At 59.2% G+C, this 55,863-nt stretch carries 55 protein-coding genes and 1 pseudogene (2 of these 56 cut by a window edge); 29 read left to right on the plus strand and 27 right to left on the minus strand.

The features are described from left to right. The 3 genes from ctaD to ACYZUD_RS23550 form a co-directional block, all read left to right on the plus strand. Positions 1-338 carry the end of a cytochrome c oxidase subunit I gene (gene ctaD / locus ACYZUD_RS23540; RefSeq protein WP_462020378.1) on the plus strand. Its footprint begins 1,249 nt before the window's first position, so the window shows 338 of its 1,587 coding nt (coding positions 1,250-1,587); its start codon lies off the left edge, out of view; the stop codon is at positions 336-338. Between the two features lie 138 nt (positions 339-476). After that, positions 477-1,028, plus strand: a complete 552-nt coding sequence (locus ACYZUD_RS23545; protein WP_462020379.1) for a cytochrome c oxidase assembly protein — start codon at positions 477-479, stop codon at positions 1,026-1,028. Positions 1,029-1,053: 25 nt separating this feature from the next. Beyond that, positions 1,054-1,941 carry a cytochrome c oxidase subunit 3 gene (locus ACYZUD_RS23550; protein ID WP_462020380.1) on the plus strand — a complete coding sequence of 296 codons (888 nt, stop codon included), beginning with the start codon at positions 1,054-1,056 and terminating at the stop codon, positions 1,939-1,941. 79 nt (positions 1,942-2,020) lie between these two features. Here ACYZUD_RS23550 and ACYZUD_RS23555 read toward each other — a convergent pair whose 3' ends face one another. Then, positions 2,021-2,224 (minus strand): twin transmembrane helix small protein, encoded by a 204-nt coding sequence (locus ACYZUD_RS23555; RefSeq protein WP_008152470.1) that lies wholly within the window; start codon positions 2,222-2,224, stop codon positions 2,021-2,023. A 71-nt stretch (positions 2,225-2,295) separates the two neighbouring features. Here ACYZUD_RS23555 and ACYZUD_RS23560 point away from each other — a divergent pair, with 71 nt between their 5' ends. From ACYZUD_RS23560 to ACYZUD_RS23580, 5 genes are read left to right on the plus strand one after another with little or no spacing between them, the layout of a single operon-like run. Next, on the plus strand, positions 2,296-3,036 hold the full coding sequence (locus tag ACYZUD_RS23560) for an SURF1 family protein (RefSeq protein ID WP_462020381.1): 741 nt from the start codon (positions 2,296-2,298) through the stop codon (positions 3,034-3,036). After that, positions 3,002-3,595, plus strand: a complete 594-nt coding sequence (locus ACYZUD_RS23565; RefSeq protein WP_462020382.1) for a hypothetical protein — start codon at positions 3,002-3,004, stop codon at positions 3,593-3,595. The genes ACYZUD_RS23560 and ACYZUD_RS23565 overlap by 35 nt, the downstream gene beginning before the upstream one ends. 10 nt (positions 3,596-3,605) lie before the next feature. Beyond that, entirely contained in the window at positions 3,606-4,679 is a 1,074-nt protein-coding gene (locus tag ACYZUD_RS23570; RefSeq protein ID WP_462020383.1) for a COX15/CtaA family protein, read from the plus strand. Further along, positions 4,667-5,566, plus strand: a complete 900-nt coding sequence (gene cyoE / locus ACYZUD_RS23575) for a heme o synthase (RefSeq protein ID WP_462020384.1) — start codon at positions 4,667-4,669, stop codon at positions 5,564-5,566. Before ACYZUD_RS23570 ends, cyoE begins: the two co-directional genes overlap by 13 nt. Beyond that, positions 5,563-6,198, plus strand: a complete 636-nt coding sequence (locus ACYZUD_RS23580) for an SCO family protein (protein ID WP_462020385.1) — start codon at positions 5,563-5,565, stop codon at positions 6,196-6,198. Before cyoE ends, ACYZUD_RS23580 begins: the two co-directional genes overlap by 4 nt. 178 nt (positions 6,199-6,376) lie before the next feature. Here ACYZUD_RS23580 and ACYZUD_RS23585 read toward each other — a convergent pair whose 3' ends face one another. From ACYZUD_RS23585 to ACYZUD_RS23595, 3 genes are all read right to left on the minus strand, one after another. Beyond that, a complete protein-coding gene (locus ACYZUD_RS23585; RefSeq protein ID WP_462020386.1) occupies positions 6,377-7,150 on the minus strand; it encodes a MetQ/NlpA family ABC transporter substrate-binding protein in 774 nt (257 codons plus the stop codon). 62 nt (positions 7,151-7,212) lie between these two features. Then, positions 7,213-7,887 (minus strand): methionine ABC transporter permease, encoded by a 675-nt coding sequence (locus ACYZUD_RS23590; RefSeq protein ID WP_462020387.1) that lies wholly within the window; start codon positions 7,885-7,887, stop codon positions 7,213-7,215. Continuing rightward, positions 7,887-8,894, minus strand: a complete 1,008-nt coding sequence (locus tag ACYZUD_RS23595) for a methionine ABC transporter ATP-binding protein (protein WP_462020388.1) — start codon at positions 8,892-8,894, stop codon at positions 7,887-7,889. The genes ACYZUD_RS23590 and ACYZUD_RS23595 overlap by 1 nt, the downstream gene beginning before the upstream one ends. Before the next feature lie 265 nt (positions 8,895-9,159). On the opposite strand from ACYZUD_RS23595, the gene katE reads away from it, so the two are divergent. Further along, positions 9,160-11,298, plus strand: a complete 2,139-nt coding sequence (gene katE, locus ACYZUD_RS23600) for a catalase HPII (protein WP_462020389.1) — start codon at positions 9,160-9,162, stop codon at positions 11,296-11,298. Positions 11,299-11,419: 121 nt separating this feature from the next. On the opposite strand, the gene ACYZUD_RS23605 is transcribed toward katE, so the two are convergent. The 4 genes from ACYZUD_RS23605 to zur are packed head-to-tail and all read right to left on the minus strand — an operon-like array spanning position 11,420 to position 14,222. Beyond that, positions 11,420-12,136 carry a PA5502 family lipoprotein gene (locus tag ACYZUD_RS23605; protein WP_462020390.1) on the minus strand — a complete coding sequence of 239 codons (717 nt, stop codon included), beginning with the start codon at positions 12,134-12,136 and terminating at the stop codon, positions 11,420-11,422. 37 nt (positions 12,137-12,173) lie between these two features. Continuing rightward, entirely contained in the window at positions 12,174-12,962 is a 789-nt protein-coding gene (znuB, locus tag ACYZUD_RS23610) for a zinc ABC transporter permease subunit ZnuB (RefSeq protein WP_462020391.1), read from the minus strand. Continuing rightward, on the minus strand, positions 12,955-13,740 hold the full coding sequence (gene znuC, locus ACYZUD_RS23615) for a zinc ABC transporter ATP-binding protein ZnuC (protein ID WP_462020392.1): 786 nt from the start codon (positions 13,738-13,740) through the stop codon (positions 12,955-12,957). Before znuC ends, znuB begins: the two co-directional genes overlap by 8 nt. After that, positions 13,740-14,222 (minus strand): zinc uptake transcriptional repressor Zur, encoded by a 483-nt coding sequence (gene zur, locus ACYZUD_RS23620; RefSeq protein ID WP_253545649.1) that lies wholly within the window; start codon positions 14,220-14,222, stop codon positions 13,740-13,742. Before zur ends, znuC begins: the two co-directional genes overlap by 1 nt. 66 nt (positions 14,223-14,288) lie before the next feature. On the opposite strand from zur, the gene znuA reads away from it, so the two are divergent. Continuing rightward, positions 14,289-15,209 (plus strand): zinc ABC transporter substrate-binding protein ZnuA, encoded by a 921-nt coding sequence (gene znuA / locus ACYZUD_RS23625; RefSeq protein WP_462020393.1) that lies wholly within the window; start codon positions 14,289-14,291, stop codon positions 15,207-15,209. 118 nt (positions 15,210-15,327) lie between these two features. On the opposite strand, the gene ACYZUD_RS23630 is transcribed toward znuA, so the two are convergent. Further along, complete coding sequence (locus ACYZUD_RS23630) at positions 15,328-16,278, minus strand: homoserine kinase (protein ID WP_462020394.1); 951 nt, start codon at positions 16,276-16,278, stop codon at positions 15,328-15,330. Between the two features lie 59 nt (positions 16,279-16,337). Further along, positions 16,338-16,628: a DUF2782 domain-containing protein gene (locus ACYZUD_RS23635; RefSeq protein WP_462020395.1), complete on the minus strand. Its 291-nt coding sequence runs from the start codon at positions 16,626-16,628 to the stop codon at positions 16,338-16,340. Between the two features lie 74 nt (positions 16,629-16,702). Between ACYZUD_RS23635 and polA the strand changes: the two genes are divergently transcribed. Then, positions 16,703-19,474: a DNA polymerase I gene (gene polA / locus ACYZUD_RS23640; RefSeq protein ID WP_462020396.1), complete on the plus strand. Its 2,772-nt coding sequence runs from the start codon at positions 16,703-16,705 to the stop codon at positions 19,472-19,474. 288 nt (positions 19,475-19,762) lie between these two features. On the opposite strand, the gene yihA is transcribed toward polA, so the two are convergent. Then, positions 19,763-20,407 carry a ribosome biogenesis GTP-binding protein YihA/YsxC gene (gene yihA, locus ACYZUD_RS23645; protein ID WP_462020397.1) on the minus strand — a complete coding sequence of 215 codons (645 nt, stop codon included), beginning with the start codon at positions 20,405-20,407 and terminating at the stop codon, positions 19,763-19,765. Between the two features lie 191 nt (positions 20,408-20,598). Here yihA and ACYZUD_RS23650 point away from each other — a divergent pair, with 191 nt between their 5' ends. The 7 genes from ACYZUD_RS23650 (at position 20,599) to ACYZUD_RS23680 (ending at position 27,920) form a co-directional block, all read left to right on the plus strand. Then, positions 20,599-20,889, plus strand: coding sequence for a c-type cytochrome (locus ACYZUD_RS23650; RefSeq protein WP_462020398.1), 291 nt, complete (start codon positions 20,599-20,601; stop codon positions 20,887-20,889). Between the two features lie 46 nt (positions 20,890-20,935). After that, positions 20,936-21,547 (plus strand): c-type cytochrome, encoded by a 612-nt coding sequence (locus tag ACYZUD_RS23655; protein WP_462020399.1) that lies wholly within the window; start codon positions 20,936-20,938, stop codon positions 21,545-21,547. Between the two features lie 200 nt (positions 21,548-21,747). Then, the gene (locus ACYZUD_RS23660) at positions 21,748-22,389 is read left to right on the plus strand and encodes a thiol:disulfide interchange protein DsbA/DsbL (RefSeq protein ID WP_462020400.1); all 642 of its coding nucleotides are present in this window, start codon (positions 21,748-21,750) and stop codon (positions 22,387-22,389) included. 14 nt (positions 22,390-22,403) lie between these two features. Further along, on the plus strand, positions 22,404-23,282 hold the full coding sequence (locus tag ACYZUD_RS23665) for an endonuclease/exonuclease/phosphatase family protein (RefSeq protein ID WP_462020401.1): 879 nt from the start codon (positions 22,404-22,406) through the stop codon (positions 23,280-23,282). After that, positions 23,279-25,345 (plus strand): GGDEF domain-containing protein, encoded by a 2,067-nt coding sequence (locus tag ACYZUD_RS23670; protein WP_462020402.1) that lies wholly within the window; start codon positions 23,279-23,281, stop codon positions 25,343-25,345. The genes ACYZUD_RS23665 and ACYZUD_RS23670 overlap by 4 nt, the downstream gene beginning before the upstream one ends. A gap of 103 nt (positions 25,346-25,448) precedes the next feature. Then, entirely contained in the window at positions 25,449-26,231 is a 783-nt protein-coding gene (locus ACYZUD_RS23675) for an N-acetylmuramoyl-L-alanine amidase (RefSeq protein WP_462020403.1), read from the plus strand. 75 nt (positions 26,232-26,306) lie between these two features. After that, the gene (locus tag ACYZUD_RS23680) at positions 26,307-27,920 is read left to right on the plus strand and encodes an EAL domain-containing protein (protein WP_462020404.1); all 1,614 of its coding nucleotides are present in this window, start codon (positions 26,307-26,309) and stop codon (positions 27,918-27,920) included. Positions 27,921-27,927: 7 nt separating this feature from the next. On the opposite strand, the gene ACYZUD_RS23685 is transcribed toward ACYZUD_RS23680, so the two are convergent. Beyond that, positions 27,928-29,718, minus strand: coding sequence for an ATP-binding protein (locus ACYZUD_RS23685; RefSeq protein ID WP_462020405.1), 1,791 nt, complete (start codon positions 29,716-29,718; stop codon positions 27,928-27,930). A gap of 10 nt (positions 29,719-29,728) precedes the next feature. Further along, positions 29,729-31,075, minus strand: coding sequence for a sigma-54-dependent response regulator transcription factor AlgB (gene algB, locus ACYZUD_RS23690; protein ID WP_462020406.1), 1,347 nt, complete (start codon positions 31,073-31,075; stop codon positions 29,729-29,731). A 437-nt stretch (positions 31,076-31,512) separates the two neighbouring features. Between algB and ACYZUD_RS23695 the strand changes: the two genes are divergently transcribed. The 5 genes from ACYZUD_RS23695 to ACYZUD_RS23715 all read left to right on the plus strand — a co-directional run bounded on the left by ACYZUD_RS23695 (position 31,513) and on the right by ACYZUD_RS23715 (position 35,980). After that, on the plus strand, positions 31,513-31,797 hold the full coding sequence (locus ACYZUD_RS23695) for a hypothetical protein (protein WP_462020407.1): 285 nt from the start codon (positions 31,513-31,515) through the stop codon (positions 31,795-31,797). Positions 31,798-31,878: 81 nt separating this feature from the next. Next, positions 31,879-32,043 (plus strand): DUF1328 domain-containing protein, encoded by a 165-nt coding sequence (locus ACYZUD_RS23700; protein ID WP_003177151.1) that lies wholly within the window; start codon positions 31,879-31,881, stop codon positions 32,041-32,043. Between the two features lie 2 nt (positions 32,044-32,045). Next, positions 32,046-32,510, plus strand: a complete 465-nt coding sequence (locus tag ACYZUD_RS23705; RefSeq protein ID WP_462020408.1) for an inhibitor of vertebrate lysozyme family protein — start codon at positions 32,046-32,048, stop codon at positions 32,508-32,510. 704 nt (positions 32,511-33,214) lie between these two features. Next, the gene (gene gltP / locus ACYZUD_RS23710; protein ID WP_462020409.1) at positions 33,215-34,546 is read left to right on the plus strand and encodes a glutamate/aspartate:proton symporter GltP; all 1,332 of its coding nucleotides are present in this window, start codon (positions 33,215-33,217) and stop codon (positions 34,544-34,546) included. 204 nt (positions 34,547-34,750) lie between these two features. Then, a complete protein-coding gene (locus ACYZUD_RS23715) occupies positions 34,751-35,980 on the plus strand; it encodes a nucleoside recognition domain-containing protein (RefSeq protein ID WP_462020410.1) in 1,230 nt (409 codons plus the stop codon). A 121-nt stretch (positions 35,981-36,101) separates the two neighbouring features. Here ACYZUD_RS23715 and ACYZUD_RS23720 read toward each other — a convergent pair whose 3' ends face one another. The 10 genes and pseudogenes from ACYZUD_RS23720 to ACYZUD_RS23765 form a co-directional block, all read right to left on the minus strand. After that, positions 36,102-36,728: an ABC-type transport auxiliary lipoprotein family protein gene (locus ACYZUD_RS23720; RefSeq protein WP_462020411.1), complete on the minus strand. Its 627-nt coding sequence runs from the start codon at positions 36,726-36,728 to the stop codon at positions 36,102-36,104. Further along, positions 36,725-37,663, minus strand: coding sequence for an MlaD family protein (locus tag ACYZUD_RS23725; protein ID WP_462020412.1), 939 nt, complete (start codon positions 37,661-37,663; stop codon positions 36,725-36,727). Before ACYZUD_RS23725 ends, ACYZUD_RS23720 begins: the two co-directional genes overlap by 4 nt. A gap of 1 nt (position 37,664) precedes the next feature. Continuing rightward, positions 37,665-38,468 carry an ABC transporter ATP-binding protein gene (locus ACYZUD_RS23730; protein WP_462020413.1) on the minus strand — a complete coding sequence of 268 codons (804 nt, stop codon included), beginning with the start codon at positions 38,466-38,468 and terminating at the stop codon, positions 37,665-37,667. Then, positions 38,465-39,613 carry an ABC transporter permease gene (locus ACYZUD_RS23735; RefSeq protein WP_462020414.1) on the minus strand — a complete coding sequence of 383 codons (1,149 nt, stop codon included), beginning with the start codon at positions 39,611-39,613 and terminating at the stop codon, positions 38,465-38,467. The genes ACYZUD_RS23730 and ACYZUD_RS23735 overlap by 4 nt, the downstream gene beginning before the upstream one ends. A gap of 54 nt (positions 39,614-39,667) precedes the next feature. Beyond that, on the minus strand, positions 39,668-40,696 hold the full coding sequence (locus ACYZUD_RS23740) for a DUF5924 family protein (protein ID WP_462020415.1): 1,029 nt from the start codon (positions 40,694-40,696) through the stop codon (positions 39,668-39,670). Between the two features lie 256 nt (positions 40,697-40,952). Then, entirely contained in the window at positions 40,953-42,329 is a 1,377-nt protein-coding gene (locus ACYZUD_RS23745) for a M16 family metallopeptidase (RefSeq protein WP_462020416.1), read from the minus strand. A gap of 166 nt (positions 42,330-42,495) precedes the next feature. Beyond that, on the minus strand, positions 42,496-44,154 hold the full coding sequence (locus ACYZUD_RS23750) for a Na/Pi cotransporter family protein (RefSeq protein ID WP_462020417.1): 1,659 nt from the start codon (positions 44,152-44,154) through the stop codon (positions 42,496-42,498). Between the two features lie 288 nt (positions 44,155-44,442). Continuing rightward, positions 44,443-45,096, minus strand: a complete 654-nt coding sequence (locus ACYZUD_RS23755; protein WP_462020418.1) for a hypothetical protein — start codon at positions 45,094-45,096, stop codon at positions 44,443-44,445. Beyond that, positions 45,093-45,953: a DUF2515 family protein gene (locus tag ACYZUD_RS23760; RefSeq protein ID WP_462020419.1), complete on the minus strand. Its 861-nt coding sequence runs from the start codon at positions 45,951-45,953 to the stop codon at positions 45,093-45,095. The genes ACYZUD_RS23755 and ACYZUD_RS23760 overlap by 4 nt, the downstream gene beginning before the upstream one ends. A 201-nt stretch (positions 45,954-46,154) precedes the next feature. Continuing rightward, positions 46,155-46,632: pseudogene (locus tag ACYZUD_RS23765) on the minus strand (PAAR domain-containing protein). 468 nt (positions 46,633-47,100) lie between these two features. On the opposite strand from ACYZUD_RS23765, the gene ACYZUD_RS23770 reads away from it, so the two are divergent. After that, positions 47,101-47,349: a DUF6124 family protein gene (locus tag ACYZUD_RS23770; protein WP_462020420.1), complete on the plus strand. Its 249-nt coding sequence runs from the start codon at positions 47,101-47,103 to the stop codon at positions 47,347-47,349. Between the two features lie 73 nt (positions 47,350-47,422). On the opposite strand, the gene ACYZUD_RS23775 is transcribed toward ACYZUD_RS23770, so the two are convergent. Together ACYZUD_RS23775 and ACYZUD_RS23780 are read right to left on the minus strand one after the other, a co-directional pair. Beyond that, positions 47,423-48,190 (minus strand): TerC family protein, encoded by a 768-nt coding sequence (locus ACYZUD_RS23775; RefSeq protein WP_462020421.1) that lies wholly within the window; start codon positions 48,188-48,190, stop codon positions 47,423-47,425. 86 nt (positions 48,191-48,276) lie between these two features. Next, a complete protein-coding gene (locus ACYZUD_RS23780) occupies positions 48,277-49,584 on the minus strand; it encodes a CitMHS family transporter (protein WP_462020423.1) in 1,308 nt (435 codons plus the stop codon). A 417-nt stretch (positions 49,585-50,001) separates the two neighbouring features. On the opposite strand from ACYZUD_RS23780, the gene ACYZUD_RS23785 reads away from it, so the two are divergent. Continuing rightward, on the plus strand, positions 50,002-50,403 hold the full coding sequence (locus ACYZUD_RS23785; RefSeq protein ID WP_462020424.1) for a GFA family protein: 402 nt from the start codon (positions 50,002-50,004) through the stop codon (positions 50,401-50,403). On the opposite strand, the gene ACYZUD_RS23790 is transcribed toward ACYZUD_RS23785, so the two are convergent. Further along, on the minus strand, positions 50,404-50,730 hold the full coding sequence (locus ACYZUD_RS23790; protein ID WP_462020425.1) for a DOPA 4,5-dioxygenase family protein: 327 nt from the start codon (positions 50,728-50,730) through the stop codon (positions 50,404-50,406). It lies immediately after the preceding gene. Positions 50,731-50,814: 84 nt separating this feature from the next. Between ACYZUD_RS23790 and ACYZUD_RS23795 the strand changes: the two genes are divergently transcribed. Beyond that, positions 50,815-51,480 carry an NAD(P)-dependent oxidoreductase gene (locus ACYZUD_RS23795; protein ID WP_462020426.1) on the plus strand — a complete coding sequence of 222 codons (666 nt, stop codon included), beginning with the start codon at positions 50,815-50,817 and terminating at the stop codon, positions 51,478-51,480. An 82-nt stretch (positions 51,481-51,562) separates the two neighbouring features. On the opposite strand, the gene ACYZUD_RS23800 is transcribed toward ACYZUD_RS23795, so the two are convergent. Continuing rightward, positions 51,563-52,513 carry a choline sulfate utilization transcriptional regulator gene (locus ACYZUD_RS23800; RefSeq protein WP_462020427.1) on the minus strand — a complete coding sequence of 317 codons (951 nt, stop codon included), beginning with the start codon at positions 52,511-52,513 and terminating at the stop codon, positions 51,563-51,565. Between the two features lie 114 nt (positions 52,514-52,627). Here ACYZUD_RS23800 and betC point away from each other — a divergent pair, with 114 nt between their 5' ends. The 3 genes from betC to ACYZUD_RS23815 all read left to right on the plus strand — a co-directional run. Beyond that, a complete protein-coding gene (gene betC, locus ACYZUD_RS23805; RefSeq protein WP_462020428.1) occupies positions 52,628-54,142 on the plus strand; it encodes a choline-sulfatase in 1,515 nt (504 codons plus the stop codon). Positions 54,143-54,158: 16 nt separating this feature from the next. Beyond that, the gene (gene choX / locus ACYZUD_RS23810) at positions 54,159-55,079 is read left to right on the plus strand and encodes a choline ABC transporter substrate-binding protein (protein WP_462020429.1); all 921 of its coding nucleotides are present in this window, start codon (positions 54,159-54,161) and stop codon (positions 55,077-55,079) included. 162 nt (positions 55,080-55,241) lie between these two features. Next, positions 55,242-55,863, plus strand: partial view of a SulP family inorganic anion transporter gene (locus ACYZUD_RS23815; protein WP_462020430.1) — the start only. Its footprint extends 947 nt past the window's final position; only the first 622 of its 1,569 coding nucleotides appear in the window; the start codon lies at positions 55,242-55,244; its stop codon lies beyond the right edge, outside the window.

Here is a 55,863-nt window from a genome sequence, read left to right on the forward strand (position 1 = left end):
GCCACATGTACGACGAAACCCTCGGCAAGCTGCACTTCTGGCTGTCTTTCATCGGCATGAACATGGCGTTCTTCCCGATGCACTTCGTGGGGCTGGCGGGTATGCCGCGACGGATTCCGGACTACAACCTGCAATTCGCCGACTTCAACATGGTGTCGTCGATTGGCGCGTTCATGTTCGGTGCCACGCAAATCTTCTTCCTGTTCATCGTGATCAAGACCATTCGTGGCGGTGAGCCGGCACCGGCCAAGCCGTGGGATGGGGCAGAAGGCCTGGAGTGGAGCATTCCTTCACCGGCGCCGTATCACACGTTCACTACTCCGCCGGAAGTGAAATGAACACCTTGACCCTTGTAGGAGCGAGCTCGCTCGCGATGGCCGTCAACGATAACGCTGGAAGCCTGATACCCCGCTGCCCTCTCAGGTTTTTCGCGAGCAAGCTCGCTCCTACAGGGGTTGGCGTAGAGGTTGGAAACCATGGCTGATTCTATTTCGTTGAAGAAGCTGGTCACCCGCCTGCTGTTGGTGGTGGTGGCGATGTTTGTCTTTGGCTTTGCCCTGGTGCCGATCTACGACGTGATGTGCAAGGCGTTCGGCATCAACGGCAAGACGGGTGGGCAGTACGAGGGCGAACAAACGGTCGACACGTCGCGGCAAGTGCGCGTGCAGTTTCTGTCGACCAATTCCGCCGACATGTCCTGGGATTTCTATCCCAAGAGCGATGAACTGACGGCCAACCCAGGCGCAGTGAACGAGATGATTTTCATCGCGCACAACCCGACCGACAAGCCAATGAGCGCACAAGCAGTACCGAGCATCGCACCCAGCGCCGCGGCGGCGTATTTCCACAAGACCGAATGTTTCTGCTTTACCCAACAAGTGCTGCAGCCCGGTCAACGGATCGAGATGCCGGTACGTTTCATCGTTGACCGTGACATGCCCAAGGAAGTGAAGCACCTGACGCTGTCCTACACGCTGTTCGATATCACCGCCCGACATCCACCGGTGGCTGTAAATACTGGCGGCTGAGCGTGCCCGATAAGGAGAACAATAAATGGCAACTCATGAACACTATTACGTACCGGCCCAGAGCAAGTGGCCGATCATCGCCACCGTCGGCATGTTCGTCACGGTATTCGGCCTGGCCACCTGGTTCAACGATCTGAAAGCGGCGCGGCCGGAATCCCACGGCCCGCTGATCTTTTTCGTCGGCGGCCTGCTGCTGGCCTACATGCTGTTCGGCTGGTTCGGCACAGTGATCAAGGAAAGTCGTCAGGGGTTATATAGCGCCCAGATGGATCGCTCGTTTCGCTGGGGCATGAGCTGGTTCATCTTTTCGGAGGTGATGTTCTTTATCGCCTTCTTCGGCGCGCTGTTTTATGTGCGCCACATTTCCGGCCCGGCGCTCGGCGGTGAAGGCGCCAAGGGTCTCGCCCACATGCTCTGGCCGAACTTCGAGTTCGTCTGGCCGCTGCTGAACAACCCTGACTCCAAATTGTTCCCACCGCCCAAGGACGTTATCAGTCCCTGGGGTCTGCCGCTGCTCAATACCGTGCTACTGGTGAGCTCCAGCGTCACCATCACCATCGCCCACCACGCGTTGAAAAAAGGCCATCGCGGCGCGCTGAAAATCTGGCTGGCGATCACCGTATTACTGGGTTGTGCCTTCCTCGGTTTCCAGGCTGAAGAGTACCTGCACGCCTACCACGAACTGGGCCTGACCCTGGGTTCGGGCATCTACGGCGCGACCTTCTTCATGCTCACCGGTTTCCACGGCGCTCACGTAACCATCGGCACCATCATCCTGTTCGTGATGCTGATGCGGATCCTGCGTGGACACTTCGACAACGAGCATCAGTTCGGCTTCGAGGCGGCGAGTTGGTATTGGCACTTCGTGGACGTGGTGTGGATTGGATTGTTCGTTTTCGTCTACGTGTTGTAGGAGCGAGCTTGCTCGCGAAGGTGTGTCAGACACGTTGATTTCGACTGAGACACCTTCGCGAGCAAGCTCGCTCCTACAGCTACCAAGGCACATGCGACACCAGTTGGCCGCTGAAGAATCCCCAGGCAATCAAGCCGACGGTGATGGCGGCCAAGGCAACACGAACACTCAAGGCAATGACGAGGCGGTTCGAGCTGCTGTCGTCCTTGACCAGAAAAAACAGGCCGCTGAACAGGCTGACAACCGTGGCAATCAGCATCAGGACGATGGCTGCTTTGAGCATGGCGGGACTCCGGGGGGAAAGGCGATGCACTTGAGTATAGCTATCGCGACTGTCGACTTTCTGGCGATGCCATGAAGCGCTTTCGGCCGGGCGTTGTGCCGACCCTGGTGGTCGCGTTATTGCTGCCGCTCCTGGTGTCGCTCGGCTTCTGGCAACTGAGCCGGGGCGCGGAAAAAAGCGCGCTGTTGCAAAGCTACACCGAGCGCCGTACCGCCGAACCGATGGCCAGCACCGAGCTGCAACACACCGAGGATCCGGCCTTCCGCCGCGTTCGCCTGCACGGCCAGTTCGATGCCGCACACAGCTTGCTGCTGGATAACCGCCAGCGCGCCGGCAAGGTCGGGGTCGAGCTGCTGCAACCGTTTCAGGATCAGGCAACCGGGCTCTGGCTGTTGGTCAATCGTGGCTGGCTGCCGTGGCCCGACCGGCGCACCCCGCCGCAATTCACGACACCCAAAGAGGCGTTGAGTCTCGACGCCTGGGTCTACGTCTCTCCCGGTGCGACTTTCCAGCTCCACGCCGACCCGAACACCACAACCTGGCCGCAACTGGTCACCGTCGTCGAACCGTCCCGGCTCTGGACGGCGCTGGAACGCGACGGTTTCGCCTATGAATTACGCGCAGAAAGCGGACCCGCGACTTACCAGACCGATTGGCCGGTGGTGGCCATGGGTCCGGAAAAACACATCGCTTATGCCGTGCAGTGGTTCGCCATGTCGATCGCCCTGTTCGGCCTTTATCTCTATCTCGGCTGGCACAACGCAAAGGAGAAACACCATGGGAGCGGCCATGAATCCACCCAGCATGTCTGAGGCGAAAACGCCGGCGAGTCGACGCAAAGGTCGGTTGCAGCTGTTGTTGATCCTGTTCGTGGTGATCGGTCCGATGATCCTCGCCACCGGCATGTACAAATTGCAGTTCTGGGTGCCGGAGGGTCGCAGTTATCACGGCGAACTGATCGGCAACGGCCAGACTCGCGCCGACCTCGGCGTGCAGGCACAGGAGGACCGCTGGCAGTTGTTGGTCACGGCGCCGAAGGAATGCTCGGTGGACTGCCAGCAGCTGGTGTATCTGGCGCGGCAGATCCAGATCGGCCTCGGCCGCGATGCCGGGCGCGCCAGTCACGCCCTGGCCGCCGCGCAACCGTTGAGCAGCGACTACGACGCCAAGCTGACCCGGGAATATCCTCAACTGCAACGCTATCCACTGGATCTGACCCGTTTCAACAAAGCCAGCGGTGACCAGGCCGCGCCACAGCTGTGGATCATCGACCCCCACGGCAATCTGGTGCTGCGCTACGACCCGACGGTCAAGGGCAAGGACCTGCTCAACGACCTGCGTCATCTGCTGAAACTGTCGAACATCGGATAAGGGCATCGTCATGGCCAAACCTGGATTTCGCCTCGCGTTGTTTGCCACCTTGCTGGCACTGATTGTGGTGTTGCTCGGCGCCTACACCCGCCTGACCCACGCCGGCCTCGGCTGTCCGGACTGGCCGGGCTGCTACGGCTTTATCAGCGTGCCGAAAAGCGAAGCCCAACTGGCCCATGCCGAATTGCACTTTCCTGATGCGCCCGTCGAAGCCCACAAGGGCTGGAACGAGATGGTCCACCGCTACTTCGCCGGTACGCTGGGGCTGCTGATCTCGGTGTTGGCCGGTCGTGCCTGGGTCCATCGCCGTCATCCGGGGCAACCGGTGAAGTTGCCGTTGTTTCTGCTGGCGGTGGTGATTGCCCAAGCGGCGTTCGGCATGTGGACGGTCACGCTCAAGCTCTGGCCGCAAGTGGTCACCGGGCATTTGCTCGGCGGCTTTGCGACGTTGAGCCTGTTGTTTCTGCTGACCTTGCGCCTGTCCGGCGTCTTGCCGGCGCTGACCGTTCCGCGCCGTTTGCAGTACTGGGCGACGGCCGGGTTGCTGCTGGTGATCGGGCAGATTGCCCTCGGCGGTTGGGTCAGTTCCAACTACGCGGCGGTGGCGTGTATCGACTTCCCGACTTGTCACGGAGAGTGGCTGCCACCAGCCGACTTCGCCAACGGCTTTCACCTGACCCAGCACATCGGCCCGAACTACCTCGGCGGCCAACTGGACAGCGACGCCCGCACCGCGATTCACCTGACTCACCGCATTGGCGCTTTGCTGGTCACCCTCGTACTGCTCGGTCTGGCCTGGCAACTGAAAGTCGTCGGCATGACGCGTCTGGCGGGACTGGTGCTGATGGCCCTCGCCGCACAAATCACCCTGGGCATCAGCAACGTGGTGTTTCATCTGCCGCTGCCGGTGGCCGTCGCCCACAACGCCGGTGGTGCGGCGTTGTTGCTGACGATGGTGCTGGTCAACTACCACGCCCGAACCAGTCTGGTTCGGGTCAAGCAACAGACACGCTGGCGGTTCAGCCCGCGCAAACATTCAGCCGGGCCCATAACAATAAAAGGAGAGATGCCATGGCGACTCTGATCGGCGAACGTCACAGTCAGGCAATCTGGCGCGACTACCTGGAGCTGACCAAGCCGAAAGTGGTGGTGCTGATGCTGATCACCTCGCTGGTCGGCATGTTCCTCGCGACCCGCGCCGGGGTGCCGTGGACGGTGCTGGTGTTCGGCAACCTGGGGATCGCGTTGTGTGCCGGCGGTGCAGCGGCGGTCAACCATGTGGTGGACCGGCGGATCGATGCGGTCATGGCTCGCACGCACAAACGCCCCTTGGCTGAAGGCCGGGTGTCACCGGCGGCTGCACTGACCTTTGCGGTGGTACTGGCCGTGCTCGGTCAGGCCTTTCTGTTGGCCTTCACCAACCCATTGACCGCGTGGCTGACCCTCGCCTCGCTGCTCGGTTACGCCGTGGTTTACACCGGTTTCCTGAAACGTGCGACGCCGCAGAACATCGTCATCGGCGGCCTGGCCGGTGCGGCCCCGCCGCTGCTCGGCTGGACCGCGGCCACCGGCCACGTCAGCGCCGAACCGCTGTTGCTGGTGCTGATCATCTTCGCCTGGACCCCGCCGCACTTCTGGGCCCTGGCCATTCACCGCAAAGAGGAATACGCCAAGGCCGACATCCCGATGCTGCCGGTAACCCATGGCGAGCACTACACGAAGGTTCACATCCTGCTTTACACCTTCGCGCTGCTGGCCGTCAGCCTGATGCCGTACGTGATCCACATGAGCGGCGTCCTCTACCTGATTTGCGCATTGGGACTCGGTGCGAGGTTTCTGCAATGGGCCGTGGTGCTGTACCGTGGCAGTCAGCCGCACGCGGCGATCAACACCTTCAAGTACTCTATTTACTACTTGTTCCTGCTGTTTATCGCGCTGCTCGTAGACCACTACTTACTGTTGAACCTATGACTCGAACCCAGAAAACCGTCTTCATCCTCGTCGCCCTGATCGCGCTGGTCCTGGGCCTGACCATCAACAAAGTACTGTCCGGCAAAGGCCAGGGCGACCCGACCGCGTTGATTGACGCCGGCATCATCCTGTTGCCGCAGAGCCGAAACCTGCCGGACGTGACGATGACCGATCAGGACGGCAAACCGGTGGCCGTCAACGAGCTGAAAGACAAATGGTCGCTGCTGTTCTTCGGCTACACCTTCTGCCCGGACATCTGCCCGACCACCCTCGCCCAGTTGCGCCAGATCAAGAGCGAACTGCCGCCCGATGTCGTGGACAAGTTGCAGATCATTCTGGTCAGCGTCGACCCGAACCGCGACACGCCCCAGCAGCTCAAGCAGTACCTGGGTTACTTCGATCCGCAGTTCCAGGGCCTGACGGCGTCCTCGGTCGAAGACATTCAGAAACTCGCCAATGCGGTGAGCATTCCGTTTATTCCGGCGGACACCAGCAAGCCTAACTACACCGTTGATCACAGCGGCAACCTGGCGGTGATCGGGCCGGACGGCACCCAGCGCGGGTTCATTCGCGCACCGCTGAACAACGTGAAGCTGGTGGCGCAGTTGCCGGTGATGCTTAACCGCAAATAAGGTCGCATAGCCGTCAAAAATCAATGTGGGAGCGAGCCTGCTCGCGATAGCGGACTCACACTCACCATTGGTGTTGAATGTGACGGCTTCATCGCGAGCAGGCTCGCTCCCACAGGGGTCTGTATTTCAGCATAAAAAGGGGCGCAGTGATTGCGCCCCTTTTCGTTACATCAACAGATCAGAACGCCGGCAATACCGCGCCTTTGTACTTCTCGAGGATGAAGGCTTTCACTTCCGGGCTGTGCAGCGCGGTAGCCAGCTTCTTCATCGCGTCGCTGTCCTTGTCGTCCGGACGAGCCACGAGGATGTTCACGTAAGGCGAATCGCTGCCTTCGATAACCAGCGCGTCCTTGGATGGATCGAGCTTGGCTTCCAGCGCGTAGTTGGTGTTGATCAGCGCCAGGTCGACTTGGGTCAGCACGCGCGGGATGGTCGCGGCTTCCAGTTCACGGAATTTCAGATCCTTGGAGTTTTCGGTGATGTCCTTCACGGTCGACAGGATGTTGTTCGAGTCCTTCAACTTGATCACACCGGCCTTTGCCAGCAACAACAGCGCACGGCCGCCATTGGTGGCGTCGTTCGGGATTACCACGTTGGCGCCGCCCGGCAGTTCGGTCAGTGCTTTGTACTTGCTGGAGTAAGCGCCCAGCGGTTCCAGGTGCACGCCAGTGACCGCAACCAGATTGGTGGTCTTGGCTTTGTTGAACTCATCGAGGTACGGCTGGTGCTGGAAGAAGTTGGCGTCCAGACGTTTTTCGGCCACCTGCACGTTTGGCTGGATGTAGTCGGTGAAGACTTTGACCCGCAAGTCCACGCCTTCCTTGGCCAGGGCCGGTTTAACGAATTCGAGGATTTCCGCGTGAGGAACCGGGGTGGCCGCGACGGTCAGGGTTTCAGCGGCCTGAGCAGAGAACGCTGCAACGGCGGCGAACGCGACGAGTAGTTTTTTCATTCAGCTAACTCCTTGTGAGGCGCTTCAGTTCGGCGCCTGCCAGCGAATGGCCGGCTCATGTGTCATTTACGTGAGAAGTGTACGACCAGCTTGTCGCCAACGGTTTGCAGCACTTGCACCAGCACCAGCAGCAACACCACGGTGACCACCATTACATCCGTCTGGAAGCGCTGGTAACCGAAACGGATCGCCAGGTCACCCAGACCGCCAGCGCCCACCACACCGGCCATCGCCGTGTAGGACACCAGTGTAATGGCTGTCACCGTAATCGCTGCGAAGATGCCCGGGCGGGCTTCCGGCAACAGGGCATTGGTGATGATCTCACGTGTCGTCGCGCCCATCGCCTGGGTCGCCTCGATGATGCCGCGATCGACTTCACGCAGGGCGGTTTCCACCAGTCGTGCGAAGAATGGCGTGGCACCTACCACCAGTGGCGGAATAGCACCGGCAACACCCAGCGAAGTGCCGGTGATCAGCACGGTGAACGGGATCATCACGATCAGCAAAATGATGAAGGGCAGCGAACGCAGGATGTTCACCACCAGCGACAGCATCGCGTAGACGCCTTTGGCTTCCAGCAACTGACGCGGGCTGCAGAGAAACAACAGCACGCCCAGTGGCAGGCCGAGCAAAACGGTGAACAACAGCGAACCGAAGAGCATCAGCATGGTGTCGCCAGTGGCGAGCCAGATTTCGAACCAGTCGATGTTGGAGAAGAAACTTGCCAGGACCTCCATCAGCGCAGCACCTCCATGTGGACGTCAGCTGCGGTGAAGTGGGCGAACGCCGCTTCCATGTCGCCACCGGTGACGGCCAGGGTGAGTTGCCCGTAGGGAACGTCTTTGATGCGGTCGATACGACCGGCCAGGATGCTGTAGTCCACACCCGTTTCCCGGGCGACAGTACCCAGCAAAGGCGCGTAGGTCGCTTCGCCCTGAAAGGTCAGACGCACGATGCGGCCCGGCACGTGAGCGAAGTCGTCGCGCTGTTCGCTTTCGTCAATCTGCTCGTTTTCTTGCACGAAGCGCTTGGTGGTCGGGTGCTTCGGATGCAGGAACACCTCGGCCACCGAACCTTGCTCGACGATCACGCCAGCGTCCATCACTGCCACCTGGTCACAGACTCGACGGATCACGTCCATCTCGTGGGTGATCAACACGATGGTCAATTTCAACTCGCGGTTGATCTCGGCCAGCAGTTGCAGGACCGACGCAGTGGTCTGCGGGTCGAGGGCGCTGGTGGCTTCATCGCACAGCAGGATTTTCGGTTTGGTCGCCAGGGCGCGGGCGATGCCGACGCGTTGCTTCTGGCCGCCAGACAATTGCGCCGGGTACTTTTTCGCGTGGTCGGACAAGCCCACCCGCGCCAGCAACTCGGCAACACGCTGATCGATCTCGCTGCGGGACAATTCACCGGCCAGGGTCAGCGGCAGCGCGACGTTGTCGGCCACGGTCTTGGACGCCAGCAGGTTGAAGTGCTGGAAAATCATCCCGACCTGCTGACGGAAGCGTCGCAGGCTGTTGGCGTCGAGCGCGGTGACTTCTTCGCCGTCGACGAAGATCTTGCCGCCACTGGAGTTCTCCAGGCGATTGATCAGACGCAGCAGGGTACTTTTTCCCGCACCGGAATGACCGATCAGGCCGAAGACCTGACCGTTCTCAATCGTCAGACTGGTCGGATGCAGGGCGGGAATATCCTTACCGGCGACGCGGTAGGTTTTGTGGACGTTTTGAAACTCGATCACGTAGCGAACCTTGTGGGGCGCGTTAGAAAAGGATCAGCGGTTAGCCGGGCGCGCATTTTAGCCTGTCCGTATAGAGGTTCTTAGCATTTATTTCGCATTCAACCTGTCATTTGGCAATAACGCGATCAAAGGTCAGAAAAAAGGAACGGCTAAAAACGCCATCAGTCACTAATTAGGCAACTCGAAAACGCCCCCGGTGCCGTGCCTGGGGTATTGCTCAAGAGTCCTGGCTACGGCAGGAATCGCAACGAGGAGTTTACGACTGATGAGTACTAAAAAGCCTGCCTCCCCCAAAAGCGCACTGGCCGGGACCAATACCCTGGACCGTGGCAACACCAATGCCAAGCTCGAAAGCCTGGAAAAATTCCGCTCCGACGCCACCGAACAAGCCCTGCGCACCAATCAGGGCGTGAAGGTTGCCGACAACCAGAACACCTTGAAAGCAGGCGCTCGTGGTCCGTCATTGCTCGAAGATTTCATCATGCGTGAAAAGATCACGCATTTTGACCATGAGCGCATTCCCGAACGCATCGTGCACGCCCGCGGCACCGGTGCTCATGGTTATTTCCAGACGTATGAAAACCATTCCGTACTGACCAAGGCAGGCTTCCTACAGGACCCCGGCCATAAAACGCCAGTGTTCGTGCGTTTTTCCACGGTGCAAGGGCCTCGCGGGTCCGGCGACACCGTGCGAGACGTTCGAGGTTTCGCGGTGAAGTTCTTCACCGATGAAGGCAACTTCGACCTGGTGGGCAACAACATGCCCGTCTTCTTCATTCAGGACGCGATCAAGTTTCCTGACTTCGTGCACGCGGTAAAACCCGAGCCGCACAATGAGATGCCTACTGGTGGCTCAGCCCACGATACCTTCTGGGACTTTGTCTCGCTGGTGCCGGAATCGGCGCACATGGTGATCTGGGCCATGTCCGACCGGGCGATCCCGAAAAGCCTGCGCAGCATGCAGGGCTTCGGCGTGCACACCTTCCGGCTGATCAATGCCGAGGGTAAATCACGCTTCGTCAAATTCCATTGGCGCCCCACCGCCGGCACTTGCTCGCTGGTGTGGGATGAAGCCCAGAAGCTTGCCGGTAAAGACACCGACTACCACCGTCGCGACCTCTGGGAGTCCATCGAGACGGGGGACTACCCTGAATGGGAACTGGGCGTACAGATCATCGAGGAAGAGAACGAGCACAAATTCGACTTCGACATCCTCGACCCGACCAAACTGATCCCGGAAGAAATCGTCCCGATCACGCCGCTGGGCAAAATGGTGCTCAACCGCAACCCGGACAACTTCTTCGCCGAAACCGAGCAGGTCGCCTTCTGCCCGGGGCATATCGTGCCAGGCATCGACTTCTCCAACGACCCATTGCTGCAGGGGCGGCTGTTTTCCTACACCGACACGCAGATCAGCCGACTCGGCGGGCCGAACTTTCACGAGATTCCGATCAACCGCCCGGTGGCACCGTTCCACAACGGTCAGCGGGATGCGTTGCACCGCACCACCATCGACAAGGGTCGTGCTTCTTACGAACCAAACTCCATCGATGGCGGCTGGCCGAAAGAAACGCCACCCGCGGCGCAGGACGGCGGATTTGAAAGTTATCCAGAGCGCATCGACGCCAACAAAATCCGTCAGCGCAGCGAGTCGTTCAGCGACCATTTCTCCCAGGCGCGGCTGTTCTTCCACAGCATGAGCAAGCACGAGCAGGAACACATCATCTCGGCCTATAGCTTTGAGCTCGGCAAAGTTGAACGTGAGTTTATTCGTGCGCGGCAGGTCAATGAGATTCTGGCCAACATCGATCTGGAACTGGCCAAGCGTGTGGCGCAAAACCTGGGCCTGCCGGCGCCTAAGGCCGGGACGGTCGAGGTGCGTAAAACCTCGCTGGATCGCTCGCCAGCCCTGAGTCAGGCCAACTTGCTGCCGGCGGATATCAAAACCCGCAAAGTGGCGATTCTGGCGGCCAACGGTGTCGATGGCGCGGCGATCGATGCAATGAAGAAAGCGCTGAAGGCAGAAGGTGCACACGCCAGACTGCTCGGTCCGACTTCCGCCCCCGTGAGAACGGCCGATGGCAAGATGCTGCCGGTCGACGCGTCGATGGAAGGCTTGCCTTCCGTGGCCTTCGACGCGGTGTTCGTGCCCGGTGGCGCGGCGTCGATCAAGGTGTTGAGTGGTGATGGCGTGGCGCTGCATTACCTGCTGGAGGCGTACAAGCACCTGAAGGCGATTGCGCTGCATGGCGAGGCGAAGCAGTTGCTGGAGGTGTTGAAACTGGAGACTGATGCGGGGTTGGTCGTTGGCGCGGATGCCAAGCTGATCAAGCCGTTTTTTGCGGCGATTGGTCAGCATCGGGTGTGGGACAGGGAGCCTAAGGCCAAGGCGATTCCGGCTTAAGCTTTTTAGGGGTCGTTAGGACGCTATCGCGAGCAGGCTCGCTCCCACAGGGTTAGTGGTTGATCACAGATATATGATCACCATCAAGCCAATGTGGGAGCGAGCCTGCTCGCGAAGCTTCTTAAGGTTTACGCGGGCTCAAGACCATCTGCGCCGGAACATTGCGCAGAATCTGCTTCTCCAGGTTCAGGTCAAAATCCGCATCCAGCTTCTTCACACGCTTGGTCAGCAACGTGGCCAACCAAGGGTAGTCCTGGGTGCGCGGCGCCTGAATGCTCACGTCACACTGATAATTCACCACATCGGCAGCGATGGCGTCCAGCTGGCGACGAAGTTTGCTCATATCGGTGAGGTTCAACGCAACCGTGGTGCTTTCGGCCGTCGGATCGATCACCTTCGCTCTCGGCTTGGCTTCGGCAGCCTTGAGAGCGGCTTCGGCTTTATCCAGCTCAGCTTTGCGGGCATTGACGATGGCGTTGTTGACCCCACCAGTGAGCGCTGGAGCCTTGGGCATCAACACCCGAGCGCGGCTCAGAGCAGTGGCAGCGGCATTCACATCGCCTTTTTGCAGCACGATCTGACTGCGGCGCAGATAGGCTTCGGCCAGTTGCCGCTGATATTGCTCAAGGGATTGATCGTTGGGCGACTCGGCCTGCAAGGCAGCGAGCTGACCTTCGGCGGTGGCCAGCTCGCTGCTGGCCAGGCTTTGTTCCAGTTGTGCGATGGCCGTGGCCCGTGCATCGGGGGCCTCGGTGGCCGCCGGTGGCGTGCTTTGGCAAGCGCCCAGCAGCAGAGAAAATGCGACAAGGAGCAGATAACGGGAGGCGAACGGCTTCATTCCTGCGACTCTCTATTTGCGCAAAAAACGAGCAAGTCTACACCCCTCGACGGGGCAGGACAAAACTCAGCAGAAACAGTGCGGCGGCCATCACAACAATCGACGGGCCCGCCGGAGTGTCCTTGAACCACGACAACGCCAACCCGCCACAGACCGCCAGCATGCCCAGCAGGCTCGCGCCCAGTGCCATCTGCTCCGGTGACCGGGCGTGACGTTGTGCCGCAGCCGCCGGGATGATCAGCAAGGACGTAATCAGCAATACACCGACGATTTTCATCGCCACCGCGATCACCACAGCGATCAACAACATCAGCGCCAGGCGCAACGCCGCCACCGGCAGACCTTCCACCCTGGCCAGTTCTTCATGCACCGTAATCGCCAGCAATGGCCGCCACAACGTCACGAGCAAGGCGAGAACGGCTGCGCTGCCGCCGAGGATCCAGGCCAGATCGGTCGGGCTGATCGCCAGCAGGTCGCCGAACAGATAGGCCATCAGGTCGATCCGCACTTCGTGCATGAAGCTTAGTACCACCAAGCCTAAAGAGAGCGTGCTCGGTGCGAGAATTCCCAAAAGCGTGTCGGACGCCAGCGGTTGGCGCTGTTGCAAGGTCACCAGCAACACAGCCAGCAGCAAACAGCCTACGGTCACCGCAACCGTCGGGCTGACATCCAGCAGAAAGCCCAACGCCACACCCAGCAACGCAGCATGGGACAGGGTGTCGCCGAAATAGGCCATGCGCCGCCAGACCACGAACGAACCCAACGGACCCGCGACCAACGCCAGGGCCAGACCTGCAAGCAGGGCGTAGAGCAGAAAATCAGCCATGCTTGCAGCTATCTCCGTGAACGTGGGTATGGGCCGATGGGGCCGCGCTGACCACCGAACCATGCAAATCATGGGCGTGGTCGTGATGGTGGTGATAAATCGCCAGGCTTTGTGCGTTTTTTCCGAATAGCTCGACGAAAGCCGGATCACCGCTGACCTGCTCTGGGTGCCCGGAGCAGCAGACGTGACGGTTGAGGCAGACCACCTGATCGGTGGTGCTCATCACCAGGTGCAGATCGTGGGAGACCATCAACACGCCGCAGCCGTGACGGTCGCGCAGTCGGGTGATCAGACTGTAGAGCTCGGCCTGGCCGGCGACGTCGACGCCTTGTACCGGCTCATCGAGCACCAGCAATTCCGGCTCGCGCAACAACGCCCGAGCCAGCAGCACCCGCTGCATTTCACCACCGGAAACACTTTGCACCGGGCTGTCGATCACCTGTTCGGCGCCGACTTCCTTGAGTGCCGCCAAGGCGCGCGCGCGGTCGACACCTGGCACCAGTCGCAAGAAGCGTAGCACCGACAGGGGCAACGTCGGATCGACGTGAAGTTTTTGCGGCATGTAACCGACCCGCAGTTTCGGCTTGCGCCAGACGCTGCCGCTGTCCGGCTTCAACAGCCCAAGCACCGCGCGCACCAGCGTGGTCTTACCGGCGCCGTTGGGGCCGATCAGGGTGACGATCTGCCCCGGCTCGACGCTCAGCTCGATGTTGTCCAGCACGCGTTGCCCGGCAAAAGTGACGGCAACCTGCTCGAGACGGATCAGCGCGTTGCTCATCAAGCCCCCTGACAACCCGAACAGAGACCAACCACTTCAACGGTCTGGCCTTCGACGACAAATCCGACATCCTTGGCGCTGCCGATGATGGCGTCGCTGATGGATTTCTGTTCGAGCTCGATGGCGGCGTGGCATTCGCGGCAAATCAGGAACTGACCCTGGTGGGCATGTTCCGGGTGATTGCAGCCAACGAAGGCGTTCAACGAGGAAATGCGGTGTACGAGGCCGTTTTCCAGCAGGAAATCCAGCGCGCGGTACACAGTCGGCGGCGCGGCGCGGCGGCCGTCCTGCTCGCTGAGTACCGCGAGAATGTCGTAGGCACCCAACGGTTTGTGGCTTTGCCACACCAGCTCCAGCACTCGCCGGCGCAAGGCGGTCAGGCGCAGGCCCTGACGTGCGCACAAGGCATCGGCCTCAGACAATGCGCTATGAACGCAATGAGAGTGGTCGTGGGGACGGCTGGCAATCGGTGTTTTAGGCATGAGCGGCGACGAGTTTTGTGAGAGACGTTATTATGTTACCCGTTCTCGCCTCTTCGAGTGGTCATCGTGTCCCGACTTTTTTCTATCTTTGTCGCATTTGTCGCAACTTTTCTGCTGATCGGTTCAGCTCAGGCCGAAGTCAAAGTCCTCACCAGTATCAAGCCGCTACAGTTGATTGCTGCTGCGGTCCAGGACGGCGTGGCGATTCCGGAAGTGTTGCTGCCACCGGGTGCTTCGCCGCATAACTACGCGTTGCGCCCGTCCGACGTACGGAAGGTGCAATCGGTGGATCTGGTTTACTGGATCGGTCCGGACATGGAAGGTTTCCTGCCTCGCGTGCTGAACGGTCGCACGCTGCCCAGCGTCGCCGTGCAGGATCTGCCAGGCTTGAAATTACGACGTTTCGCCGAAGACAGTCACTCTCACGCCGAAGAGGCTGATGAGCATGACCACGATCACCGCCCCGGTAGCCTGGATGCGCATTTGTGGTTGTCGCCGGTCAACGCTCGCGTGATTGCGACAAAAATGGCCACTGACCTGAGTGTGGCCGATCCGGCCAATGCGGCCCGCTATCAAAGCAACCTCAAGGCGTTCGATGACCGTCTCGACGCGCTGGACCTGCGCTTGAAGAAACGTCTGGCCAGTATTGAAGGCAAACCCTACTTCGTGTTCCACGAAGCCTTCGATTACTTCGAAGACGCCTACGGTCTCAAGCATACCGGCGTGTTCAGCGTCGCCGCCGAAGTCCAGCCAGGCGCTCAGCACGTCGCGGCAATGCGCACACGCTTGCAGGAAATCGGCAAGACCTGTGTGTTCAGCGAGCCGCCCCTGCGTCCGCGTCTGGCGGAAACCCTGGTGGCTGGCCTGCCGGTGAAACTGGCGGAGCTGGATGCGCTGGGCGGGTACACGCCTGCGACTGCTCAGGGGTATGAGCAGGTGCTGGAGAAATTGGGGAATGATTTGGCGGGGTGCCTGGAGTCGCTTTAATACCTTATTCGGCTTCGCCTCAATCGCGAGCAGGCTCGCTCCCACAGGAGATCGCTAGTGGACACAAAATATGTGCTCAACATCGGTCAACTGTGGGAGCGAGCCTGCTCACGATGCTTTAGAGGGCGAAAGGTAGCGGCGTACTGACCTTCTGCCGCTGCGCCAACCGCTGCTGAAACTCCATCGGATCGTGAATCAACACGTCCTGCCCGGCGAAAGATTCCGCCGCAATCAACCGCGATAACCAAAACCGCACGCACGCCACACGCAACATCGTCGGCCACAATTCAGCCTCCGCAGCGGTAAAGGGTCGCAGCGCCGCATAAGCGCCCAGCAATGCCCGCGCCCGCGGCCCATCAATTAACCCGTCCTCGTCCGAACACCAGTCGTTCAAGGCAATCGCCACGTCGTAGAGCATCGGCCCCGAACAAGCGTTGTAGAAGTCGATCAACCCCGTCAGGTGCGTGCCTTCGAACATCGCGTTATCGCGGAACAGGTCTGCGTGGATGTTGGCGCGCGGCAACGCCAGAATTTTCGTCTTCTGTTGTGTGATTTCGTCCAGCGCCCGTTGCAGCAGATCGCTCTGCTCGGCATTCAGGTGCGACAGCAACTGCGTGCCCTCTTCCAGCATCCAGTCCAGACCGCGATCGGTCTTGCGCTTGATCATGTTGGCCTGGGTCGCCAGGTGCAGATGCCCAAGCAACTCGCCCACCTGAGCGCAATGCTGCGCGTTGGCTTCCTTGATGTGCTTGCCGGCCAGGCGCGGTTGCAACAACGCAGGCTTGCCGGCCAGTTCGCGCAAGGCGACGCCATCGGTGGTGCGCAGCGCATACGGCACCGGAAGATCGGCCTCATGCAGTACGTCGAGCAGTTCGATGAAGAACGGCATTTCCTGGACCGGGCCACGCTCAACCAGGGTCAGGACAAATTCGCCCTGCTCCAGGCTTATAAAGAAATTGGTGTTTTCGCTACCGGCGGCAATCCCCTGGAAATCAAGCAGGCGGCCGAGCCCGTAAGGGGCGAGAAAGGTTTCCAGCTCGGGCCGAGCCAGCGGGGTGAATACAGACATGGTTAAAACTGCCAGTACGGGCGCCGCTGTTTAAGCCAGCGCCAATTGAAATTAAGAAACTACTTCCACTCAAAAATCTTCCACGACGGAATCAGCATATCCGGCTGATCCGAGCGGATGAAGTTACCGTCCGACCCATCCGCGCGTACCAGAAAGTACGGCTTACCAACCTTCGGAGTGACCTGGATGGCATACAGGAAGCCGTTCTGGCGATACTCCTTGATCGTATTGTCGCCTTCCGTGCGGATGGTCACATCCGGTTCCGGCGACGGTGCATCGTCCGCCGCCATGACGGCCAATGGTGCGATTGCAAACAAGCCAGCCAGCAACAGGCGATTTAGTGTGCGCATGATAACCTTGTCCCTTTGTCGTCAACGGTCCCGCTATTCTAGCGCCGGACCCGCCGAAAAGGTTGATCCTGCTCATGAGCCAAGCCCCCCTCGTCCTGGTGGACGGTTCTTCTTACCTGTACCGCGCCTTTCACGCCCTGCCACCGCTGACCACGTCCAAAGGTCTGCCGACCGGTGCGGTCAAAGGCGTGTTGAACATGCTCAAGAGTCTGCGCAAGCAGTACCCTGACAGCCCCTTCGCCGTGGTGTTCGACGCCAAGGGTGGGACGTTTCGCGATGACATGTACGCCGAATACAAGGCCAATCGTCCGAGCATGCCCGACGACATGCGTGTCCAGATCGAGCCACTGCACCAGAGCGTGATCGCCCTGGGCTTCCCGCTCCTGTGCGTCGAAGGCGTCGAAGCCGATGACGTGATCGGCACTTTGGCCCGCAGTAGCGCGGCGGCCGACCGTCCGGTGATCATCTCCACCGGCGACAAGGACATGGCGCAACTGGTCGACGGCCACATTACCTTGGTCAATACCATGACCGGTAGCGCGCTGGACGTAGAGGGCGTGAAGGAGAAATTCGGCGTCGCTCCCGAGCAGATCATCGATTATCTGGCACTGATGGGCGATTCTTCCGACAACATTCCGGGCGTTCCGGGTATTGGTCCGAAAACCGCTTCCGGCCTGTTGGTGGGCGTTAACGGCGGCCTGACCGAGCTTTACGCTCAGCTCGACATCGTTCCGACCCTGCCGATTCGCGGCGCCAAGACCCTGCCGGCCAAGCTTGAAGAGCACAAGGAGATGGCGTTCCTTTCCTATCAACTGGCGACGATCAAGATCGACGTGCCGCTGGACATCGGCCTCGATGACCTGCAAATGGGCAAGCCCGATCACGACAAGCTCGCCGAGCTCTACACCCTGCTGGAATTCAAGAGCTGGTTCGAAGAGAATCAGCGCGACGCCAAGCGTTCCGGCCAGGAAGTCAGCGCTCCAGTGACTGAAGACGCCGCTGGCGATACCGAACTCAAGTACACCACCGTCCTCACCCAGGCCGATTTCGACCTGTGGCTGAAGAAGCTCAACGACGCCAAACTGTTTGCCTTCGACACCGAAACCACCGGCATCGATGCGCAACAGGCGCAACTGGTAGGCCTGTCTTTCGCGGTACAAGCCAACGAAGCGGCCTACATCCCGCTGACCCATTCCTACATGGGCGTGCCGGATCAGCTGGATCGCGACACCGTGCTGCGCGCACTGAAACCGATTCTGGAAGACCCGAGCAAACTCAAGGTCGGCCAGCACGCCAAGTTCGACATGAACATCCTGGCCAACTGCGCCATTGGTGGCGATCAACGTTGCTGCATCACCGTGCAAGGCATTGCCTTCGACACCATGCTCGAATCCTACGTGCTGGACTCCACCGCGACCCGCCACGACATGGACAGCCTGGCGCTCAAATACCTGAATCACACCACCACCAGCTTCCAGGACATCGCGGGCAAGGGTGCCAAGCAGCTGACCTTTGACCAGATCTCCCTCGAGCTGGCCGGACCTTACGCCGCCGAAGACGCCGATGTGACGCTGCGTCTGCATCAAACGCTGCAGGAAAAGCTCAACGCGATCCCGAGCCTGAGCAAAGTTCTGAGCGAGATCGAAATGCCGCTGGTGCCCGTATTGGCGCGAATCGAACGCCAGGGTGCGCTGGTCGATGCCAACCTGTTGGGCATTCAGAGTGTTGAACTGGGCGAGAAAATGGTCGCCCTGGAGCGTGAGGCCTTTGCTATCGCCGGAGAGGAATTCAACCTCGGCTCGCCGAAGCAATTGGGTGTGATCCTGTACGAAAAACTCGGCCTGCCGATCCTCAGCAAGACCGCCAAGGGCCAGGCCTCTACCGCCGAGGCCGTACTGGCGGAACTGGCCGAGCAAGATTTCCCGCTGCCTAAAGTACTGATGCAGTACCGCTCGATGAGCAAGCTGAAAAGCACTTACACCGATCGGCTGCCGGAACAAATCAACCCGCGTACCGGGCGGATTCACACGTCGTATCATCAAGCCGTTGCGGCGACAGGGCGTTTGTCGTCCAGCGATCCGAACCTGCAGAACATCCCGATTCGTACCGCCGAAGGTCGTCGGATTCGTCAGGCGTTCGTCGCGCCAAAAGGCTACAAACTGCTGGCGGCGGACTACTCGCAGATTGAGTTGCGGATCATGGCGCACCTGGCCAAGGACGAAGGTTTGTTGCACGCCTTCCGCAATGACCTGGACGTGCACAAAGCCACGGCGGCCGAAGTCTTCGGGGTTGAGTTGGCGCAGGTCACCACTGATCAGCGTCGCAGCGCCAAGGCGATCAACTTCGGTTTGATCTACGGCATGAGTGCGTTTGGCTTGGCCAAGCAGATCGGCGTGGATCGGAAACAGTCCCAGGCGTACATCGACCGCTATTTCGCCCGCTATCCAGGTGTCCTGGAATACATGGAGCGCACTCGCGCCCAGGCTGCCGAGCAAGGTTTCGTCGAAACCATCTTTGGTCGCCGCCTGTACCTGCCGGACATCAACGCGAAAAACCCGGCCCTGCGCAAAGGTGCCGAGCGCACGGCGATCAACGCCCCGATGCAAGGCACCGCGGCAGACATCATCAAGAAAGCCATGGTCGCGGTGGATAACTGGCTGACCTCGTCAGGCCTCGATGCCAAAGTCATTCTGCAGGTGCACGATGAATTGGTTCTTGAGGTGCGCGAAGATCTGGTCGACCAGGTTCGTGAGGAAATTCGCGTGCACATGAGTGACGCCGCGAAGCTGGATGTGCCGCTTTTGGTCGAGGTTGGTGTAGGAAATAACTGGGATGAGGCTCACTGAGCCGCCTGAAAAGGCGTTTTCCGCTGCGGCATAGTGCCGCGGCAGAAAATGGCGAAGAGCGATTATTTCGAAAAGTGCTTGGGCTTATTTCCAATGGATTTTGAACCCCTTCGGAACTAAACCTGTGAACCGCCACTCAGAGTTACTGAATGGCTGGTGAAGCCCTTCGATGCTCCTATGTTGTGTTAAGTGTTGGCAGATATCTGGACCCCGCCCTAGCGGTCCGGAACTTGAACCCCGGAACTTCCCCCTCCCCATAAGAAGTCCGGGGTTTTTTTTGCCTGCGATTTACTGCTCGGCAACCTCGGAGCCCTTGTTTGCCAGTTCCATCCAGCCCGCCAGTACAGTGTAGGCGTCTTCCAGGCCCATGCGTTTGGGTGCCGAAAACAGCTGGATAGTGATCGTGTCGCCCCAACCCTTGCGGATATCTGCCTGAACCTTGAGCAGGACGTTTTTCGCCGCGCCGTAGGTCAGCTTGTCCGCCTTGGTCAGCAAAATGTGCATCGGCATGCCGCTGGCGACGGCCCAGTCGAGCATCAACAGGTCAAAGTCAGTCATTGGATGACGGATGTCCATCATCAAAATCAAACCCTTCAAACTCTCGCGCCCGCCCAGATAGGCTTCCAGGTGACGCTGCCAGTGCAGCTTCAACGGGATCGGCACTTTCGCGTAACCGTAACCCGGCAGGTCGACCAGACGGCGTTCATCGTCTAGCTTGAAGAAGTTCAACAACTGCGTGCGCCCCGGAGTTTTCGAGGTGCGCGCCAGACTGGCGTGCGTCAGGGTGTTCAGGGCACTGGATTTGCCAGCGTTGGAACGCCCGGCGAAGGCCACTTCAAAGCCTTCATCGTCCGGACATTGGTCGACTTTGGCAGCGCTGAGCATGAAGGTGGACTGTTGGCACAGGCCGAGGATGGGGTTCTTGAGTTGCATGGGATTTCCGATGTGGGCGGCGCCGGGAATGGACGCGGCGAGCAGTGTCGTTTCCGTTTCAGTGACGCCAGTATATAATGCCGCAGATTTTGTGTGCGCTTTGTCCCAGCGTAGGATGAAGTTCACGAGAGCGATTGGCCTTGATTGCGCACTAGAACGCAGAACGCTCTCAACCCTGAAAAGGTCGTTTTATGACGAAATGGCTGCTAGCTGCCGGTGTCTTGATGCCGCTTTACAGCGCTCAGGCTACACAGGATCCGGAAGCTGTGTACAACCGTGTTTGTGGTGCCTGTCATTCCGGCCAACTACCCATGGCGCCCAAGAAGGGCGATCAGGAAGCTTGGACGCCGAGGTTGGCGAAAGGTATGGAGACGCTGGTGCAACACGTGACCCAGGGTTTCAAGGCGATGCCGCCGCGTGGTTTGTGCATGGACTGCAGTGCCGAGGATTACCAAGTCATCATCCAGTGGATGAGCGAGTGATCCCGGTCCATAACTCTTTAACCCTTAGCCGTAGTTGGATTAGCTGATGAACAAATTGATCGTGAGTCTGCTGTTGACCGTGGGGATCTCCGGCATTGCCCATGCTGCAGGTGATGCGACTGCTGGTCAGGCGAAAGCCGCAGTATGTGGCGCCTGTCATGGCCCGGATGGTAATAGCATGGCGCCTAACTTTCCGAAACTGGCAGGTCAGGGCGAACGTTATCTGAACAAGCAGTTGCACGACATCAAATCCGGCAAGCGCACCGTCCTGGAAATGACCGGCCTGCTGACCAACCTGAGCGATCAGGACCTGGCTGATATCTCTGCCTATTTCGCCAGCCAGAAAGGCAGTGTTGGCGCCGCCGACCCTAAAATCATGGCTCGCGGTGAAGCACTGTTCCGTGGCGGTGATCTGGCGAAGGGCCTGCCATCCTGCACCGGCTGCCACTCTCCAGACGGCAAGGGCAACGCGGCTGCCGGCTTCCCGCATCTGGGTGGCCAGCACGCGCAGTATGTAGCCAAACAACTGACCGACTTCCGCAAAGAAGAAGGTGGTCGGGCCAACGATGGCGATACCAAACCAATGCAGAGCATCGCCAAAAAGCTGAGCGATGAAGATATCGCAGCGGTGTCCAGCTACATTCAGGGCCTGCATTAAGATCGGCGAATCGGGCGTTAAGCGAGGCGTACATCTCCTGCAACGTTAACGCTCTATTAATCCGTCGCAGCAAGTATAAAAAGGGTGGCTTAGGCCGCCCTTTTTTGTGGCCGCTGCCGTTACACTACAGAACTCAAGCCCGCCATGATCTGTCTGAAAACAGGTCGCGCGAGGCGACCCAAATTGTCTAGGAGTAAAGCATGCGTAATCTGATCATCAGCGCCGCACTCGTCGCTGCCAGCCTGTTCGGCATGACTGCCCAAGCTGCCGAAGCACCCGCCGCACCTTATGTCGAACTGAGTAATCCCGTTCCGGTGGCCGTGCCTGGCAAGATCGAAGTGGTGGAGCTGTTCTGGTACGGCTGCCCGCACTGCTATGCTTTCGAACCAGTGATCAACCCTTGGGTAGAGAAGCTGCCGTCCGACGTTAATTTCGTCCGTATTCCTGCGATGTTCGGCGGCCCTTGGGACGCACACGGCCAAATGTTCCTGACCCTGGAAGCCATGGGCGTCGAGAGCAAGGTTCACGCTGCGGTGTTCAACGCCATTCAGAAAGAACACAAGAAACTGACGGCTCCAGAAGAAATGGCAGAATTCCTGGCAACTCAGGGCGTCGACAAAGACAAATTCCTGGCCACCTTCAACTCCTTCGCCATCAAGGGCAAGATCGTCCAGGCCAAAGAGCTGGCAAAGAAATATGAAATCTCCGGCGTTCCGACCATGATCGTCAACGGCAAGTATCGCTTTGACGTGGGTTCCGCCGGCGGCGCCGAGCAAGCCCTGCAGTTGGCCGACAAACTGGTCGACAAAGAGCGAGCGGCAACCAAGGCTGCTGCCAACTAAGCGCGGCGACTGCCATGCGCCGCTGGGGAACTGAACGCGTCGTTGGCCTGCATGATCCGCGGGTCAACGAGCATCATCTGGAATCGACGGGCTTGCCCGCGGACAGCCGTCTGCGTTTGCTCAGTTTCAATATCCAGGTCGGCATCAGTACCGAGCGGTATCGGCACTACCTGACCCGGGGCTGGCAACACCTGTTGCCGCACACCGGGCGTGCCGACAATCTGCAAAAGATCGGCAATCTGTTGGGCGACTTCGATCTGGTCGCCCTGCAGGAAGCCGATGGCGGCAGCCTGCGATCAGGCTACGTCAATCAGGTCGAACACCTGGCCCAGCTCGGTGCATTCCCCTACTGGTACCAACAACTCAATCGCAATCTCGGTCGTCTCGGCCAGCACAGCAATGGTGTGCTCAGCCGCCTGCGCCCGTGGGCGATCGAAGATCATCCGCTGCCGGGCCCCAAAGGTCGCGGGGCGATTCTGGTGCGCTTCGGCGAGGGTCCGGAGGCGCTCGTGGTGGTGATGATGCACCTGGCGCTGGGCGCCCGCGCCCGCAGCATGCAACTGGCTTACATCCGCGAGTTGATCGGCGGTTATAAACACCAGGTGCTGATGGGTGACATGAACACCCACGCCAGCGATTTGCTGCAAAACTCTCCGTTGCGTGACCTCGGCCTGCTAGCGCCGCAACTGGAAGCGACCTTCCCCAGTTGGCGCCCGCAACGCTGCCTGGACCACATTCTGCTGAGCCCGACCCTGACACTTGAAAAGGTCGAAGTGCTGGCACAACCCATTTCCGATCACCTGCCGGTCGCGGTAGAGATTCGTCTGCCGGGTTCGCTCACGGCCGATGCATTGCCCGCGTTGAGTCCTGCCCTTCGCGGAACCCATGAATGAGCGACGAAACACAGCGCTGGAAAGAGAAATACCTTAAAAGCATCGAACAACAGGAAAAGCTCGAGCGTCGATGGGACGCCCGGCTCGACCTGCTGCGCCGCGGGCTGGTGCGCAGCACGCTGGCGGCCGAGGGCACCGATCGCGCGGTTGACCAGTGCATGAAGGAAATGCGCGAAGTCGTGCGTACCGATGACATGGACGCCGGCCTGGCCGCCCTCCTTCCACGGCTGGAAAAAGCCGTGCTCGACTCCGAACAACGCCGGGAAACCCGAGTCAATCAGACCAGTGCCGCACTCACCGCGCTGGTCACTCAGCTGCAAACATTGCCGCTGCCCCGGGAAGTCAGACGGCCACTGAAGAACTTCGCCAAACAACTGGACGGACGCGTCGGCCATGCACGCGAGATTCCCTTGTTGCTCAGCGAACTGAGCGGCTTGCAAGGTAAAGCCCTGAGTCAACTTGAGAACCCAGCGGAACCTGATCGGCCGAGTTTACTGCAGCGACTGTTTGGCAGTCGTGAAGCCGATGAGGCGACACCCCAGGCTGCCGTCCCCGCGATACAGGCACCCGCCCCGTTGCCTGTCGAACTGGTTGCTGCGCCGCTTGCCGAAATACCACGAGCAACCGTTGATCCCGCACCAGCCGTCGATGAACCACACGTTGCGCTGCCGGTCGCGCCCGCGGCTGTGCCCGAGCCACTGGAAATCGAGACGCCCCCTGCAACGACGCATTCCCCGGCAATCGTGGCGTTTGTCCCACCAGTCCTTGAACCTCAACAGGCCCACACCCCGCAAGCGCAGACCCAACCGGACATTGAGCAACCAGAAGAGCCAGCTCCACCTGTCATCACGCAACCAGTTCAGGCTCAACCGGCCATCAATCCCGACGAGCTGACTCCGGCAGTGTTTCTCGACAGCCTGCCACTCCCTTCGGCCATGGCCCAGGCGCTGGCCGCAATCGATCCGGAACAACCCGAACACGATATTCTCTACGCCCTTCCGGACTCACCCGAGCCGTCCTATAGCTCCGTGGCCAAGCACATTGAAGACACGCTGCTGGGCCTGCTCGACGACCTGACGCTGCCAGAGCGCCATCGTCCGCAAGCCGAAGCGATGCGCGATCGCCTGCAAAATGGCTTGAACTGGTATGAATTGCTGCCGATCCTCGACGACCTGGCAACCTTGATGCTGGCGATCACCGACAGCGGCCAACACGAATTCGAAGCGTATCTGCAACAACTCAACGAACGGCTCGAGTCGTTCCAGAGCAACTTGCAAGCCGCCAGCGAGGGTCATGCCGACAACCGCACTGCCGCGCGTGCGATGGACACGCAGATCCGCGAGCACGTAGACGGCTTGCAGAGCAGCATGCAGGAAGCGGCGAACCTGGACGACCTCAAGCACGCTCTGGAAAACCACCTCGAAGGCTTGCTCGGCACCATGGATCATCACCGCAAGCAGCGCGACGAGCGCGAACAGGAGGTGGCGGCCCGGCTGCATGGCCTGGCCGAACGTGTGGCCCACATGGAGCAGGAAGCCCTGGGTTATCGCGAACATCTCGAAGAGCAACGTCAGAAAGCCTTGATCGACCCGCTGACGGGCCTGCCCAACCGAGCGGCCTGGAGCGAACGGCTGGATCACGAAATCAGCCAATGGCAGCAACATGGCAACACCCTGTTGCTGGCCATGCTCGACCTCGACCACTTCAAACGCATCAACGACAACTATGGCCACCTGGCAGGCGACAAAGTGCTGAAAATCATCGCCAGCGTGCTGCGCAAGCGCCTGCGTGGGGCGGATTTCATTGCCCGGTTCGGCGGCGAGGAGTTTGTCCTGTTGATGCCCGCCACCGCACCGGCGGTCGGCGCGAAACTGCTGGAAAACCTGCGTGCGGCGATCGAAGCCTGCCCTTTCCACTTCAAAGGCGAACGAGTAACCATCACCATCTCCATGGGGCTGGCTGCGTTCAAGCCCGGCGAACATAGCGATCTGGTGCTGAAAAGAGCCGATCAGGCGCTTTATCGTGCGAAACACGCTGGCCGTAACCAAGTGGAATTGAGCTAACCGCCAATTGTTCCATTTTGTTTAAATCAGCGGGTTTGCCGTTCTCACGCAAGGCAGTACGTTACACTGTTGCATTAATGTCTTGCGTGTACTGCCTTCCGCCATGAAATATCTTGCTCTCATCGTGTCGCTGATTCTGTTGGCCGGTTGCGCCAGCGGCCCCCGGTTCGACACCAGTCACCCTTCAGCCAATCACGACAGTCGCGTCCAGTTCGTGGTGCTGCATTACACGTCCGCGTCGCTGGAACGCTCACTGCAATTGCTGACCCACGGCGAAGTCAGCAGCCATTACCTGATCGGCGACGACAAAAACGCCACCATCTACAAGCTGATGGATGAAAACCTGCGGGCCTGGCACGCCGGGGAGAGTGAGTGGCAAGGGCGGACCTGGTTGAACTCCAGCTCCATCGGCATCGAAATCGTCAATCCGGGTTTCAAGCTGACACCGACCGGAGAGCGCTACTGGTATCCCTACAGCGAAGCCCAAACCCAGTCCTTGATTGTGCTGCTCAAGGACATCAGCAAGCGTTACGCCATCAACCCACGCAGCATCATCGGCCATAGCGACATCGCACCGCTGCGCAAGCTCGATCCGGGGCCGCTGTTCCCCTGGAAACGCCTGGCTGCCGAAGGCCTGGGCATCTGGCCGAACGAGCAAGCCGTAGCGCGTCAGCAAGTACCGTTTGAGGCCCAGTTACCAAGCATCAGTTGGTTTCAGACGCAGTTGGCCCGCCTGGGTTACGCCACACCGCAAACCGGTGAACTGGATGTCGCGACACACCATGTGATTGCGGCCTTTCAGATGCATTTCCGGCCTTCACGTTTCGACGGCATGCCCGATGCGCAAACCGCGGCGCTTCTACAGGTTTTGAATCAGACAAAATAATGACGCCCGCCCGACGGTAAAGGCTTTTTCTCAATCAGCAGCTATAACTCATTGGTAATTCTTCGGATATTCCATATGCCTGTTGCTCGGGAAACTTTACGTAGTTGGTTCTATCGCCCCTGTTTTTTGGCGATGCTGGCTGCTGCCTTGAGCACAACACTGTTGATGGCCGGCAGCCTGTTCGTGGCCATTCATCAGGTCGAGCAAAACGAAAGCCAGGAGATGAACGCCCAGGGCGAGCGCTTTCTCGCTCGCCTGGAGCAACTCTTCGGGCAACTGCGCGAAAGCCTTGATGATCTGGAAGCCCAGCCGCTTCGAAGCTGCGACGACGAAATGATCGCGACGTTGCAGCAGGTCACCTTCAATTACCGCTTCGTTTACGAAGCCGCTTACATGGACGCCTCGCGGATCTGCTCCAACCGTCCTCGCCAGGAAGGTCTGTCATTGATACGAGCACCGGATATCCAGGGACCGACCTACAGCTACTGGCTGAACACCACCACCGAACCCGATGAAAACCGTGCCGCACTGATGCTCGGGCGTGGCAATTTTCGCGTCGCGACGTCTCGCGGGCATTTGACCGACATGGTCGATCTGTCGCCCGGAAGCAGCCTTCTTGTCGTGCTCGACCACGGCTCGCGCGCGATTCCGGTACTGGGTACCTCGCAAGCCTGGCCTCCCACCGAACCCTGGCCGCCGAAAAGCCGTGATGCCTTGCAAGTCACCCAGACTCGCTTGATTTACCGAATGCCGACCAATAACCCGGAATATCAACTGGTGCTGATCACCCCGCGCACCGGCATGCATGTGCCAGCAGTCTGGTGGTGGCTGCTGCCGGCCAGCCTGGCGCTGGGCGTGTGCGTAGGCTTTCTGGTGTTTCTGCTGGTGCGCCAGCGACAGTCGCTGGACGCCGAATTGACTGGCGCGATACGACGAGGCGAGTTGCAGGTGTTGTATCAACCGATCTTCGATCTCGACAGTCGCAACTGTGTCGGGGCCGAAGCCTTGCTGCGCTGGCGAAGGCCGGACGGGACCCTGACCAGCCCCGACCTGTTTATTCCGATGGCGGAGAACACCGGCCAGATCCGGCAGATGACCGACTTCGTCCTGCAGCGCCTGCTTGAGCAGCTGGGTCATTTGTTGCGGGCCAATCCGCAACTGTACATCTCGGTCAACCTCGCGGCGTGCGACGTCATGGTGCCGCGCATTGGTCAGGTCATGGCGCGACTGCTGACCTTGCACCGGGTCGCAGCCAAGCAGATCGCCTTTGAGGTGACCGAACGGGGATTGATTGATGTAGTGGTGGCCCGGGAAAACCTGCAAGCCTTGCGCGATGTCGGGCATCAGGTGCTGATCGATGACTTTGGCACCGGCTATTGCAGCCTCGCCTACCTGCAAACCCTGCCGGTGGATTGCCTGAAAATCGACAAGGCCTTTATTGATGCATTGGGCCATGACGCGGCCAGCAGTGGCGTGGCCCCGCACATCATTCACATGGCCCAGGCTCTGCAGCTCAAGGTGATTGCCGAGGGCATCGAACATGAAGCCCAGGCGGCGTTTCTGAGCAGCGAAGGCGTCAAGTTCGGTCAGGGCTGGTTGTTCGCCCATGCGTTGAGCGCCGTGCAGTTCATCGAACTGATTACCCGAGGCCGCCGACTGGCCGGCCGACGCTTGGATGACGAAGCGTAAAAGCGCCTTAGACCGCCAGTGCCATATAGAACTGGGTACCCTGCCCCGGCCGCGAATAGACGCCCATCCGCCCACCGTGCAACTGCACGATTTCCTTGCACAGTGCCAGACCCAGCCCCGCGCCGCCCTTCTTGCGGCCCACCTGCACAAACGGTTCGAAAATCCGGCCCTGCTGACCGTAGGCAATGCCTTCGCCATTGTCCTCGACGCTGATTATCACCCGCTCACCATGACGCCGCGCCTGCAAACGTATCTGCCCCTCAGGGCCGGTATGGCGCAACGCGTTGTCGATCAGATTATCGAGCACTCGGTCCAGTTGGGGCTGATCGGCCTGTAACCATGGCAAGGGTCCCTGCACTTCCACCAGCAGATCGATGCCCTTTTCCCCCGCGACACCCGCAAACCGTGACCGAGCCTGCTCCAGCAAATCTTCGATGGAGCACGGCGCCAGCGTGAGTTTTTGCAATCCGTTCTGGTAGCGGGAGAAGTTCAGCAGGTCGTTGATCAATTGCATCAAGCGCTGCATCTCTTCATTCACGGTGTCCAGCAGATCGGCTTCACGCGAGTCCTCGGCAAAATGCGCGCGCTCGCGGAACAGACCGAACGCCATGTGCATCCCGGTGACCGGCGTTCGCAGCTCATGGGAGGCGCGTAACACAAACTCGCTGCGCACCCGTTCGAATGCTCGTTGTTCGGTGACGTCATGCAGCACCATCACAGCGCCGAGAATATGACCCTGCGTATGACTGACCGGCGTCAGGCTATAAGTCAGCAGCCGCGACTCACCATCAACTTCAACGCTCAAGTCTTCCGGCGCACGCTCGAGGGTGCCGCCACGCAGCACCAGTTGCAGCTGTTCATCCAGCTCGGGACGTTCGAGGGCCGTACCCAGGCCCTGACCGAGGCGATCGGTGTCCCAACCCAACTGACGCTGCGCCACCGGGTTGAGGTGTTCCAGATGGCCCTGTCGGTCGATCATCAGCAACCCATCGTCGATACTGTCGAGCACGGCCTGCAACCGTTGCTGGCCGGCGAGCAGCTCATCGATATTGGTGGCCTGATGCTGACGCAGAGCCTCGGCCATGATCCCGAAACGCTTGGTCAGCAGGTTCAACTCCACTGCCGAGGAAATCGGCAGGGTCACTTCGAAATTGCCTTGCCCGATATTGTCTGCCGCCTGGGCCAAGGCCTCGATCGGCGCGCCGAACCTTCGGGCGATGGCGTGTGCGGTCACGAAGCCAATAATCAGCACCGCCAGCCCCACCAGCCCGAGCAGCCCGGCAACCAGCAGCGCGCGCTCCCGAGACTGACGTTCGGTCGCATTGATGTTATCCAGCGCCTGCTTTTGTCTGGAGATCAGATCGTTGCGCAACGCGTTGAATTTTTCTGTGAGTTCTTCGTTGCCCCACAATACCTGTGTCGGTTCACGAGACAGGTCAAAAGCCTCGACGAAAGCCTGGTAGTCCGCCTTGGCTTGTTTGAAGCTGCCCGGGCCACCATCAGCGGGCTGCTCATGGGCGATGCCCTCGTCGAGCAACTCAAAGTATCGCCGCCGGGAGGCCTCGACCGCCCCGGGATCAGGTTTCTCGCTGAGCATGATCATCAACTGATCGCCCAGGGTCTGACGTAATTTCAACCCCAGGTCCAGAGTGACGAAGTTGTTGCGAACCAGCGCTTCCTGAGTACTCGCCATCTGCATCACGCTGACCAGCCCGAGCAAGAGCCCAAGCAATGCAACGGTGATCAATGCCGAAATACTCAGAAACAGCCGAGTGCGCAACTTCATCGCCAGTTTCATCGCAGACGGCTCACAGGTTGTACTGCTTGCGTTTGCGGTACAGCGTCGAGGCGTCGATGCCTAGCGTCTTGGCTGCCTGGTCCAATGTGTCGGCGGTGGCGAGAACCGCACCGATATGGGCTTTCTCCAGTTCATCCAGACTCAGTGCAGCGCCAATGCGTGGCGCGTTATTGACCGGAGTCTCAGCCATGCCCAAATGGCTGATCTCGACCCGCTCCTGGGGACAAATAATGCTCGCCCGCTCCACCACGTTGCGCAGCTCACGAATATTGCCCGGCCAGCGATAACCGAGCAGTGCCTCGCGAGCCTCGTCGCTGAAACCCCGCGCCGGACGGGCATATTCCTTGACGAAGCGGGCCAGGAATCGATCGGCCAGGGTCAGAATATCTTCCCTGCGTTCACGCAGCGGCGGCAGGTGCAAGGTGATGACATTCAGGCGATAGAGCAGGTCTTCCCGGAAACGGCCGTCGCGCACCATGTCTTCGAGGTTGAGGTTGGTGGCCGCGAGGATTCGCACATCGGCGCGGCGGGTCACCGGATCGCCAACGCGCTCATATTCCTTGTCCTGAATGAACCGCAGTAACTTGGGCTGCAACGTCAGGGGAAAGTCGCCGATCTCGTCGAGAAACAGCGTACCGCCATCCGCCTGATTCACACGACCCAGGGTGCTTTCGCTGGCCCCGGTGAACGCGCCACGGCTGTGACCGAAAAGCTCGCTTTCCATGAGCTCGGCGGTCAGCGACGGGCAGTTGATCGTGACGCAGGATTTCTTCGCACGCTTGCTCCAACCGTGAATGGCTTGGGACAACTCACCTTTACCGGTGCCGGACTCGCCGAGAATCAAAATATTGGCATCGGTGCTCGCCACTTGGCGGGCGGTTTCAAGCACCACTTTCATCGCGGGGCTGTGGGAGTCCAAACCATCCTTGGGTTTGCGTACTTCGCCTTCCAGGGCTTCTAGACGTGCCGACAGTTGCCGCACTTCCAGTTGCTTGGCGGTGGCCAGACGCAATTGATCGGGGCTGCACGGCTTGACCAGGTAATCGGCGGCACCGGCCTGAATCGCGTCCACTGCAGTGTCCACGGCCGAGTGAGCGGTGACGATCACCACCCGCATCCAGGGCGCCTGAATGCGCATCTGCGCCAGTACATCCAGGCCATTGTCTTCACCCAGGCGCAAATCAAGGAAGCACAGGTCGAAGACCTGACGTTGCAGCAATGCTTCAGCTTGCGCAGCGCTGTTGGCGGTAGCGACGCTGTAGCCTTCATCTTCAAGGCAGTAACGGAAGGTACGCAGGATGGCGGACTCATCGTCCACCAGCAGAATGCGGCCTTGATGCTCAGTGGCTGATTCCATTTTCCTACGCTCCTTAATGAGTGATCTTTGGTTAGTCCCGGAAAAATCGGGCAAGTTGCATGGTTGATTCTGGTCGATTCCAGCCATAGCAGGGTAGCTATCTCTTCACCCTACGGCTAATAACCTGATTTTGTTGGTTTTTAATCAAAAATCCGTTTTTCAGGCCATTGCCCGCGTCCACTTGTGACATCTGCGCCCTCCTCTCAATTCCAAAATATTGAAACTTCCTACGAATCCATCGTGCATTACGCACGACCTCAGGGGTGGCATCGTGCAGGATGCGTCCGAAGCGATTTTCACTACATTCATAACTAATTGATTTAAAACAACTTTAGTCTTAAAGAAAGCTGGCATGCACGCTGCAATAGTCTGGTTAACCCAGGGCAAAAGACGAATGCCCTAAACCAGATAACCACCAGTGTGGGAGGAGCTTCAGGATGAATCGCCAACGTGCCGCCCAGTTGCGTCTCTCGCCACTGCATATCCAGCAAGGTCTGTTTGCTGTTCTGGCGCTCTTGATCACCTTGATCGGCGGCCAGCAGTTTCAGCGCTGGGAACAGAGCCAGCAGCAAGAAGCGCCACGCCTGTCGATTCAACATCCGACTCAGACCCACTTCAGCGCCGCCAGCACGTTCGCTGACAGCGCCCCGATGCGAATGATGGACGTCGACCAGGCTCAGCCTGTGGATGAGATGCCTCCTCAGGAACGTTGGGTGTTCTAAACATACGAACTTGGCGCGTTCGATGCGCCGGGAAAAGCATCACAAGCAACATCTCTAAATAGAAGCGTAAGGAGAATCACCATGTTGAGCTGGGCAATTACATTCTTGATCATTGCCATCATCGCTGCAGTACTGGGCTTCGGTGGTATCGCGGGCACCGCCACGGGTATCGCCAAGATTCTCTTTGTCGTGTTCCTGGTGATGTTCATTGCTTCGTTCTTCTTTGGCCGTCGCGGTCGAGGTTGAAGATGAGCGTTTTACTAAAGACTTTGGCAGCCGCCCTGCTTCTGGGCGGTAGTGCCATGGCAATTGCAGCCAATGATGGCCAGGCTCGGGTCAACGAACTGTTGAGCGCTGACCCGCAGTTCCACGACACCTGGCAAGGCGTGGTGAAGAAGGAAGAACGCCTGCCGGAATGGGTGATGAACCTGTCCGGCGACGCCGAGCAAATGAATGCGGTTGAAGAAGATGGTGACAAGTATTTGGTGGGGCCGCTCTGCGAATCGCACGACACATGCCTTAACAAACGCTTGATCGTGGCCATCAGCTTCGACAAGAAGGATGCCTACGCCATGCTGGTCGAAGTGCCTGCGGGATTGCCGGCCGACAAGTCGCCGACGCGACATGCCGATTACCGCTTTCTCGGAAAGCCGGACCCGGGTATGCAGGAAATGTTGATGGAACAGCTGAAGAAAGATCCAAACTGGTACTGAGTTCGAAACAAGAGAGAAGCCACAGCGCTTCTTTCCGATGCGCTACCCGAGGAAGGTAGCCGCATGACCAAGGGGTCGGGACGTTCTGCCTGTTTCAGGGGCGGAGTGACCTACGGGTACAGGGAGTACCTGCGCGAGGGCCGGGTCAGATCAAGCTGCGACGCAAGTTCGCCGGCCAATCATGGCCCGACGAACTTGCGAAGAGCTTTGTCCACGCAAAGCATCGTCCTAGAGCGTTCAGCTCATCTCCCCTGCTTTACTTCCGTTTAATCCCTGCGAATGCGTTTGGCCGTGTTTTTTCATGACCGTATATCGAGAAAGCTGCGGCTAAATGTAAGAGAGATTTCGCCCTTGAACGTAGGCTTTTTCTGAAGTTTTAGCCCTCATCCCTCCGCTCCAAAAACAACCCACCTCCTCTGAAATGGCCGGTTCGCGGCACTTATGCCTGCCGAAATGTCGTATTCGAACCGGTTGGGACGTGAGTTTCATTTAAAAAAGCTCATGCCGATTCGGCATAGGGTAGGCGTTTACGGCATTAGACGTCGGTTCCTTGCATCGGAATAGTTGCGCCTTTTTTCGCCTGCCAGAGAGCCATGAACAAGCGCTCCGGGGCACCTTATACGGGGGCAGATGCACAGACTTTTTCGCCACGAGCGTTCCAGTTCTTGCATCTGCCTGAGTCAAACGCAAGTAAGGGTAAAGATATGAAGAAGGCAAAGCTTAGCCTCGCCTGGCAGATCCTCATCGGTCTGGTATTGGGGATTGCAATCGGTGCGCTGCTCAACCATTTCAGTGCCGAAAAAGCCTGGTGGATCAGCAATGTCCTGCAACCGGCGGGCGATATCTTTATCCGTCTGATCAAGATGATCGTGATCCCGATCGTGATCTCCTCGCTGATCGTCGGTATTGCGGGCGTCGGCGACGCGAAGAAGCTCGGCAGCATCGGCCTGAAGACCATCATCTACTTCGAGGTCGTCACCACGATCGCCATCGTCGTCGGTCTGGTGTTGGCCAATCTGTTCCACCCGGGTGCCGGCATCGACATGAGCACGCTGGGTACGGTGGATATTTCCAAGTACCAGGCCACTGCCGCCGAGGTCCAGCATGAACACGCGTTCATCGAAACCATCCTCAACCTGATCCCGTCGAACATCTTCGCGGCCATTGCCCGCGGCGAAATGCTGCCGATCATCTTCTTCTCGGTGCTGTTCGGTCTCGGCCTGTCGAGCCTGAAACCCGACTTGCGCGACCCGCTGGTGAAGTTGTTCCAGGGCGTATCGGAAAGCATGTTCAAGGTCACCCACATGATCATGAACTACGCCCCGATCGGCGTTTTCGCACTGATTGCAGTCACCGTGGCCAACTTCGGCTTCGCGTCCCTGCTGCCGCTGGCCAAACTGGTGATCCTGGTTTATTTCGCCATCGCCTTCTTCGCCTTCATGGTGCTGGGCCTGATTGCTCGCCTGTTCGGCTTCTCGGTGATCAAGCTGATGCGCATCTTCAAGGATGAGCTGGTGCTGGCCTACTCCACTGCCAGTTCCGAAACCGTGTTGCCACGCGTGATCGAGAAGATGGAAGCCTACGGCGCGCCGAAAGCCATTTGCAGCTTCGTGGTGCCGACCGGCTACTCGTTCAACCTCGACGGTTCGACCCTGTATCAGAGCATCGCGGCGATCTTCATTGCCCAGCTGTACGGCATCGACCTGTCCATCAGCCAGCAATTGCTGCTGGTGCTGACCCTGATGGTCACGTCCAAAGGCATCGCCGGTGTACCGGGCGTGTCCTTCGTGGTGCTGCTGGCCACCTTGGGCAGCGTGGGTATCCCGCTGGAAGGCCTGGCGTTTATCGCCGGTGTCGACCGCATCATGGACATGGCCCGCACCGCACTGAACGTGATCGGCAACGCCCTGGCCGTATTGGTCATCTCCCGTTGGGAAGGCATGTACGACGACGCCAAGGGCCAGCGCTACTGGAACTCCCTGCCGCACTGGCGCAGCAAGGAAAAATTGCCGGTTGGCGAGACCTCGAATAACTAATACAAAACCCTGTGGGAACGAGCCTGCTCGCGAAGGGCCCGGTACATTCAACATCTGCGTTGACTGGCACACCGCTTTCGCGAGCAGGCTCGCTCCCACAATGGTCCGTGTACATGCGCGTGAAACAAACCCCGGAGAAATCCGGGGTTTGTCGTTTCTGGCTACCCCGCTATCATTCGCTCCATTCTTTGGGGGATTCAACTGATGCTCAATGGCCTGTGGCTTGGCTTCTTCATCGTGGCTGCCGTTTCGGCGCTGGCGCAATGGTTGATCGGCGGGAACGCCGGGATCTTCGCGGCGATGGTGGAGAGCATCTTCGCCATGGCCAAATTGTCGGTCGAGGTCATGGTCCTGCTGTTCGGCACCCTCACCCTCTGGCTGGGTTTTCTGCGGATTGCCGAGAAGGCCGGGATCGTCGAGTGGCTGGCCAAGGCGCTGGGGCCATTGTTCCTGCGCTTGATGCCGGAAGTACCGGCCGGGCATCCCGCCATCGGCCTGATCACCCTGAACTTCGCCGCCAACGGCCTGGGCCTCGACAACGCTGCCACGCCGATCGGCCTCAAAGCCATGAAGGCGCTGCAAGAGCTCAACCCCAGCGACACCATCGCCAGCAACGCGCAGATCCTCTTTCTGGTGCTCAACGCCTCCTCCCTGACCCTGCTGCCGGTGACGATCTTCATGTACCGCGCCCAGCAAGGCGCGCCTGATCCGACACTGGTGTTCCTGCCGATCCTGCTGGCCACCAGTTGCTCGACCCTGGTCGGTCTGTTGTCGGTGGCGGTCATGCAACGTCTGCGGCTGTGGGACCCGGTGGTGCTCGCGTACATGATTCCCGGCGCCCTGATACTCGGTGGCTTCATGGCGCTGCTGGCGACGCTCTCGGCGACCGCTCTGGCCAGCCTGTCATCGATCCTCGGCAACCTGACGCTGTTCGGCCTGATCATGCTGTTTCTGGTGATCGGTGCATTACGCAAAGTGAAGGTCTACGAGGCGTTCATCGAAGGCGCGAAAGAAGGTTTCGATGTCGCCAAGAACCTGCTGCCGTATCTGGTGGCGATGCTTTGCGCAGTCGGCGTGCTGCGTGCGTCCGGGGCGCTGGATTTTGGTCTGGACGGGATTCGGCATCTGGTGGAATGGGCCGGCTGGGACACGCGTTTCGTCGATGCGTTGCCGACCGCAATGGTCAAACCTTTCTCCGGCAGCGCCGCCCGGGCGATGCTGATCGAAACCATGAAGACGTCGGGAGTGGACAGCTTCCCGGCACTGGTGGCGGCGACGATTCAGGGCAGTACCGAAACGACCTTCTATGTGCTGGCGGTGTACTTCGGTGCGGTAGGCATCCAGCGGGCGCGGCATGCGGTGGGGTGTGCGCTGCTGGCGGAACTTGCCGGGGTTCTCGGCGCGATCGGCGTTTGCTACTGGTTCTTCGGCTAACCGAGATCCCCTTGTGGGAGCGAGCCTGCTCGCGATAGCGGTGTATCAGTCGACATAAATGCTGGCTGTTGCTCCGTCATCGCGAGCAGGCTCGCTCCCACAAATGAGTATCGCCGTGGCTTCAGGGCCTCGGCGGCGGTGCGAGTGTCTGCCCTTGCTCAACCGCCCAACTCACCACTTGCGCCGTCAATTGATCGCCAGCCTGGCCAAACCCGGCCACCACCGCAGGCACCTTCACATCGCTTAGCGGCTGACGCACTTCAAAGCGTCGACTGGCGAGGATTCGCTGGTCATAACCGCGCACCAGCAACGCATCCAGCCGCACGACGACGCTCGCGCTCGTGCCTTGATATTCAGTCTGGAACGCTTGCAGATTCCCGCCCAACTCCAGATCCGCCTGGAAATTGCTATCGTCGGTACTCAACAGCGGCACTCGACCATCACGCTGGAAACCATCGAGCAGACGATTGCGCAGCAGCACCGGCGCCGGGTCGCTCCAGCGTGAAGCCGTGTAGCTGCTGATCAAATCACCCTGTGGGATCACCGCGATTTTCGAGCTGTTCAATGCCTCGCTGGCCTGAGGCTTGGTCAGGCGCAGCGACCAGCGCTGCGGCGCACCGTGGCTGGCCACAGCGCCGCTCTGAGCCGACGGCAACCGATAGACATCGGACGGCTCGGACTTGGGCAGGATCGAGCAGGAGCTGACCAAGGTGAAACTGGCGAGGAGGGCAACGTGACTCAGCTTCATGGCGTGAACTCCTTGTTCTTGTCATTGCCCAGCAAATAACCGCTGGGGTTGGCTTCCAGGCGCTGGGAAATAGCCCGCAACGACGTCAGGGTGTCGCGCAATTCACGCACCGCCGGGGCCAGGCCATTGAGGCCTTGCATGCCGCTGTTGAGCGAATCCTGGTTGTTGGTGAGTAATTTGTTGATGGTCGCGCTGCTTTGCTCCAACGACTTCATCGCCTGCTCGGCACTGCCGAACATCTGCTTGCCTTGATCGCTGAGCAGGCCGTTGGCATTGCGCATCAACGCAGCGGTTTGCTCCAGCGTCGCCGTTGCCTGCTTGCCGATGGCAGACAGTTGCTGCATGGCCTGGCGGATGTCGCCGCGCTGGTCGGCGATGGTGCCGGTGGTTTGCTCCAGATGTTCAAGGGTCTTGCTGATCCGTTCGACGTTTTCCGAGGAAAACATCTGATTGGCGTTGTGCATCAAGACGTTCACGCCGGCCATCAGGTCGTTGCTGTCGTTGAGCAACCGGGCGATGGGCGAGGGCGATGCAATGATCGTCGGTAAATTACCGTCCTTGCCCTTGAGCGTCGGGCTCTGCGGCGTGCCACCGCTGAGCTGGATGATCGAAGTCCCGGTGATCCCGGTCAGCGCCAGTTTGGCCTGAGTGTCTTCCTTGATCGGCGTATCGCCGCCCAGACGAATCCGCGCCAGCACCCGCCGCGGGTCTTTCGGGTCCAGGCGCAACGTCACCACGTCGCCGACCTTGATCCCGCTGTACTGCACGGCGCTGCCCTTGGACAGACCGCTGACCGCCTCGTTGAAGACGATCTCGTAATCCTTGAACTCGGTGTCGACGTTGGACTTGGCCAGCCACAGACCGAAGAGCAGGGCGCCTGCCACCACAATCACCGTGAACAGGCCGATCAATACATGATGGGCTCGGGTTTCCATGTCAGACCTCGTTGAGCTGTTTAGCGGCCGTCAGCGCCGCGCGGCCGCGAGGGCCATGGAAGTATTCGTGAATCCACGCATCGTCCGTTTCCGAGACGACATCAATGGCGTCCGCCACCAGCACTTTTTTCTGCGCCAGCACCGCCACCCGGTCGGTGATGGTGTAAAGCGTGTCGAGATCGTGGGTCACCAGAAAAACGCTCAGGCCCAACGCGTCGCGCAGGGTCAGAATCAGTTGATCGAAGGCTGCGGCGCCGATCGGATCGAGGCCGGCGGTGGGCTCGTCGAGAAACAGGATGTCCGGGTCCAGCGCCAGCGCCCGGGCCAGCGCAGCGCGCTTGATCATGCCGCCAGACAGCGAAGCGGGGTACTTGTCGGCCGCCGAGAGTGGTAACCCGGCCAACGCCAGTTTCACCGCCGCCAGATGCTCAGCGTCCTCACGGCTCAGGCCGGCGTGTTCGATCAGGGGCAGGGCAACGTTCTCGGTTACGGTCAGCGAAGAGAACAGGGCGCCTTTCTGGAACAGCACACCGAAGCGCCGTTCGATCATCGAGCGTTCATGTTCGGACAGCGTCGGCAGATTTTTGCCGAAGACCTTCACCACGCCTTCACTCGGCTGACGCAGGCCGACAATGCTGCGCAGCAGTACCGATTTGCCGCTGCCGGAACCGCCGACCACCGCGAGGATTTCGCCCTTGTACAAATCCAGGTCGAGGTTCTCGTGCACGCTCTGGCGGCCGAAACGATTGCACAGCCCACGGACTTCGATCACCGCCTCGGTGGGCGCTCGGGGTACTCGACTCACCAGCCCATCTCCATGAAAAACAGCGCGGCCACAGCGTCGAGCACGATCACCACGAAAATCGACTGGACCACACTCGACGTGGTGTGGGCGCCCACGGACTCGGCACTGCCGCTGACCTTGAAGCCTTCAAGGCAGCCGATCGCGGCGATGAGGAAGGCGAAAATCGGCGCTTTGACGATCCCCACCAGAAAGTGCTGAACACCGATGTCGGTTTGCAGCAACGACAGGAACATCGCCGGTGAGATATCCAGCGACACGGCGCACACCACGCCACCGCCGACAATCCCCGAGAGCATCGCCAGAAAGGTCAGCATCGGCAGCGCGACCAGCAGGGCCAATACACGCGGCACCACCAGCAACTCCATCGGGTCCAGGCCCAGCGTGCGGATGGCGTCGATTTCTTCGTTGGCCTTCATCGAGCCGATCTGCGCCGTGAACGCACTGGCGGTGCGACCGGCCATCAGGATCGCGGTCAGCAGCACGCCAAATTCGCGCAGGAAGGAGAACGCCACCAGGTCCACGGTAAAAATACTCGCGCCGAAACTCGCCAGCACTGTCGCCCCGAGGAACGCCACCACCGCGCCCACCAGAAAGGTCAGCAGGGCGACGATGGGGGCGGCGTCGAGGCCGGTCTGTTCGATGTGCGCCACCATCGGCGTGATGCGCCAGCGCCTGGGGCGAAACAGCCCGCGGGCGATGGTTTCCAGGATCAGGCCGACGAAACCCAGCAATTGCAGGGTGTCTTGCCAGACGGCGTCTACCGCGCGGCCGATGCGGGTCAGCAGTTGAATACCGACGCTGATTTCTGCTTCTTTGATCGGCACACAGAAGTCAGTCATCGAGCAATAAACGGTCTGTAACAAGGCACGATCAGCGCCGGACAACGTGCAGTCGGGATGTTCGGCGGACTTGCCGAGACGCTCCGAACCGAGCAATTCCACCAACAACGAGGCGCCGGCGGTGTCGAGTGCGCCTAAGCCGTTGAGATCGATGTGAGTACTGTCGTCGTACTGGCCGCGAAGCTTTTCGCTCAGGCCTTTGAGATCGGCGTAATGGGCGAGCGTCCAGTCACCCATGACCCGCAATTGTGCAGGGGTGTGCGAGGTGTCCAGTAAGGCATTGCCGGCCATTGTGTTGCTGGTCATAAGCTCCGTGCTTGTTCGGCTGTTACGCAGATCTACGTAATAACACGAACCGCATTACTTTTCTTTGGTCGGTGTGCTGTCCGTTATCTTGAAGCGCAGCACACCGATCAGTTGACCGTCCTCGGTCAGCACCCGGACCTGCCATTTGCCCGCGGGGTTGCCGGGGAAGTTTTGTTTGTGGGTCCAGGCCCGGTAGCCTTCCTTGCGTCCGCCGTGAATATCCAGGGCAATACGGTCGACTTCTTTACCGTTGAACTGCCAGACGTGATAAATCCGCTCGTCCAGACCGCGCGGAGCATTGATCGCGGTGTAGGCGTACAGACCGCCGCCACGAATTTGTTCGGCGCTGACTTCATCGAGGCTGGCGCCAGGGGTGCGGTCCTGCATTTGAGTGCTGATCGCCACGTCGGTCATCCACAGCGTTGCTGGCGGCACCCATGATCGCAGCACCCAACCGAGGGCGCCGATGCCCACCGTAATACTCAGAATCGCCAACGCGTTGCGTACGGTGCGGATCGGGAAGATCGAGGCCAGGCTCGGGAACGACAACAACACGGCAGTACCCAGCGCCAGCTTGAAACTCTGGGCGGTGGTCAGGTGCAGGATGACGGGCAGGGCGGTGAGCAGGGCCGCGAACAGCGTCAGCGTGTGCAACGCCAGGAACGCCCAGCGCCGTGGCGCCAGCCATTTGTAGTAGAGCGGGTCGATGATGGAAATCAGCGCCGCCATACTCAAAAGCCCGGTGAAGAACAACTGGCCACTGTTCCAGGTGGTGGTGATGAAAAAGAAGGGCAGGACGAAGAACAGGCTTTCCTGGTGGATCATCTGTGTTGCGTAACGCAGCAAAGGCTGGGGAATTTCGCGTTTGAAAATTCTGGTAAACAGCTTGGTGAGGCTGTTTTCCAGCATCAGCCAGATCCAGCTGATCAGCATGATGATGGTGATCCAGGTCGCCAGGCCTTGCTGACGATCGACCAGCATGAAGCTGCCGACCCCGGAAATGAAACCGCCGAGCGCAATGACCCCTGGGTAGCGCTTCATCAATTCAAGGATGCGCTGTACGAATAAGGTCAGAGTAGGCATTTAGCGGTTCGCAATAGTCGTGGGAAAAATCCCCGACAGGGTACCGCCCGGTGGCCTGCGTGGCGAGGGGGCCGGTCACTTTGGCCAAATACAAAACCTGTGGCGAGGGGGCTTGCCCCCGTTGGGCTGCGAAGCAGCCCCTCGAACAGGCGCCTCTGTTTAACCAGCCACATCCCGTTCGCTGGTTTTACGACTGCTTCGCAGTCGAACGGGGGCAAGCCCCCTCACCACAAAAGCCCAACTGCCACAGGAATTTTCAGCGCCTGCGACGGACGCGCCAACCCAACAGCCCGAGCACAATCAGGCCAAACACCCCGGCAATCCCCCACATCACCTGGTCGTAACTCATCAGCGGCTTCTCTATCCGCAAGTACCCCGGCTGCATGAGCAGTTCACGCATGGCCTTGTTCGCCTCTGCCAGCGTCACCGCCTGCAGCTCCTTGGCCGGGTCGGCGAAACGTCCGTCCTCGTAGTCCCCAAGGGCACTCCAGTAATAATCGGCCAGCGCGCTGTTGCCTTGCACGGCCCAGGCCTGGCGGGCGATGGCAGCCTGCTTGAGGCGGTTGAAGGTGTCGGCATTCAAGCCGTCCCTGAGCAACCCGGCCTTCAAATCATCCAGTACCTGTTCGGCCTCGGGCACGTCATCGCGTTCGAGGTCCGCGTTAAGGCTCATGAAGCCAACGCCGCCAAACACCTCGCGCTCGGCCGAGGGGCCGTAGGACAAACCATGGGCCAGGCGCAATTGGCGGTAGAGCGCCCAGTCCAGGTAGTCCTTGAGCAGATCGAAGGTTTCGTCGTGCTGATCCTCCTGCACCGGCTCCGGCACCAGCCAGTGCAACTTGGCTCCTGCGCCGACGAAACCGTGACTCAGCGTGCGCTCATGGGCGGCACTGGCCTTGATTTCCGGCAGGGGCGGGTGATCGGTAGGATCGACCGCCTCAAGCGCGCCATACGACCGTTCCAGATAGGCCGGCAGCAAGCGTTCGAGGTCGCCGACCATGATCAGGGTCATGTTGTTGGGTGCGTACCAGGCCTTGCGCACCGCCTCCAACTGTTCGCGAGTCAGGTGATCGACCTCGGCCCGCTCGGAGCATTTGAGGCCCAGTTCCACCGCCAGCTGATTACTCGCCGTATGGCCCAGATCCTGACGATCCAGCCAGCGTTGCAGGTGCGAGTAATGGCCGCCGTCTTCGCGCTCGACCACTTGTTTGGCAGCATTGATGGCGTTGTCGTCGATTCGGGTCTGGGTCAGCAGCGCCAGCAGCAGGTCGAGCACCTTGCGCTGATTTTTCGCCGGGGCTTCGATGACGAACGTCGTGTCGGCACTGCTGGTGTAGGCGTTCCACTCGCCGCCCAGGGCCTGCATGCGTTCTTCCAGACCCCCTTCGCCGGTGGCGTCGATGCCGCTGAACAGCAAGTGTTCAAGCAAGTGCGGCAGCTCCTTGTCGGCGCAGCTGAAATCATCGATACCGACGCCAACCACCAGACGAATCGCCACATGCCCGCGCTCGGTGCCGGGCTTGAGCAGCAATTGCAGGCCGTTGGGCAGCGTATAACCCTCGACCTGAAAGCGATCCAGGGCAAACGAAGGGAATGATCCAAGCAACAGACAGGCGAACAGCAAAAAACGCATAGCTAGCTTCCAGGCAACCAGTCGGAGATCCGTGTCGTCAGTCAGGCCGCCTTCGCGAGCAGGCTCGCTCCCACAGTGGAATGCATTTCAAATGTGGGAGCGAGCCTGCTCGCGAAGAGGCCTTCAGGCTGAATCAATGTTACTGACTGACCACACTGCCAGACGTTCAAGGTGAATGAGTGATGTCAGCCAAATCATCGACGATAAGCGCGCCGGTGTCCGACGTTTCCAACACTACATAAGCGCTGCTGCAGAACAGCGAATTCAGACGCTTCATATCGGCGATCAGCTCCAGGTGCAGCGAACTGGTCTCGATACTCTGCACAATCTTACGTTGCAACCGGCTGACGTGAGCATGGGCCAGGCGGCGTTCCTGTGCGCGAAAGCGACGTTTCTCACGCAGTAACTGGCGGGCACTTTCCTTATCGGCACTGAGGAATACCGACAACCCCAGACGCAGGTTGGAAATCAACTGACTGTGCAACCCCGCCAACTCTTCCAGGCCGACCTCGGAAAATGACCGGCGCTGCGAGGTTTTCTGCTGCTGCACCTTGCGCAGCATGCGCTCGATAAGGTCGCTGGCGAGTTTGAGGTTGATCGCCAGTTCGATGATTTCCGCCCAACGCCGGCTGTCCTGTTCGCTGAGATCCTCCCGGGGCATTTGCGCCAGATACAACTTGATCGAGCTGTAGAGCGATTCCACATCATCAGTCAGGCGCCGCATTTCCTGGGTGACGGCGGTTTGCTTGCCGTGCAGCACATCGAGCATGGCTTCGAGCATGTTGTCGATCAGATCGCCGATGCGCAGGGTTTCCCGGGCGGCATTGGCCAGTGCCAGGCTGGGGGTGACCAAGGCCGTCGGATCAAGGTGCCGCGGTTTGGCGGTGCCATTGATTTCCGGCCGCTCCGGCAGCAACCAGGCACAGAGCCTGGCCATCGGCCCGACGCTCGGCAGCAGGATCAGGCAGCGGGTGGTGTTGTAGAGCAGGTGGAAGCCGATGACCATTTCCTGGGGACTGAAGTCGAGGCTGTCGATCCAGTGCACCAGCGGGTCGAGCACCGGAATGATCAGCAACAGGCCGATCAGTTTGTACAGCAGGCTTCCGAGCGCCACCTGACGGCCCGCGGCGTTCTGCATGCTGGTACTCATGAACGCAAGAATGCCGCTGCCGATGTTGGCGCCAATCACCAGGCCGATGGCCACCGGCAAGCTGATCACGCTGGCACCGGCCAGGGTCGCGGTCAGCAGGACGGCCGCCAGGCTGGAGTAGGAAACCATTGCGAACAGTGCGCCGACCAGGGCATCGAGCAGGATGTCGCCGGTCAGCGACGCAAAGATCACTTTGACCCCTTGGGCCTGGGTGATGGGCGCGGCCGCTTCAACGATCAGTTGCAGCGCCAGAATGATCAACCCCAGACCGATGGCCACCCGGCCCATCTGCCCGAGCCGCGTCTGTTTGCGCGACAGGAAGAAAATCACCCCGAGGAAGATCAACAGCGGCGACAGCCATGACAAGTCGAACGTCAGCACCCGCGCCATCAGCGCCGTACCGACATCCGCGCCGAGCATGGTCGCCAGGGCCGGGGTCAGTGCCATCAGGCCCTGACCGACAAAGGAGGTGACGAGCATGGCGGTGGCGTTGCTGCTCTGGACCATCGCCGTCACGACGATCCCCGAGATAAACGCCAGCCAGCGCCTGGACATGTTCTGGGCGATCACGTGGCGCAGGTTGGAACCGTAGACCCGCAAGATGCCGGTTCGGACGATGTGCGTGCCCCAGATCAACAAGGCCACGGCAGATAACAAATTGAGCAGGGTGAGCATAAGGGCCCCCTGTGGTGGTAGCGCCCCAAAGGGGCAAGTTGACGGTGCCGCGACGTTCTACGTTCTGTACTTAAGCTGTAGTTGGCTAACGGTCTGGGCGCCAGCATCGCATAGCTAAAGAAGTGTTTGAAATAAAACTGTCACAAAAACAGGTTGATGCGTCGATGAAAAAGGGTCCCGGAGGCTCGTTTCATGGATTGAAGCCACAGGTTATGGTGGCAAGAGCGTTTGAGCAAAGTTCAATCGCTGAAGAGATCCAACATTCTCGACGCCCCAAGAAATGAATCTTCATTTTCCGATGCGATCCCGGCCAACGCTGATATCAATCAGGTATTTTGCCGTTGTTGAATCACGCTCATCGCAGCGTGCATAACACTTAATCAGAAGCAGCAAACTGTATTTCCCCGGCACGTACAGATCGATGCCGTCAGCCTGATCGAAAAGCTTTGCCTGTAGTTGTTCACGCTCTGCAACAGAGTCGAGTCTGAACCAATCGTTCTTCTCTTCGGGCTGAAGCTCCCCTCCTTGGTTTTTAAGGGTGTTCTGCAAGCCCTCCAACCGTTCCACTGCCTTTCCAAATGACATTGTTTCTGACATGGGCGACGTGGTCAGGGTTGCGACCTTCAGGCTTCCATAGGTAACCGCGCCAAAGACCGTAGGAGGAAGTTTGAACCCGTAAGCAGGATCATCAAACTCTATAACGGTCGGGCTGGTGATCCATGTAGAACTCGGATGAGGAGGGTCTTTAGCGTCGTTAGGATCACCAGGATAAATCGCCGTGTTGCCTTCGACTGGGAATGTCGAGTCTTTGATGACCTGCTCGTAGGGCTTTCCTATGTAGACGGATAAAGTCTGGGTGCTCCAACGGGAATACACCAAGCTACCTGCCACCAGAAGAGCGAAAAAAACCAAAATCAGCCAGCGTTGCGTTGAACCGATCACTGACGTACCCCATTTCCATTTGCGATATCTGTAATGGAGTTTTTTAGCTGACTTTTAGTGGTTGGATTCTTTAGCAGGTTGTTGAATTGTGCTGCGGCCCATAGGACGAACTCCATCCTTTGATTTTTATCCGCAAGATTGGCGAGCGGATTGCTGCTGAAAGAAACGCTCCGATTGTCTGGTACTCGGCACTGACTGGCCAACGTGAGTTGTATCCCCTCTGGAACGCCGGAAAGCAGACCTGTGACGACAGAAACAATATCTGAAGCATGTGTGCCACGAATGAGCGAGGCGAATTGCATGTCCTCATACATCGCGGGTTGCAGGATATTGATCTGCTCATGAGCAGCCATGGAGTTAACGCTGTCGGCAATTTCCCCAGCGTCGATTGCCTCAAAAGTCTCAAAAATTTCTTTATGGGCTACACCGAACGCTACGCTTTTTCCTATTAGCCACATCACATCCTTCGCTATTTCCCTTCGGCTTTTCAGGCATTTCTCCATTTCCTTGTATCCACGCACCATAAAAAAGCGATGCAGAGGATAAACATCCAGAAATAGCGCAGTGTTACCCAATGCAAGCATCTCGTACACGTAGTTCAATTGTTGTTGAACTAGTGAGCGAGAATTGTCGCCGAAGGTTATGTCAGCATTAGGAACCGGGTTCTCTGACCTGGCTTTGCCTACTTCCTCTTGAACTTTAGGATCGGTTCGGCTGAATTTGAACCCAAATCCCTCGAACACGGTTTCCGACGGTGCTTCGCGCAATTTGCGGTGCGCTTCTTTTTCTGCGGCGATGCCTTTTTGTAGCTTGGCAGCACACCTGCTTGGAAGCAAACACCGCCCGGTGCGACCCATTCTTCGGCTTCTTTCTGAAACCTGCGCCACAGGCAATTACAGGTCAACAACGGCACTTCGACGCGGGTTTTCGGGTTCGGGCCGCCCTTGGTGGTTTCGCGTTTGCAGGCGGGGAGTTCGCAGGTGCTGTCCCAGAGTTTTTTTCATGTCCAGGTCGTCTGGCGCGATGCATTGTCCGGTCATTTCATTCTTCCTTGAGGCTCAGACAGTCCAGCGGACTACGGCGAGGTCGGGCTGTAAGGTGGCGACGCTTTGGGTCATGCCCAGGGCGTTGGTCTGGCCTTTGACGATGCGGCCTTCAGCGGTTTCGATTTCGTAGTCTTGTTCGGCAATCGGTTCGCCATTGCCGGCGCTGACGGCTTTGAATTCGACCAGGGGCGGAATGAATGGCGCTGGGGTGTGAGTGCTGACGATGATGACGTTGCCGGAGCCGCCGATCACCACGCCGCCGTGGTTGGTGGTGCCATCAATGGTCATGGCGTTCAGGCCGTTGATGAATACAGTCGAAGAGAATCCACCGCTGAGGGCCTGACCGCAGGTGCATTTGTCGCTGACCCGAGCGGCGGCGAGACCGTTGAAAAAGACATCGGGTGAGCCGCTGGCAATCGGGTTGGTGCCGTGGCCGGGGAGGGGACAGGTGGTCGGGGTCCGTGAGGCGTGCAGCCGGTTTTCCAGACATATGCATTCCTTGGCTTTGTCGTTTGATGCCGGCGAGGGACGCTAACCACCCGAGCACTGTGCATCAACCTTTGGAAACAACTGTCGGCTAATTACTCAACTGCGCTGATGTGATTTACACGCTCTACGGCGCGTATTTAATGTCATTCAGAGTTACTTCTCGGAGGCTACAACGCCTTGCGTCGTTGCCTACGGTTACGCCAGAATCCGCCGGCTTGTGCGCCTTGACCCTGGACTCTATCGTTTCCCGGTCGCTGAAAACAGTGATCGGGTTTGGTAGCCCGGAGTTCTGGCGCATAGCCACTTTTTGCGGACGCTTCTTCAGGTCGCAGCTTTATGGTGGCCATGCGCAGGGTCCCTTCGGGGGCGCCGGTTCCAGTACTCCGGTCTACCAACCTGTGTATGGCCACCACCATTCGTTTGGTAGCGAGAGTGATGGCTCCTCAATAACAGTACTGGAGCTCTATCTATGTCCAAAGTCACACCCAATCCACCGCGCAAACCCAGCATCATCTTCCTCATCGACCCCAAGATCGATAACGAAACCCTGCTCGCTCACGCCTGCGAGTCGTTGGCGTCAGCCAGCGTCATGGCCAGTGATTTTGCCAGTTTTCTGGAAGGTCCTCAGCGCAGCACCCTGTTGGGCATTCAGCAGATCATCATGCTCGGGGAGTTGGCGGTGAATCGAGCGCTGGATAACCTCGATCCGCCGCAGTAAACACTGTTTCCCCATCCCCACAGATATGACAAAGGGGCCCGAGGGCCCCTTTGTGGGTTGCGCGGTATTCAGATTACTGACCCGGAATGTCCTTGCGCAGTTTCACAGGGTCCTGCTGTTTGCGTTTTTTCGCCATTGCGGTACGCATCTTGATGTTGAACGCTTCCACCGCCAGCGAGAACGCCATGGCGAAGTAGACGTAGCCTTTTGGCACGTGGACTTCGAAAGACTCGGCAATCAACACGGTACCGACCACCAGCAGGAACGACAGCGCCAGCATTTTCAGCGACGGGTGCTTGTCGATGAACTCGCTGATGGTGCCAGCCGCCAGCATCATCACCAGCACGGCAACGATGATCGCCGCGACCATGACAGGCACATGGGAAACCATACCCACGGCGGTGATCACCGAGTCCAGGGAGAATACAATATCGATAATCGCAATCTGGATGATGGTGTACAGGAAGCTGCCACCCTTGGCAGTCGGTTCGTCATGGGTTTCATCTTCGCCTTCCAGCGCGTGGTACATCTCTTGCGAGCTCTTCCACAGCAGGAACAGACCACCGAAGAACAGGATCAGGTCACGCCCGGAAATGCCCTGGCCGAACACTTCGAACAGGTCGGCGGTAAGGCGCATGACCCAGGTGATCGACAGCAGCAACAGAATCCGCGTGACCATGGCCAGCGCCAGGCCGAAAATCCGGGTGCGCGCCTGCATGTGCTTGGGCATGCGGCTGACCAGGATCGAAATCATGATGATGTTATCGATACCCAGGACGATTTCCAGGGCGGTCAGGGTAAAGAAGGCAACCCAGATTTCAGGGTTGGTCAGCCATTCCATGTGTATTCCTTTGAGGATGTGTTAAACCACGAAGGGCCCGGGCTTTAAACAGCAAAGCCTGGACCCGTTCATGGTGAGTCTTGGGCTTATAGAGTGCTGAACAGCGGAAAAATCCCCATCAGCAACGCGGCGACCAGTATGCACAGGCAAACCAGCACTGCCCACTTCAGGGTGAAGCGCTGGTGGTCACCGAATTCAATGCCGGCCAGGGCCACCAACAGGTAAGTCGATGGTACCAGCGGGCTCAGCAAGTGGACGGGCTGACCGACGATCGAGGCACGTGCCATTTCAACCGCGGTTATACCGTAATGACTGGCGGCTTCGGCAAGTACCGGTAACACGCCGTAATAAAATGCATCGTTGGACATGAAGAACGTGAACGGCATGCTCACCAGCGCCGTGATCACCGCCAGGTACGGGCCAAGGAAATCCGGGATAACCGCCAGCAGGCTTTTCGACATGGCGTCGACCATGCCGGTGCCCGACAGGATACCGGTGAAGATGCCCGCGGCAAAGATCAGCCCGACCACCGCCAGCACGCTACCGGCGTGGGCCGCGATGCGGTCCTTCTGCATTTGCAGGCAAGGATAGTTGACGATCATTGCAATACTGAACGCCACCATGAACAGCACCGGAAGCGGCAACAGGCCAGCGATCAGGGTGCACATCAGGCCCAGCGTCAGGAGGCCGTTGAACCAGATCAGCTTCGGACGACGGGCATCCGGAAACTGCGAAACGCTGATTTCGCTGTGGTCGATTTCGTCGCCCGCCAGGTGCAATTCACCCAGACGTGCGCGCTCACGTTTACCGTAGAAGTAGGCAATCGCCAGGATCCCCACCACACCCGCCAGCATCGCAGGAATCATCGGTACGAAGATGTCGGACGGGTCCACATGCAGCGCACTGGCCGCACGAGCGGTCGGGCCACCCCATGGCGTCATGTTCATCACGCCGCCAGCAAGGATAATCAGACCGGCCATGATCCGCGGGCTCATGCCGATGCGGCTGTAGAGCGGCAGCATGGCGGCCACGCAGATCATGTAAGTGGTCGCGCCGTCACCATCGAGGGAGACGACGAGCGCCAGTACGGCGGTGCCGACCGACACTTTCAGCGGGTCGCCCTTGACCAGTTTGAGGATCTTGCGCACGGCCGGGTCGAACAGGCCGGAGTCAATCATCAAGGCAAAGTAGAGAATGGCGAACATCAGCATCACACCGGTCGGCGCGAGCTTGGTGATGCCTTCGAGCATCATCGGGCCGATCTTCGGCGCAAAACCACCGAACAGAGCGAACAGGATCGGGATGATGATCAGAGCGATCAGCGCGGACAGGCGCTTGGTCATGATCAGGAACATGAACGTGATGACCATGGCGAAGCCAAGGAAAGTCAGCATGGGAATACTCCAGGCGTGGCGCGGCTAGGGAATGGGCGAACCGGGTGGGGTCAGCGCAGAACGGGAAGCACTAGGCGTACGGGCGGAGTGGCGGCGAAGCGGCGGGTAGCAAAGGACATCAGGATCACCATTGTTGTTGTTAAATGGGCTGTGCGAGCGATAAAACACTGGCATTGGCCAACCGGTCTGTTGCCGGCAGTGGGGGCGATCCTAATCGGGGAAGCTTTCACTCAGCTTTCGCCAGTGAAAGCATTGACCGGATGTGCAACCGGTCGTCGGACCGGGGTAGGGCATAGACCGAGTTGACGCCTTCGCGAGCAGGCTCGCTCCCACAATGATCTGTGTCGTACACAACCCCCCTGTGGGAGCGAGCCTGCTCGCGAAGGCGTCAGTAAATACACATCAGGAGGGAAGGTCATGAGCGACATTCACACCGGTGGCTGTCATTGCGGGCAACTGCGCTATCAATTCAGCGGGCCGCTGCACGATATCGCCCACTGCCATTGTTCGATTTGCCGGCGAGTCAGCGGCGGGATCGTGACTACCTGGATCACCCTGCCCGCGTCGGCCTTTGAATGGCTGAAGGGAACACCCGCGCAGTACGACTCTTCTACAACATGTGTGCGGTATTTCTGCCCGCACTGTGGGGCGCAATTGGCGCTGGTGACACGCCTCAGTCCCGAGACCATCGACCTGACCATCGCCACCCTCGATCACCCCGAGCAGGCCCCGGCCGAGCGACATATCTGGACTGACAGCCGTCTACCGTGGCTGCACCTGGACGAGCACTTGCCCGGCGAGCCCGAAGAAACCCTCTGATCAAAAAATAGACAGATCCAGCGGCCGAATCGCCCCCATCCAGATGGCATGCTCGGTGTGGTCGAGCAAATCGTCACCGGTGTCCGGGTGCACGAACACCACCAGCCCTTTACGATTGAGCACCAACCACGGCAGCACATCGCCAATGAGTTGCGGCTCAAAGGCCAGTTGGCAACTCCAATCCGGGTGCGGACCCACCGGGCGTTCGTGCACGCGGCCCATCTTCAGCGGGAACCGTTGCGCCGCCTGCTCACACAAGGCCCGCGCCTGCGGGAGGGTGCTGGCGTTAAAATAGACATGGGCGTGGTAGCCCTTGATCGGTTGCATCTGAAGCCCTCTAAAACCCGGTCGAACCCTCACCGTTTCCCACAGGTCACACGCCATATACGTAGGAAAGTACGGAGCTCAGCCATGAAAAATGCCGAAACCCCAGTGGTAAAAGTGGTGCTTTATGGTGCCATGAGTAGCCTGGGCAGTGCGCTGATGGCTGAAATGCTGCGGCGCCAACATGAAGTGATCGCCATTCTCGATGACCTGACGGCGCTGGCGCCACGCCCGGGTTTGCGAGCCAAAGCCGGTGATCTTTTTGACCCTGAACGTGTGAAGCAAAGCGTAGCGGGCTGTTCGGTGGTTATTTGTCTGTTGGACGCACCGGGACTGCCGTTCAACAGCGAGCATGTGGAAAAAACCATCGTACCGGGGCCAGTCGAACAGGTGCTGGCGGTCGATGCCCTGATCGACGGCATGCAAGCCGCCGGCATTGCCCGGCTGTTTCTGGTGGGCGATTTCGAAGTGCTGGACGATCCGGAAATAGAGGATCGACTGCAACGCCACGCCGCCGAAGAAATCCGCGAGGCCTTGCAAAGCAGTGCGCTGCACTGGACGCTGGTGAATGCGCCACGTGGCGTGCCGGGGCTGACGATTGAGCATTTCAGCCACATCAGCAGCAGCCTTGAGCCGGGGTTGGCTGAACCGCTCGAACGCCTGAACCGAGTAGCGGTGGGGATAGCCGATGAACTGCACCTGAACCTGCACATTGGCGAGCACGTGAATTTCGTCGCGACTTCAGAGCCGTAAAAAGATCGCAGCCTTCGGCAGCTCCTACAGGAAAACGCATTCCAACGTAGCTGCCGGCCGCGTTCGGACGATCTTTTTGATTTCACACCGCAATCGAGGGCAAAGGCAGGCCATTCAACGATTGCGCACTGCTGGCCTGCTCGGCCATCAACCAATCCACAAATTGTTGAATCAACGTCCCACGCCGTTTTCGTTGGGGCAGGACCACGTAGTACCCCAGTCGTGAAATCACCGTTTCAACAATCGGTCGACACAACAAACCTTGCGCCAGCAAGTTATCCACAAGGTGCCGCCAGCCGATCGCCACACCCTGACCGCCAATCGCCGCTTGAATCAGCAAGGTGTAATTGTCGAAGCGCAGTTGCCCCGGCGCTGGCGCCGACGTAATCCCCAGCTCGCGAAACACGCCGCTCCAGTCGAACCAGTTGCTGCTGTTTTCACCGCGCAGGTGCAACAGCGGAAATTCCAGCAACGACTGGGCCGACAAGGGCAGGGGGCGATCCTTCAACAGCAGTGGACTGCACACCGGGAACACTTCTTCGCTGAACAGCCAATGGCTTTCACCCTGTTTGAATCGACCATCACCGAACAACACCGCCACGTCGATATCGGTACGCAGCATGTTGAGGCTGCGCTCACTGGTGACCAGGCTGACGTCCACTTGAGGATTGGCGGCATGGAAGCGATGCAGACGCGGCATCAACCAATACGCGGCGAAGGCAAAATCGGTGGCAACCTGCAGCACTTCATGTTGGTGCTGTGTGCTTATCGCGCTCAATCCTGCATCGATATTCTGCAAACCGAGCTGAACCTGCTCGAAAAGTATCGTCCCGGCCTCCGTCAATTCGATGCCGCGATAGATGCGATCGAACAGACGTGTCGCGAGCTGTTCCTCCAGCCGTTTGATCTGCTGACTGATCGCCGGTTGAGTGGTGCCAAGCTCCACCGCAGCGGCGGTAAAGCTGCGCTGGCGGGCCGCCGCTTCAAAGGCACGCAGCAAATCCAGAGACAAATCACCGAGGGCGTCATACATAAGCTGTGCTTATCCTAGTCATTGCTTGGCATGGGCTTTACCACAAAGTGCGTGGACTCCATGCTCGATCGCAGCACTCTCGCATAAATATTCACTATGGAATGCCGCGATCACATGAAGCGCAAGAATATTCTTTTCATCATGGCCGATCAGATGGCCGCGCCAATGTTGCCGTTCTACGGCCCTTCGCCTGTCAAACTACCGAATCTCAGCCGCCTCGCCGCCCAAGGCGTGGTGTTCGACGCCGCTTATTGCAACAGCCCATTGTGCGCGCCGTCGCGTTTTACCTTGGTCAGCGGTCAGTTGCCGAGCAAGATCGGCGCCTACGACAACGCGGCCGATTTCCCCGCCGATGTACCGACCTACGCCCACTACCTGCGTCGCCTCGGCTACCGCACCGCGCTGTCGGGCAAGATGCATTTCTGCGGCCCCGATCAGCTGCACGGTTACGAAGAACGCCTGACCAGCGACATTTACCCGGCCGACTACGGCTGGGCGGTGAACTGGGACGAACCGGACGTGCGTCCGACCTGGTATCACAACATGTCTTCAGTGCTGCAAGCCGGGCCGTGCGTGCGCACCAATCAGCTGGATTTCGATGAAGAGGTGGTGTTCAAGGCTCAGCAATACCTGTTCGATCACATCCGTGAGGACGGCGATCAGCCGTTCTGCCTGACCGTGTCGATGACTCACCCACACGACCCGTACACGATTCCCAAGGCTTTCTGGGATATGTACGACGACGCCGACATCCCGTTGCCCGCGACGCCGGCCCAGGGCGAACTTGATCCGCACTCCCAGCGTTTGCTCAAGGTCTACGACCTGTGGGACAAGCCGTTACCTGTGGATAAAATTCGCGACGCGCGCCGTGCGTACTTCGGTGCTTGCAGCTATATAGACAGTAACGTCGGCAAACTCCTGCAAACCCTAGAGGAAACAGGCCTGATCGACGACACCATCATCGTCTTCTCCGGTGACCACGGCGACATGCTCGGCGAGCGAGGGCTCTGGTACAAAATGCATTGGTATGAAATGGCCTCACGCGTACCGATGTTGATCAGTTCACCGGGACAGTTCGGGGCGGGCCGGGTCAGCGCGGCGGTGTCCACGGCCGACTTGCTGCCAACCTTCGTGGAACTGGCCGGTGGCTCACTGGAGCCGGGCTTGCCGCTGGATGGCCGCTCGCTGGTTTCGCACCTGCAAGGGCAGGGTGGTCATGACGAAGTCTTCGGCGAATACATGGCCGAAGGCACTATCAGCCCGCTGATGATGATTCGCCGCGGCGCCTACAAATTCATCTACAGCGAAGATGATCCCTGCCTGTTGTTCGACGTACACAACGACCCGCGTGAGCAGGAAGAGCTCAGTCAATCGCCGCAACATCAGCAGCTTTTCGCCGAATTTCTTGCTGAAGCACGCGCTAAATGGGATATCCCGGCGATCCATCAACAGGTGCTCGCGAGCCAGCGGCGTCGGCGGTTTGTCGCCGACGCACTGACCATCGGCAAGCTGAAGAGCTGGGATCACCAGCCGCTGGTGGACGCCAGTCAGCAGTACATGCGCAACCACATCGACCTCGACGATCTGGAGCGTAAAGCACGTTATCCACAACCCTGCCAAAACCAATAATGTTAAGGGGAATGCCATGCGTAGGTTATCCACAGTAGTGACGGTCGGGCTTCTGGCTCTGGGCAGCGCCTCGGCGTTTGCCGATCAAAGTTGCGAGACGGTGAAAATGGCCGACCCTGGCTGGAGCGACATTGCCGCAACCAACGCCATCACCGGGTTTCTGCTGGACGGCATGGGCTATAAGGCCAAAGTCGACACCCTCGCGGTGCCGATTACCTTTGGCGGGCTGAAGGATGGCCAGGTCGACGTGTTTCTGGGTAACTGGATGCCGGCGCAGCAGGGTTTCTATGACAAGTTCGTGGCCACCGGCGATGTCACTCAACTGGCGAAGAACCTCGACGGCACCGAATTCACACTCGCTGTTCCGGACTACGTCTGGGACGCGGGTGTGCATAACTTTGCCGACCTGAACAAATTCGCCGACAAGTTCGACAAGAAGATCTACGGCATCGGCTCCGGCGCCCCGGCGAATATCTCGCTGCAAGAGATCATCAAGAAGAATGACTTCGACATGGGCCAGTGGAAGCTGGTTGAGTCCAGTGAGCAGGCAATGCTGGCTGAAGTGTCCCGTGCCGTGAAGAAACAGAAGTTCGTGACCTTCCTCGGCTGGACGCCGCACCCGATGAACGTGCAGTTGAAAATGCACTACCTGAAGGGCGGCGAGAAGTACTTCGGCGACACCGGCAGCGTCCACACCCTGACCCGCAAAGGTTATGCACAGGCCTGTCCGAACGTCGGCAAGCTGCTCACCAACCTGAGTTTTACCCAGGAGATGGAGAACAGCATCATGTCCGAGGTGGTGAACAAGAAAGTCAGCAACACTGATGCGGCCAAGGCGTGGATAAAGGCTAATCCGGCGGTGCTGGATAAATGGCTGGATGGCGTGAAGACTGTGGATGGGAAGGATGCGTTGCCGGCGGTGAAAGCCAAACTCTAAACCCGTGTGGGAGCGACGGTGCGACCTGCTCGCGAAGGGGCCATCAGATCCGACATTTATGTCGACTGACACTCCGCATTCGCGAGCAGGCTCGCTCCCACAGTAGGAACGAACCGCATCTGTCCTGTTACCCTGCGCAAAACACCCCACCCGAGAGGACCCATGGCCTTCCCCAGCCGCCATTCACTCTTCCCTTTCCTGAGCTGGCTGCCCCGGCAGACCCGCGCCAGTGTTGGTCGTGACCTGATCGTCGGTCTGAGCGGCGCGATTCTCGCGTTACCGCAATCCATTGCCTACGCCCTGATCGCCGGCCTCCCACCCGAATACGGCTTGTACGCGGCGATCATTCCGGTGCTGATTGCCTGTCTCTGGGGTTCGTCGTGGCATCTGATCTGCGGTCCTACGGCCGCCATTTCCATCGTCCTGTACGCCAGCGTCAGTCCTCTGGCTGTCCCCGCGTCAGAAGACTACGTCACGTTGATCCTTTTACTGACGCTTCTCGCTGGCATTTTCCAGTGGCTGCTCGGTTTGCTGCGCTTCGGGGCTCTGGTGAATTTCGTCTCTCACTCGGTGGTGCTGGGGTTTACCCTCGGTGCGGCAGTGGTGATTGCCATTGGTCAAATGCCGAATCTGCTTGGGCTGGACTTGCCCAGCCAGGCAACGGCGCTGGACAGCTTTTTGATGGTGTTCAGGCATCTCGGCGAAGTCGATAAACCTTCGCTGGGGCTGGGGCTGGCGACAGTCGTGGTAGGCGTGATCCTGAAATGGCTGTTACCACGCTGGC

Source organism: Pseudomonas sp. XS1P51 (genome assembly GCF_054897845.1).

Bases quoted from the DNA above. Each gene is read 5' to 3' on its own strand.
- gltP (WP_462020409.1), top strand. From the start codon at position 33,215: ATGAAGAAGGCAAAGCTTAGCCTCGCCTGGCAGATCCTCATCGGTCTG.
- ACYZUD_RS23565 (WP_462020382.1), top strand. From the start codon at position 3,002: ATGGGAGCGGCCATGAATCCACCCAGCATGTCTGAGGCGAAAACGCCG.
- ACYZUD_RS23555 (WP_008152470.1), bottom strand. From the start codon at position 2,224: ATGCTCAAAGCAGCCATCGTCCTGATGCTGATTGCCACGGTTGTCAGC.
- ACYZUD_RS23585 (WP_462020386.1), bottom strand. From the start codon at position 7,150: ATGAAAAAACTACTCGTCGCGTTCGCCGCCGTTGCAGCGTTCTCTGCT.
- ACYZUD_RS23560 (WP_462020381.1), top strand. From the start codon at position 2,296: ATGAAGCGCTTTCGGCCGGGCGTTGTGCCGACCCTGGTGGTCGCGTTA.
- ACYZUD_RS23780 (WP_462020423.1), bottom strand. From the start codon at position 49,584: ATGCTGACTTTCCTTGGCTTCGCCATGGTCATCACGTTCATGTTCCTG.
- ACYZUD_RS23650 (WP_462020398.1), top strand. From the start codon at position 20,599: ATGACGAAATGGCTGCTAGCTGCCGGTGTCTTGATGCCGCTTTACAGC.
- ACYZUD_RS23655 (WP_462020399.1), top strand. From the start codon at position 20,936: ATGAACAAATTGATCGTGAGTCTGCTGTTGACCGTGGGGATCTCCGGC.
- znuB (WP_462020391.1), bottom strand. From the start codon at position 12,962: ATGGCTGATTTTCTGCTCTACGCCCTGCTTGCAGGTCTGGCCCTGGCG.
- cyoE (WP_462020384.1), top strand. From the start codon at position 4,667: ATGGCGACTCTGATCGGCGAACGTCACAGTCAGGCAATCTGGCGCGAC.
- ACYZUD_RS23695 (WP_462020407.1), top strand. From the start codon at position 31,513: ATGAATCGCCAACGTGCCGCCCAGTTGCGTCTCTCGCCACTGCATATC.
- ACYZUD_RS23705 (WP_462020408.1), top strand. From the start codon at position 32,046: ATGAGCGTTTTACTAAAGACTTTGGCAGCCGCCCTGCTTCTGGGCGGT.
- ACYZUD_RS23735 (WP_462020414.1), bottom strand. From the start codon at position 39,613: ATGACCAGCAACACAATGGCCGGCAATGCCTTACTGGACACCTCGCAC.
- ACYZUD_RS23725 (WP_462020412.1), bottom strand. From the start codon at position 37,663: ATGGAAACCCGAGCCCATCATGTATTGATCGGCCTGTTCACGGTGATT.
- ACYZUD_RS23685 (WP_462020405.1), bottom strand. From the start codon at position 29,718: ATGAAACTGGCGATGAAGTTGCGCACTCGGCTGTTTCTGAGTATTTCG.
- ACYZUD_RS23745 (WP_462020416.1), bottom strand. From the start codon at position 42,329: ATGCGTTTTTTGCTGTTCGCCTGTCTGTTGCTTGGATCATTCCCTTCG.
- ACYZUD_RS23670 (WP_462020402.1), top strand. From the start codon at position 23,279: ATGAGCGACGAAACACAGCGCTGGAAAGAGAAATACCTTAAAAGCATC.
- algB (WP_462020406.1), bottom strand. From the start codon at position 31,075: ATGGAATCAGCCACTGAGCATCAAGGCCGCATTCTGCTGGTGGACGAT.
- ACYZUD_RS23545 (WP_462020379.1), top strand. From the start codon at position 477: ATGGCTGATTCTATTTCGTTGAAGAAGCTGGTCACCCGCCTGCTGTTG.
- ACYZUD_RS23680 (WP_462020404.1), top strand. From the start codon at position 26,307: ATGCCTGTTGCTCGGGAAACTTTACGTAGTTGGTTCTATCGCCCCTGT.
- ACYZUD_RS23750 (WP_462020417.1), bottom strand. From the start codon at position 44,154: ATGCTCACCCTGCTCAATTTGTTATCTGCCGTGGCCTTGTTGATCTGG.
- choX (WP_462020429.1), top strand. From the start codon at position 54,159: ATGCGTAGGTTATCCACAGTAGTGACGGTCGGGCTTCTGGCTCTGGGC.
- ACYZUD_RS23770 (WP_462020420.1), top strand. From the start codon at position 47,101: ATGTCCAAAGTCACACCCAATCCACCGCGCAAACCCAGCATCATCTTC.
- ACYZUD_RS23800 (WP_462020427.1), bottom strand. From the start codon at position 52,513: ATGTATGACGCCCTCGGTGATTTGTCTCTGGATTTGCTGCGTGCCTTT.
- ACYZUD_RS23590 (WP_462020387.1), bottom strand. From the start codon at position 7,887: ATGGAGGTCCTGGCAAGTTTCTTCTCCAACATCGACTGGTTCGAAATC.
- ACYZUD_RS23785 (WP_462020424.1), top strand. From the start codon at position 50,002: ATGAGCGACATTCACACCGGTGGCTGTCATTGCGGGCAACTGCGCTAT.
- betC (WP_462020428.1), top strand. From the start codon at position 52,628: ATGAAGCGCAAGAATATTCTTTTCATCATGGCCGATCAGATGGCCGCG.
- ACYZUD_RS23790 (WP_462020425.1), bottom strand. From the start codon at position 50,730: ATGCAACCGATCAAGGGCTACCACGCCCATGTCTATTTTAACGCCAGC.
- ACYZUD_RS23795 (WP_462020426.1), top strand. From the start codon at position 50,815: ATGAAAAATGCCGAAACCCCAGTGGTAAAAGTGGTGCTTTATGGTGCC.
- ACYZUD_RS23580 (WP_462020385.1), top strand. From the start codon at position 5,563: ATGACTCGAACCCAGAAAACCGTCTTCATCCTCGTCGCCCTGATCGCG.
- katE (WP_462020389.1), top strand. From the start codon at position 9,160: ATGAGTACTAAAAAGCCTGCCTCCCCCAAAAGCGCACTGGCCGGGACC.
- ACYZUD_RS23700 (WP_003177151.1), top strand. From the start codon at position 31,879: ATGTTGAGCTGGGCAATTACATTCTTGATCATTGCCATCATCGCTGCA.
- znuC (WP_462020392.1), bottom strand. From the start codon at position 13,740: ATGAGCAACGCGCTGATCCGTCTCGAGCAGGTTGCCGTCACTTTTGCC.
- ACYZUD_RS23550 (WP_462020380.1), top strand. From the start codon at position 1,054: ATGGCAACTCATGAACACTATTACGTACCGGCCCAGAGCAAGTGGCCG.
- yihA (WP_462020397.1), bottom strand. From the start codon at position 20,407: ATGCAACTCAAGAACCCCATCCTCGGCCTGTGCCAACAGTCCACCTTC.
- ACYZUD_RS23675 (WP_462020403.1), top strand. From the start codon at position 25,449: ATGAAATATCTTGCTCTCATCGTGTCGCTGATTCTGTTGGCCGGTTGC.
- ACYZUD_RS23605 (WP_462020390.1), bottom strand. From the start codon at position 12,136: ATGAAGCCGTTCGCCTCCCGTTATCTGCTCCTTGTCGCATTTTCTCTG.
- ACYZUD_RS23570 (WP_462020383.1), top strand. From the start codon at position 3,606: ATGGCCAAACCTGGATTTCGCCTCGCGTTGTTTGCCACCTTGCTGGCA.
- ACYZUD_RS23635 (WP_462020395.1), bottom strand. From the start codon at position 16,628: ATGCGCACACTAAATCGCCTGTTGCTGGCTGGCTTGTTTGCAATCGCA.
- ACYZUD_RS23660 (WP_462020400.1), top strand. From the start codon at position 21,748: ATGCGTAATCTGATCATCAGCGCCGCACTCGTCGCTGCCAGCCTGTTC.
- ACYZUD_RS23720 (WP_462020411.1), bottom strand. From the start codon at position 36,728: ATGAAGCTGAGTCACGTTGCCCTCCTCGCCAGTTTCACCTTGGTCAGC.
- polA (WP_462020396.1), top strand. From the start codon at position 16,703: ATGAGCCAAGCCCCCCTCGTCCTGGTGGACGGTTCTTCTTACCTGTAC.
- zur (WP_253545649.1), bottom strand. From the start codon at position 14,222: ATGCCTAAAACACCGATTGCCAGCCGTCCCCACGACCACTCTCATTGC.
- ACYZUD_RS23665 (WP_462020401.1), top strand. From the start codon at position 22,404: ATGCGCCGCTGGGGAACTGAACGCGTCGTTGGCCTGCATGATCCGCGG.
- ACYZUD_RS23740 (WP_462020415.1), bottom strand. From the start codon at position 40,696: ATGCCTACTCTGACCTTATTCGTACAGCGCATCCTTGAATTGATGAAG.
- ACYZUD_RS23715 (WP_462020410.1), top strand. From the start codon at position 34,751: ATGCTCAATGGCCTGTGGCTTGGCTTCTTCATCGTGGCTGCCGTTTCG.
- ACYZUD_RS23760 (WP_462020419.1), bottom strand. From the start codon at position 45,953: ATGGGTCGCACCGGGCGGTGTTTGCTTCCAAGCAGGTGTGCTGCCAAG.
- ACYZUD_RS23630 (WP_462020394.1), bottom strand. From the start codon at position 16,278: ATGTCTGTATTCACCCCGCTGGCTCGGCCCGAGCTGGAAACCTTTCTC.
- ACYZUD_RS23775 (WP_462020421.1), bottom strand. From the start codon at position 48,190: ATGGAATGGCTGACCAACCCTGAAATCTGGGTTGCCTTCTTTACCCTG.